The organism is Streptomyces sp. NBC_01465, from assembly GCF_036227325.1.
Classification (GTDB): Bacteria; Actinomycetota; Actinomycetes; order Streptomycetales; family Streptomycetaceae; genus Streptomyces.
This window is the reverse complement of sequence record NZ_CP109467.1, coordinates 4,866,480-4,920,611: the sequence shown is the minus strand read 5'-3', so window position 1 is coordinate 4,920,611 and position 54,132 is coordinate 4,866,480. Positions and strand designations below refer to the sequence as shown.

61 protein-coding genes, 1 tRNA gene and 1 pseudogene (2 of these 63 running past the window's edge) are annotated in these 54,132 nt (G+C 70.7%); 37 read left to right on the top strand and 26 right to left on the bottom strand.

The features are described 5' to 3' along the window. The 3 genes from OG707_RS23335 to OG707_RS23325 all read right to left on the bottom strand — a co-directional run. Positions 1-286 carry the 5' portion of an RICIN domain-containing protein gene (locus OG707_RS23335; protein ID WP_329127931.1) on the bottom strand. Its footprint begins 1,091 nt before the window's first position, so only the first 286 of its 1,377 coding nucleotides appear in the window; its start codon is at positions 284-286; its stop codon lies beyond the left edge, outside the window. Between the two features lie 78 nt (positions 287-364). Further along, positions 365-1,927 (bottom strand): peptidoglycan-binding domain-containing protein, encoded by a 1,563-nt coding sequence (locus OG707_RS23330; protein ID WP_329121374.1) that lies wholly within the window; start codon positions 1,925-1,927, stop codon positions 365-367. Positions 1,928-1,936: 9 nt separating this feature from the next. Then, a complete protein-coding gene (locus tag OG707_RS23325) occupies positions 1,937-3,895 on the bottom strand; it encodes an AfsR/SARP family transcriptional regulator (RefSeq protein ID WP_329121371.1) in 1,959 nt (652 codons plus the stop codon). A 251-nt stretch (positions 3,896-4,146) separates the two neighbouring features. Between OG707_RS23325 and OG707_RS23320 the strand changes: the two genes are divergently transcribed. The 15 genes and pseudogenes from OG707_RS23320 to OG707_RS23250 all read left to right on the top strand — a co-directional run bounded on the left by OG707_RS23320 (position 4,147) and on the right by OG707_RS23250 (position 19,443). Further along, a complete protein-coding gene (locus OG707_RS23320) occupies positions 4,147-4,989 on the top strand; it encodes a hypothetical protein (RefSeq protein WP_329121369.1) in 843 nt (280 codons plus the stop codon). A gap of 134 nt (positions 4,990-5,123) precedes the next feature. Beyond that, positions 5,124-5,786 (top strand): annotated as a pseudogene (locus tag OG707_RS23315) (eCIS core domain-containing protein); the annotation flags it as partial. A 405-nt stretch (positions 5,787-6,191) separates the two neighbouring features. Beyond that, positions 6,192-7,775, top strand: a complete 1,584-nt coding sequence (locus tag OG707_RS23310; protein ID WP_329121367.1) for a phage tail sheath family protein — start codon at positions 6,192-6,194, stop codon at positions 7,773-7,775. Positions 7,776-7,832: 57 nt separating this feature from the next. Beyond that, positions 7,833-8,276: a phage tail protein gene (locus OG707_RS23305; RefSeq protein WP_329121365.1), complete on the top strand. Its 444-nt coding sequence runs from the start codon at positions 7,833-7,835 to the stop codon at positions 8,274-8,276. After that, positions 8,276-8,704 carry a hypothetical protein gene (locus OG707_RS23300; protein WP_329121364.1) on the top strand — a complete coding sequence of 143 codons (429 nt, stop codon included), beginning with the start codon at positions 8,276-8,278 and terminating at the stop codon, positions 8,702-8,704. The genes OG707_RS23305 and OG707_RS23300 overlap by 1 nt, the downstream gene beginning before the upstream one ends. Next, positions 8,701-8,859, top strand: a complete 159-nt coding sequence (locus OG707_RS23295) for a DUF6760 family protein (RefSeq protein ID WP_329121362.1) — start codon at positions 8,701-8,703, stop codon at positions 8,857-8,859. Before OG707_RS23300 ends, OG707_RS23295 begins: the two co-directional genes overlap by 4 nt. Positions 8,860-10,758: 1,899 nt before the next feature. Then, positions 10,759-11,961, top strand: coding sequence for a hypothetical protein (locus tag OG707_RS23290; protein WP_329121360.1), 1,203 nt, complete (start codon positions 10,759-10,761; stop codon positions 11,959-11,961). A gap of 36 nt (positions 11,962-11,997) precedes the next feature. After that, positions 11,998-12,435, top strand: a complete 438-nt coding sequence (locus OG707_RS23285; RefSeq protein WP_329121358.1) for a phage tail protein — start codon at positions 11,998-12,000, stop codon at positions 12,433-12,435. Between the two features lies 1 nt (position 12,436). Further along, positions 12,437-13,159, top strand: a complete 723-nt coding sequence (locus tag OG707_RS23280) for a CIS tube protein (protein WP_329121356.1) — start codon at positions 12,437-12,439, stop codon at positions 13,157-13,159. Next, positions 13,156-15,036 (top strand): VgrG-related protein, encoded by a 1,881-nt coding sequence (locus OG707_RS23275; RefSeq protein WP_329121354.1) that lies wholly within the window; start codon positions 13,156-13,158, stop codon positions 15,034-15,036. The genes OG707_RS23280 and OG707_RS23275 overlap by 4 nt, the downstream gene beginning before the upstream one ends. Before the next feature lie 31 nt (positions 15,037-15,067). Next, on the top strand, positions 15,068-15,499 hold the full coding sequence (locus tag OG707_RS23270; RefSeq protein WP_329121352.1) for a GPW/gp25 family protein: 432 nt from the start codon (positions 15,068-15,070) through the stop codon (positions 15,497-15,499). After that, positions 15,499-17,451: a putative baseplate assembly protein gene (locus OG707_RS23265; RefSeq protein WP_329121350.1), complete on the top strand. Its 1,953-nt coding sequence runs from the start codon at positions 15,499-15,501 to the stop codon at positions 17,449-17,451. Before OG707_RS23270 ends, OG707_RS23265 begins: the two co-directional genes overlap by 1 nt. Next, positions 17,448-17,645, top strand: coding sequence for a hypothetical protein (locus OG707_RS23260; protein WP_329121348.1), 198 nt, complete (start codon positions 17,448-17,450; stop codon positions 17,643-17,645). The genes OG707_RS23265 and OG707_RS23260 overlap by 4 nt, the downstream gene beginning before the upstream one ends. Then, a complete protein-coding gene (locus OG707_RS23255) occupies positions 17,642-18,226 on the top strand; it encodes a phage tail protein (RefSeq protein ID WP_329121346.1) in 585 nt (194 codons plus the stop codon). Before OG707_RS23260 ends, OG707_RS23255 begins: the two co-directional genes overlap by 4 nt. 8 nt (positions 18,227-18,234) lie before the next feature. Next, positions 18,235-19,443, top strand: a complete 1,209-nt coding sequence (locus tag OG707_RS23250) for a discoidin domain-containing protein (RefSeq protein WP_329121344.1) — start codon at positions 18,235-18,237, stop codon at positions 19,441-19,443. A 9-nt stretch (positions 19,444-19,452) separates the two neighbouring features. Here OG707_RS23250 and OG707_RS23245 read toward each other — a convergent pair whose 3' ends face one another. Continuing rightward, positions 19,453-19,707 carry a hypothetical protein gene (locus OG707_RS23245; protein WP_329121342.1) on the bottom strand — a complete coding sequence of 85 codons (255 nt, stop codon included), beginning with the start codon at positions 19,705-19,707 and terminating at the stop codon, positions 19,453-19,455. Between the two features lie 323 nt (positions 19,708-20,030). Here OG707_RS23245 and OG707_RS23240 point away from each other — a divergent pair, with 323 nt between their 5' ends. The 4 genes from OG707_RS23240 (at position 20,031) to OG707_RS23225 (ending at position 22,762) form a co-directional block, all read left to right on the top strand. Next, complete coding sequence (locus OG707_RS23240; RefSeq protein WP_329121340.1) at positions 20,031-20,735, top strand: 4'-phosphopantetheinyl transferase family protein; 705 nt, start codon at positions 20,031-20,033, stop codon at positions 20,733-20,735. Between the two features lies 1 nt (position 20,736). Beyond that, complete coding sequence (locus OG707_RS23235; RefSeq protein WP_329121338.1) at positions 20,737-21,570, top strand: NAD(P)H-binding protein; 834 nt, start codon at positions 20,737-20,739, stop codon at positions 21,568-21,570. 91 nt (positions 21,571-21,661) lie between these two features. Further along, positions 21,662-22,618, top strand: coding sequence for a hypothetical protein (locus tag OG707_RS23230; protein WP_329121335.1), 957 nt, complete (start codon positions 21,662-21,664; stop codon positions 22,616-22,618). 71 nt (positions 22,619-22,689) lie between these two features. Continuing rightward, positions 22,690-22,762 (top strand) — tRNA-Arg (locus tag OG707_RS23225). Positions 22,763-23,349: 587 nt separating this feature from the next. Here OG707_RS23225 and OG707_RS23220 read toward each other — a convergent pair. The 4 genes from OG707_RS23220 to OG707_RS23205 form a co-directional block, all read right to left on the bottom strand. Further along, on the bottom strand, positions 23,350-23,565 hold the full coding sequence (locus OG707_RS23220) for a DUF6243 family protein (RefSeq protein ID WP_329121333.1): 216 nt from the start codon (positions 23,563-23,565) through the stop codon (positions 23,350-23,352). A 229-nt stretch (positions 23,566-23,794) separates the two neighbouring features. Beyond that, complete coding sequence (locus tag OG707_RS23215) at positions 23,795-24,649, bottom strand: hypothetical protein (RefSeq protein WP_329121330.1); 855 nt, start codon at positions 24,647-24,649, stop codon at positions 23,795-23,797. 120 nt (positions 24,650-24,769) lie between these two features. After that, positions 24,770-25,084, bottom strand: coding sequence for a glyoxalase/bleomycin resistance/dioxygenase family protein (locus tag OG707_RS23210; RefSeq protein ID WP_329121327.1), 315 nt, complete (start codon positions 25,082-25,084; stop codon positions 24,770-24,772). Positions 25,085-25,160: 76 nt separating this feature from the next. Beyond that, positions 25,161-25,595: a VOC family protein gene (locus OG707_RS23205; protein ID WP_329121325.1), complete on the bottom strand. Its 435-nt coding sequence runs from the start codon at positions 25,593-25,595 to the stop codon at positions 25,161-25,163. 182 nt (positions 25,596-25,777) lie between these two features. Between OG707_RS23205 and OG707_RS23200 the strand changes: the two genes are divergently transcribed. Continuing rightward, positions 25,778-26,644, top strand: coding sequence for a hypothetical protein (locus tag OG707_RS23200; protein WP_329121322.1), 867 nt, complete (start codon positions 25,778-25,780; stop codon positions 26,642-26,644). On the opposite strand, the gene OG707_RS23195 is transcribed toward OG707_RS23200, so the two are convergent. Beyond that, positions 26,638-27,075 (bottom strand): hypothetical protein, encoded by a 438-nt coding sequence (locus OG707_RS23195; protein WP_329121320.1) that lies wholly within the window; start codon positions 27,073-27,075, stop codon positions 26,638-26,640. The two genes, OG707_RS23200 and OG707_RS23195, sit on opposite strands and share 7 nt — an antisense overlap. A 93-nt stretch (positions 27,076-27,168) precedes the next feature. On the opposite strand from OG707_RS23195, the gene OG707_RS23190 reads away from it, so the two are divergent. Next, positions 27,169-27,375, top strand: coding sequence for a dehydrogenase (locus OG707_RS23190; protein WP_329121318.1), 207 nt, complete (start codon positions 27,169-27,171; stop codon positions 27,373-27,375). Here OG707_RS23190 and OG707_RS23185 read toward each other — a convergent pair. Beyond that, a complete protein-coding gene (locus tag OG707_RS23185) occupies positions 27,365-28,132 on the bottom strand; it encodes a DUF6928 family protein (RefSeq protein ID WP_329121316.1) in 768 nt (255 codons plus the stop codon). The genes OG707_RS23190 and OG707_RS23185 overlap by 11 nt on opposite strands. Positions 28,133-28,267: 135 nt before the next feature. On the opposite strand from OG707_RS23185, the gene OG707_RS23180 reads away from it, so the two are divergent. The 4 genes from OG707_RS23180 to OG707_RS23165 all read left to right on the top strand — a co-directional run bounded on the left by OG707_RS23180 (position 28,268) and on the right by OG707_RS23165 (position 30,816). Next, on the top strand, positions 28,268-28,726 hold the full coding sequence (locus OG707_RS23180; protein WP_329121314.1) for a hypothetical protein: 459 nt from the start codon (positions 28,268-28,270) through the stop codon (positions 28,724-28,726). Continuing rightward, positions 28,723-29,184, top strand: coding sequence for a hypothetical protein (locus OG707_RS23175; RefSeq protein ID WP_329121312.1), 462 nt, complete (start codon positions 28,723-28,725; stop codon positions 29,182-29,184). Before OG707_RS23180 ends, OG707_RS23175 begins: the two co-directional genes overlap by 4 nt. 42 nt (positions 29,185-29,226) lie before the next feature. Further along, positions 29,227-30,213, top strand: coding sequence for an NAD-dependent epimerase/dehydratase family protein (locus OG707_RS23170; protein WP_329121310.1), 987 nt, complete (start codon positions 29,227-29,229; stop codon positions 30,211-30,213). 228 nt (positions 30,214-30,441) lie between these two features. Then, positions 30,442-30,816, top strand: a complete 375-nt coding sequence (locus OG707_RS23165) for a hypothetical protein (protein WP_329121308.1) — start codon at positions 30,442-30,444, stop codon at positions 30,814-30,816. Here the strand turns inward: OG707_RS23165 and OG707_RS23160 are convergent. Both OG707_RS23160 and OG707_RS23155 read right to left on the bottom strand, forming a co-directional pair. Continuing rightward, positions 30,794-31,084: a DUF397 domain-containing protein gene (locus OG707_RS23160; protein WP_329121306.1), complete on the bottom strand. Its 291-nt coding sequence runs from the start codon at positions 31,082-31,084 to the stop codon at positions 30,794-30,796. The genes OG707_RS23165 and OG707_RS23160 overlap by 23 nt on opposite strands. After that, on the bottom strand, positions 31,068-31,895 hold the full coding sequence (locus OG707_RS23155) for a helix-turn-helix domain-containing protein (RefSeq protein WP_329121303.1): 828 nt from the start codon (positions 31,893-31,895) through the stop codon (positions 31,068-31,070). Before OG707_RS23155 ends, OG707_RS23160 begins: the two co-directional genes overlap by 17 nt. 632 nt (positions 31,896-32,527) lie before the next feature. On the opposite strand from OG707_RS23155, the gene OG707_RS23150 reads away from it, so the two are divergent. Next, positions 32,528-33,451: a hypothetical protein gene (locus tag OG707_RS23150; RefSeq protein ID WP_329121301.1), complete on the top strand. Its 924-nt coding sequence runs from the start codon at positions 32,528-32,530 to the stop codon at positions 33,449-33,451. A gap of 65 nt (positions 33,452-33,516) precedes the next feature. Then, the gene (locus OG707_RS23145; protein ID WP_329121298.1) at positions 33,517-33,684 is read left to right on the top strand and encodes a hypothetical protein; all 168 of its coding nucleotides are present in this window, start codon (positions 33,517-33,519) and stop codon (positions 33,682-33,684) included. On the opposite strand, the gene OG707_RS23140 is transcribed toward OG707_RS23145, so the two are convergent. The 4 genes from OG707_RS23140 to OG707_RS23125 all read right to left on the bottom strand — a co-directional run bounded on the left by OG707_RS23140 (position 33,681) and on the right by OG707_RS23125 (position 35,959). Continuing rightward, positions 33,681-34,028, bottom strand: a complete 348-nt coding sequence (locus tag OG707_RS23140; RefSeq protein ID WP_329121296.1) for a hypothetical protein — start codon at positions 34,026-34,028, stop codon at positions 33,681-33,683. The two genes, OG707_RS23145 and OG707_RS23140, sit on opposite strands and share 4 nt — an antisense overlap. A gap of 28 nt (positions 34,029-34,056) precedes the next feature. Beyond that, positions 34,057-34,494 (bottom strand): hypothetical protein, encoded by a 438-nt coding sequence (locus OG707_RS23135; RefSeq protein WP_329121294.1) that lies wholly within the window; start codon positions 34,492-34,494, stop codon positions 34,057-34,059. A 98-nt stretch (positions 34,495-34,592) separates the two neighbouring features. After that, positions 34,593-35,381 carry a bestrophin-like domain gene (locus tag OG707_RS23130; RefSeq protein ID WP_329121292.1) on the bottom strand — a complete coding sequence of 263 codons (789 nt, stop codon included), beginning with the start codon at positions 35,379-35,381 and terminating at the stop codon, positions 34,593-34,595. 29 nt (positions 35,382-35,410) lie between these two features. Beyond that, entirely contained in the window at positions 35,411-35,959 is a 549-nt protein-coding gene (locus OG707_RS23125; RefSeq protein ID WP_329121290.1) for a GNAT family N-acetyltransferase, read from the bottom strand. A 63-nt stretch (positions 35,960-36,022) separates the two neighbouring features. On the opposite strand from OG707_RS23125, the gene OG707_RS23120 reads away from it, so the two are divergent. Then, complete coding sequence (locus tag OG707_RS23120) at positions 36,023-36,235, top strand: hypothetical protein (protein ID WP_329121288.1); 213 nt, start codon at positions 36,023-36,025, stop codon at positions 36,233-36,235. On the opposite strand, the gene OG707_RS23115 is transcribed toward OG707_RS23120, so the two are convergent. Beyond that, the gene (locus OG707_RS23115) at positions 36,201-37,127 is read right to left on the bottom strand and encodes a LysR family transcriptional regulator (RefSeq protein WP_443071371.1); all 927 of its coding nucleotides are present in this window, start codon (positions 37,125-37,127) and stop codon (positions 36,201-36,203) included. The two genes, OG707_RS23120 and OG707_RS23115, sit on opposite strands and share 35 nt — an antisense overlap. A gap of 93 nt (positions 37,128-37,220) precedes the next feature. Here OG707_RS23115 and OG707_RS23110 point away from each other — a divergent pair, with 93 nt between their 5' ends. Then, positions 37,221-38,045, top strand: a complete 825-nt coding sequence (locus OG707_RS23110; protein ID WP_329121284.1) for an oxidoreductase — start codon at positions 37,221-37,223, stop codon at positions 38,043-38,045. 48 nt (positions 38,046-38,093) lie between these two features. Here OG707_RS23110 and OG707_RS23105 read toward each other — a convergent pair whose 3' ends face one another. The 4 genes from OG707_RS23105 to OG707_RS23090 all read right to left on the bottom strand — a co-directional run bounded on the left by OG707_RS23105 (position 38,094) and on the right by OG707_RS23090 (position 40,770). Then, on the bottom strand, positions 38,094-38,765 hold the full coding sequence (locus OG707_RS23105) for a hypothetical protein (RefSeq protein ID WP_329121282.1): 672 nt from the start codon (positions 38,763-38,765) through the stop codon (positions 38,094-38,096). Positions 38,766-38,793: 28 nt separating this feature from the next. Further along, complete coding sequence (locus OG707_RS23100) at positions 38,794-39,756, bottom strand: WXG100 family type VII secretion target (protein WP_329121280.1); 963 nt, start codon at positions 39,754-39,756, stop codon at positions 38,794-38,796. Beyond that, positions 39,753-40,070, bottom strand: coding sequence for a hypothetical protein (locus OG707_RS23095; RefSeq protein WP_329121278.1), 318 nt, complete (start codon positions 40,068-40,070; stop codon positions 39,753-39,755). Before OG707_RS23095 ends, OG707_RS23100 begins: the two co-directional genes overlap by 4 nt. A 127-nt stretch (positions 40,071-40,197) precedes the next feature. Further along, positions 40,198-40,770 carry a TetR/AcrR family transcriptional regulator gene (locus tag OG707_RS23090; protein ID WP_329121275.1) on the bottom strand — a complete coding sequence of 191 codons (573 nt, stop codon included), beginning with the start codon at positions 40,768-40,770 and terminating at the stop codon, positions 40,198-40,200. A gap of 77 nt (positions 40,771-40,847) precedes the next feature. On the opposite strand from OG707_RS23090, the gene OG707_RS23085 reads away from it, so the two are divergent. The 3 genes from OG707_RS23085 to OG707_RS23075 all read left to right on the top strand — a co-directional run bounded on the left by OG707_RS23085 (position 40,848) and on the right by OG707_RS23075 (position 43,201). Then, positions 40,848-41,345, top strand: coding sequence for an FBP domain-containing protein (locus OG707_RS23085; protein WP_329121273.1), 498 nt, complete (start codon positions 40,848-40,850; stop codon positions 41,343-41,345). Positions 41,346-41,409: 64 nt separating this feature from the next. After that, positions 41,410-42,345, top strand: coding sequence for a hypothetical protein (locus OG707_RS23080; protein ID WP_329121271.1), 936 nt, complete (start codon positions 41,410-41,412; stop codon positions 42,343-42,345). A gap of 46 nt (positions 42,346-42,391) precedes the next feature. Further along, a complete protein-coding gene (locus OG707_RS23075) occupies positions 42,392-43,201 on the top strand; it encodes a MerR family transcriptional regulator (protein WP_329121269.1) in 810 nt (269 codons plus the stop codon). Positions 43,202-43,212: 11 nt separating this feature from the next. On the opposite strand, the gene OG707_RS23070 is transcribed toward OG707_RS23075, so the two are convergent. After that, the gene (locus tag OG707_RS23070) at positions 43,213-45,096 is read right to left on the bottom strand and encodes an MFS transporter (RefSeq protein WP_329121267.1); all 1,884 of its coding nucleotides are present in this window, start codon (positions 45,094-45,096) and stop codon (positions 43,213-43,215) included. Positions 45,097-45,304: 208 nt separating this feature from the next. Beyond that, on the bottom strand, positions 45,305-47,497 hold the full coding sequence (locus OG707_RS23065) for a D-alanyl-D-alanine carboxypeptidase family protein (protein ID WP_329121265.1): 2,193 nt from the start codon (positions 47,495-47,497) through the stop codon (positions 45,305-45,307). 193 nt (positions 47,498-47,690) lie between these two features. Between OG707_RS23065 and OG707_RS23060 the strand changes: the two genes are divergently transcribed. From OG707_RS23060 to OG707_RS23050, 3 genes are all read left to right on the top strand, one after another. Next, entirely contained in the window at positions 47,691-48,422 is a 732-nt protein-coding gene (locus OG707_RS23060; protein ID WP_329121264.1) for a GOLPH3/VPS74 family protein, read from the top strand. 215 nt (positions 48,423-48,637) lie between these two features. Further along, positions 48,638-49,495 (top strand): helix-turn-helix domain-containing protein, encoded by an 858-nt coding sequence (locus tag OG707_RS23055; RefSeq protein WP_329121262.1) that lies wholly within the window; start codon positions 48,638-48,640, stop codon positions 49,493-49,495. Positions 49,496-49,673: 178 nt separating this feature from the next. Then, positions 49,674-49,871 (top strand): DUF397 domain-containing protein, encoded by a 198-nt coding sequence (locus OG707_RS23050; protein ID WP_329121260.1) that lies wholly within the window; start codon positions 49,674-49,676, stop codon positions 49,869-49,871. A gap of 85 nt (positions 49,872-49,956) precedes the next feature. Here OG707_RS23050 and OG707_RS23045 read toward each other — a convergent pair whose 3' ends face one another. Continuing rightward, positions 49,957-50,796, bottom strand: coding sequence for a hypothetical protein (locus OG707_RS23045; RefSeq protein ID WP_329121257.1), 840 nt, complete (start codon positions 50,794-50,796; stop codon positions 49,957-49,959). Between the two features lie 81 nt (positions 50,797-50,877). On the opposite strand from OG707_RS23045, the gene OG707_RS23040 reads away from it, so the two are divergent. After that, on the top strand, positions 50,878-51,660 hold the full coding sequence (locus OG707_RS23040) for an SDR family oxidoreductase (RefSeq protein ID WP_329121255.1): 783 nt from the start codon (positions 50,878-50,880) through the stop codon (positions 51,658-51,660). Between the two features lie 348 nt (positions 51,661-52,008). After that, positions 52,009-53,592: a sodium:solute symporter family protein gene (locus OG707_RS23035; protein ID WP_329121254.1), complete on the top strand. Its 1,584-nt coding sequence runs from the start codon at positions 52,009-52,011 to the stop codon at positions 53,590-53,592. Positions 53,593-53,677: 85 nt separating this feature from the next. Here the strand turns inward: OG707_RS23035 and OG707_RS23030 are convergent, their stop codons facing one another. Together OG707_RS23030 and OG707_RS23025 are read right to left on the bottom strand one after the other, a co-directional pair. Then, positions 53,678-53,956, bottom strand: a complete 279-nt coding sequence (locus OG707_RS23030; protein WP_329121253.1) for a hypothetical protein — start codon at positions 53,954-53,956, stop codon at positions 53,678-53,680. A gap of 42 nt (positions 53,957-53,998) precedes the next feature. After that, a protein-coding gene (locus OG707_RS23025; protein WP_329121251.1) for an ADP-ribosylglycohydrolase family protein crosses the window boundary here: on the bottom strand, positions 53,999-54,132 show its 3' end. It continues 994 nt past the right edge of the window; the window shows 134 of its 1,128 coding nt (coding positions 995-1,128); its start codon lies beyond the right edge, outside the window — the gene reads right to left on this strand; it ends in the stop codon at positions 53,999-54,001.

Sequence of the window (54,132 nt, the reverse complement as noted above, 5' to 3'; positions counted from 1 at the left end):
CCGCCGCCCCCCGGTGCTCCTGCGGCTCGATCCGCACCCCGAAGGGCACGGGCCCCGCGACGACGTCCGGCGACCGGGGCGGCGCGAAGGTGATCTGCGCGGTCTCCTCGGCGCCCGGGTACAGCCGCAGCTCCTGGGGTTCGATCCGCGTCCAGCCCGCCGCCGCACCGACCGGAGTCAGCCGGTACGCCTCGACGGTGTCGCCCGTGTTGCGCAGTCTCAGACGCAGACTCGCGGTCGCCCCGGGCTCTACGGACGTGTCGGCCGGCTCCAGTGAATTCCACATGCTCACCCACGCAGTCAACCGGCGCGGAGGGGCGGGAAGGATGCCCGTACGGGCAGAGGGAGGGGCAGAAGCGGTGCCCTAACTGCCCGTCACACCCGGGTCCTTGACGCTTCCGCCGACCATCGCCTGGACGGTTTTCGCGTCCACGACGCCGGTCGCGGGGAGGCCGACCGCGCTCTGGTACTGCTTGACGGCGCTCTTCAGCCCGTCGTCGTACGTGGAGGCGTGCCCGCTTTTGGTGCCGCTCTTCCAGTAGTCGACGCCGTACTGGGCGTACTGCCGGTCGTGGCCGAGGTCGGCGGTGCTGACCTGTGACTGCAAGGCCCACCAGAGGGCAGCCTGCACCTGGGTGACCTCGAAGTTCGTCTTGCCGGGCTGGACGTCCTTCCAGTTGACGGACTGCGCCCAGAGGGAGGTGAGCGTGGCGCGGCCGAGGGCGCCCTGGTCGTCGGTGGCGAAGATCTGGGCGGTGTTGTGGCCGGTGCTGTGGCCGTCGTCCTGCACGGCGTTCTGGTAGCAGAGCAGGGAGGTCTCGGTGCGTGCGTCGATCACGCCGGGGTTCCAACTGCCCGTGAGGCGGCACTTGTTGCTGGACGACAGGCCCGCGAGACGGCGCTGTGCGTACTCGACGACGAGGTCCGACGCGTAGCCCTTACGCCAGGGCGGCGTGGCCGCCTGGGTGTCGCCGGACCCGGAGTTGGTGCCGCCGCCGGACTTCGCCGCCTTCGTCGCCCCGGATCCGGAGCCGCCCGTCCCGCTGCCCCCGCCCGTACTCCCTCCACCGTCGTCGGTGGCGGCCGTCGGCGACGGCGTCGGCGCCTTCGGCAGGCCGCTCTCGTTGCCCTGCGCCTCCGGCTTCGCGGAGTTCCCCGCCGCCCGCACCTCACCCGTACCCGTCCCGAACTTCGGCGAGAAGCCGAACCAGAGCACGCCGAACGCGACGGCCGCCGCGACCACCGCCCCGCCGACCGCCACCACCCAGCGGGCGAAGACGGGCCGCTGCTCGAAGGTGCCGGCGAGGTCGTGCGCGGTCTCGTCCCCGGAGCGGCGTACGGCGACGGTCAGCCGGTGCGACTGGCTCTGCCCCGTCCACCGCACGCGCTGCGGCCGTACGGTCAGCCGCGCGAACGCGGCCCGGCCCGGGTCGGCCTCGATCGCCACCGGGTCGACGGTGAAGGTGAGTTGGGCCGACTCGTCGCGCGGTACGAGGGAGGCGGTGAGCGGTGTGTTGCCCAGGTTGTCGACGGCGATCCGCGCCTGTCCGCGCACCCGTCCGACCAGGGTGGGCGGCAGCAGTTCGGCCCGTATCTCCGCGAACGGCGCGACCGTGATCTGCCCCTCGACCACGTCGCGCAGCGCGGGGTGCCCGGCGGGCTCCACGCGGATGCCGTACGGGGCGGGCCCCGCGGCGACGTCGGGCGAGCGCGGCGGGGCGAAGGAGATCTCCGCGGTCTCCTCGGCGCCCGGGTAGAGCCGCAGCGTGCCGGGCTCGATGCGGGCCCAGCCCGCCGGCGTACCGACGACCGAGAGCCGGTACTCCTCCACCGTGTCGCCCGTGTTGCGCACGCGCAGCCGGGCGGTGGTGCGGCCACCGGGATCGACGTCAGCGAGGGCCGGGTCCAGGGCCGTCCACAAAGTCATGTGCGCAGGCTACGGGCCGGTTTGGGTGCATCCGGAGGCCGAACGTACTGGCGCGGGGGCAGATCTGGGTGCCCTCGCGGCCGAGGTCCTGGCCGGGGCCGCGCCCCTCAGCACCCGGGCGGCTGCCCGCTCGGCCGGGTCGGGCGAGCGCTCCAACTGGCGGCGGGCGAAGAGCCGTACGAGATCGTGGCAGCGGTAGCTGTCGGCGCCGTGCTCCTCCAGCAGGCCCGCGTCGACCAGGCACTCCATGGCGTCGCGGGCCTGCTGCTCGCCGACGCCGAGCAGCGTGGCCACCGACGATCGCCCGAAGACGGCGACCCCGGCGGCGGCCACGCGCCGGAACACCCGGGCGGGGCACGGGTCGAGGGCTTCGTAGCCGCGCCGGATGGAGTCCTCCATGCCGTACTTCCCGACCCGGAGTTCGTCCAGCCGCCGTACGTCGTCGCGCAGCCGGACCGCGAGGTCGGCCAGGGTCCAGCGGCGGCGGGCGGCGAGGCGGGCGCCGGCGATGCGGATGGCGAGGGGCAACCAGCCGCAGGACGCGACGAGTTCGCGTGCGGCCTCCGGTTCGGCGGCGACCCGCTCATGGCCGGCGACCGCGCCGAGCAGGCGCAGCGCCTCCGGCTCGTTCATGGTGTCGACGGCGAAGATCCGGGCGCCGGCCGGGGCGACGGTGCGCGAGCGGCTGGTGATCAGCACCGCGCAGCCCCGTACGCCGGGGAGCAACGGCTTGACCTGCATGAGGTCGTGGGCGTTGTCGAGGAGGATCAGTACGCGCCGCCCGGCCAGCATCGAGCGGTAGAGCGCGGCCCGCTCCTCGGCCCCTTCGGGTATGTCCTGCGCGGCGGCTCCGAGGGAGTGGAGGAGGTGTCCCAGTGCGGCTGAGATGTCCGCGGGGGCGGAGGTGTCCCCGCGCAGCGCCACGTACAGCTGGCCGTCGGGGAAGCTGTCGCGGTGGGTGTGTGCGACGTGCACGGCGAGGGCGGTCTTGCCGACGCCGCCGAGCCCGGTGAGCGCGGCGACGGCCATGGTCTTCCCGGCGGCCGCCTCGCGGAGGAGGGCACCGAGCCGGGTGACGGCCTCGGTGCGGCCGCCGAAGTCCGTTACGTCGGGCGGCAGTTGGGCCGGTACGGGGTACGCGGACGGGGTGGGCTCCGCGGACACGGCCCCGCCGGGCGCGCTCCCCAGCAGGCGTTCGTACAGCGCCCGGAGCTCGGGCCCCGGGCCGACCCCCAGCTCGCCGTCGAGCGTGCGGCAGGTCGCCCCGTACACGGCGAAGGCCTCCGCCTGGCGGCCCACCCGGTGCAGCGCCAGCATCAGCAGCGCCTGGGTCCGCTCGCGCAGCGGATGCTCGGCGGCGAAGGAGCCGAGCGCGGCCACGGTCTGCCGGTGGAGGCCGAGTTCCAGCGCACCGTGGAAGTGGTCCTCCTGTGCGCTCAGCCACAGGCCGGTGAGCCGCTCGCGCTGCCGTTGGACGTACGGTCCCGGCAGCCCGGCCAGCGGTACGCCGAACCACAGCCGGAGGGCCGAGCCCAACTCCCGGTGCGCGGCGGCCGTTTCGCCCGCTCCCCGCAACCGGGCGGCTTCGCTCAGCCGGGCCTCGAAGAGCCCGGCGTCGACGGCTCCGGTGTCCAGCCGCAGCGCGTAGCCGTCCCCCGCCGACATCAGGACGGTGGCCGGGGTGCGCGCCGCCCGCTCCGGTTCCAGCAGGGCGCGCAGTCGCGACACGTACGTACGGAGGATTCCCACCGCCCGGGCCGGCGGCCGCTCTCCCCACAGTGCGTCGAGGAGTTCGGCCGTCGAGACGGGCCGTCCCTCGTTCAGTAACAGGACGACAAGCAGCGCCTGTTGCTGAGGGGCGCCGAGCGCCAGCGGCGCCCCGTGACGTTCGGCGAGGGCCGGGCCGAGGACCCGGAACCGCAATCCGACGCCCGCACCGGCCCCATGAGTCCCACCGAGATCTGCCACGCCCGCCCCACCTGTCCGCGCACCGACTGCACCGCACACCTGCCCCGGAAGGGCATGCCTTCTGCCCTCAAGAGGGCCATTCGGGCACTTGCGTTGCTTCCTCTTCTATCAGCCGCTGCTGTGGGCTCTCCCGGCGAGGTGTCCGGGCGGGCAGCCGTCCCTGCCCTCGCTCGCGCCTCTTCATCCCTGGCCCGGGGGCGCGTTCCTGGCGGAGAGTCGTCGCGTACGACCGTGAGGGAAGGGGACGCATCATGCACGCACGCGGCAGGGGGCAGGACCCCGACACCGGGCGCGCGGGGGCCCCAGCACCACGCAGAGCGACACCGGGCGCTGCCCGGGCGGCCCGGCTGGCCCTGACCGGGAACCTGAGTCCGGAAGCGGCGGCGGCGCTCCAACTGACCGCCGGGAACGCGGCCTTGGCGGCCACCGCCTCCGCGGCCCCGGTCCAGCGCGCCAAGAGCGCTCTGTTCGCCGCCAAACCGGAAGCGCACCGCACCCGCAGCGACGAGGACGATCCCGACCGGGAGTACCGGATCGCCGATGTCGCTCTCGCCGACACGCATTCGGCGCAGGGCGAGCACGTCTTCAACGCGGTCAACGCACTCGCCCTCGAGCTCGCCGGCGTACTGGACACACATCTCGAAGCCAACAGGACGCCCGGTATGAGTCCCGAACTGGCGGCGGGCGTCGCCCAGGCCGTCGGGGCGCTGCGCGACCAGGCGCGCGCACTCGGGGTGTCGCGCGACAACCACCAGTACCGGGCGGCACCGGCGGGCCAGGGCAACCCGGCCAACGCCACCAGCTACTCGGAGTACGCCCAGCAGGTGCGCAGGGCCGTCGCGCAGGCGACCGGCGGAGCCAATCCGGTTCTCGGCTGGAGCACGCTCGTGGACCTTTCCCGCCAGGTCCGGGACAGGGCGGTCGACCAGACGGCACGCGCGGCGCAGCAGCGGGCCCTCGGGGCGGGCTTCACCACCTGGTTCGACACGACGAACGCTCAGCTGGAGAGCACGTTCACCGCACTGCTCACGGCTGTGTCGACCGTACGGACGGCCATCGCGTCCAGTCGCTCCACCCCCGGGCAGCACGGCTGAGGCCGGGCCGACCGGACCGGCGATGTCCTTGCGGGCACACCCTCTTGCCCTCGTTCGCGCCTCTTCATACCTGTCCCGGGGGTGCGCTTCCGGCGGAGAGTCATCTGTAAGGCCGTGGGGGAAAGGGGCGCATCATGCACGCACGCGGTAGAGAGCAGGGCCCGGACACCAGGAGGCCCGACGCTCCGGTACGCGCTGCCGCCGTCGCCTCCGCCGCTGCCGATGCGGCGCGCCTCGCCGACTCCGGCAGCCTGACCCCGCAGGCCGCCACCGCCCTTCAACGGGCCGCGGGGAACGCCGCGTTGGCCGCCGCCGTGCAGCGCGACGCGCACGCCCATGGTCCCGGCTGCGGGCACGGGCCCGCCGTGCAGCGCTCGGCCGTCCATGACGTGCTGCGCGCCCCGGGCCGACCCCTGGAGGACTCGGTCCGCGACGACATGGAGTCCCGGCTCGGCGCCGACTTCTCGGACGTACGGGTGCACACGGACGCGGCGGCGAAGGCGTCGGCGGCGGAGGTGGGTGCCCGTGCGTACACCTCGGGCAGCCATGTGGTCATCGGCGAGGGCGGTACGGACCGCCACACCCTGGCCCACGAGCTGACGCACGTCATCCAGCAGCGGCAGGGCCCGGTCGCGGGCACGGACAACGGTTCGGGCCTGAGCGTCTCGGACCCCTCCGACCGCTTCGAGCGCGAGGCGGAGGCGAACGCGCACCGCGCGCTGTCCGCGCAGCCCGCGCCGATCGCGGGAGACGCCGTCCAGCGTGTCGCGAGCGGCTCCGCCGTCGCGGTCCAGCGCATGGGGAAGCACCTCGACAATCTGCGGGACCAGATGCTCGCCAACTACCGGCAGCGGCAGGCCGAGTTCCCGGGGAACGAACGGGTCCCGGTCGAGGCCCGGGTCAACGCCGAACACCTCGTAGACATGTTGCTCGGCCATGCGGACAGCCGGGGCGAGCTGTCCCGCACCGTCAAGGAACTGCTCACCCGCCTGGCCGAGAAGTCGTGGTGCATCACCGCCGGCGTGCACGCAGGAGGCCTCGGCGGAGGCGGCGGCGCGGACCCCAACCGGCACATCACGCTCAATGTGAACGGAGCCGGTGTCCACGTCCAGCTCATGGCGAACGACAAGTTGCAGAACATCACCGGCATCTGACCGGCCTCTCACCGGAAACTTCCCCCAGCAGCAAGGAGCGGAACCACCATGCCCACGTACCTGTCCCCCGGCGTCTACGTAGAAGAAGTCGCCAGCGGATCCCGCCCCATCGAGGGCGTCGGGACCTCCGTCGCCGCCTTCGTCGGGCTCGCCCCCGTCGGGCCCCTCAACGAGCCGACCCTGGTGACCAACTGGTCCCAGTACGTCGCCGCGTTCGGGGAGTTCACCGACGGGTACTACCTGGCGCACTCCGTGTACGGGTTCTTCAACAACGGTGGCACCGCCGCCTACGTGGTCCGCGTCGGCGGCACCGGGGACTCCGCGGCCGCCGAGGCCTCCCCCGGCGCCACCCCCCAGGCGCTGCCGGTCGGCGAGTCCGTCGCGCTCGGTGCGTTCAAGGTGGCCGCCCTGGTCGCCGGGTCCGCGGCCGGCGGGGCGCTCACCGTCGAGGTGCAGGACGTGGACGGGGACGGGGGCGGCGACCGGTTCAAGCTCGTCGTCAAGGACGGTGACAACGTCGTCGAGAGCTTCGACGTCAGCGCCAAGAAGAGCGCCCGCAACTACGTCGTCACCCAGGTCAAGCAGCGCTCCAAGGTGATCGTGCTCGAAGAGGCCGTCGCGGGCGGCCAGTTGGCGAAGCCGGACGCCCAGGCCGTCACGCTGGCCCCGCCGGCCGCGGCTCCCGCATCCGCTCCGGCCGCATCGGGCGGTCAGCTCGCCCGCATCGAGTCCAAGCAGTTCATCGGGGACTCCGCCGACCGCACCGGCTTCGGCGGGCTCGAGGCGTACGACGAGATCAACATGGTCGCCGTACCCGACCTGATGGCCGCCTACCAGCAGGGGATCATCGACCTGGAGCAGGTCAAGGCCGTCCAGCTCGGCCTCGTCGCGCACTGCGAGCTCATGGGCGACCGCATGGCCGTGCTCGACCCGCCGCCCTCGCTGAACGCCCGCGACGTGCGCAAGTGGCGTATGGAGGTGGCCGGTTACGACTCCAACTACGCGGCCGTGTACTACCCGTGGGTCAAGGTCTTCGACCCCTCCAGCGGCCAGACCAAGGTCGTCCCGCCGTCCGGGCACATGGCCGGCATCTGGGCCCGCAACGACGCCGAGCGCGGCGTCCACAAGGCCCCCGCCAACGAGATCGTGCGCGGTGCCGTCGACCTGGAGCTGCAGATCACGCGCGGCGAGCAGGACCTGCTCAACCCCATCGGCGTCAACTGCATCCGCGCCTTCCCGGGCCGCGGCATCCGCGTCTGGGGCGCCCGCACGCTGGCGTCCGACCCGGCGTGGCGCTACCTGAACGTACGCCGGTACTTCAACTACCTGGAGGAGTCGATCCTGATCGGCACCCAGTGGGTGGTGTTCGAGCCGAACGACGAGGCGCTGTGGGCGCGTATCCGGCGCAACATCTCGGCCTTCCTGGTCAACGAGTGGCGCTCGGGCGCGCTCTTCGGGCAGCGGCCCGAGGACGCGTTCTACGTGAAGTGCGACGCGGAGACGAACCCCGTCGAATCCGTCGACCTGGGGCGGGTCGTGTGCGAGATCGGCATCGCGCCGGTCAAGCCCGCCGAGTTCGTCGTCTTCCGGCTGGCGCAGTTCTCGGGCGGTGGCGGGGAGCTGGAGGAGTAGAGCAGCCCGACTCAGTTCATCCGCCGCCGTACAAGCAGACCCAAGGAGTAATCAAGCATGGCCCTTCAGGCCGGTGACTCGCTCACCACGAACAACTTCGGCATCCAGATCGACGGGGTGATGGTCGAGTACCTCCAGGAGGTCAGCAGCCTCTCCGTCGAGCAGGACGTCATCGAGTCCAAGCAGGTCACCTCCTCCGGCAAGCACATCATCGCCAAGCTGCCGGGCGCGCAGAAGTCGGGCGAGTGCACGGTGACGCGCGGTGCGACGCAGGCGACCGAGTTCAGCGAGTGGATCAAGAAGTCCGTCGAGGGCGACATCACGGGCGCCCGCAAGAACGCCACGATCGTGATGATGGACGCCCAGCAGAGCCCGGTGAAGCGCTACCACATGCGCAACGCGTGGTGCTCGAAGGTGGAGATCAGCGCGCTGAAGGCCGGGGACGCGGCTGCCCTCACCGAGCAGATCACGATCACCTTCGAAGAGCTGGTCATCGAATAATGCGCCGCGAAGGACCTGGGGCGCCCGGGGCGGCTCCTCCCGGCCGAGTGCGCGAACCCCTGCGTACGGAGTTCGAGTTCGAGCTGCCGCGCGGGTACGTCGACGAGTCCGGCACCGTGCACCGCACCGGTGCGATGCGGCTGGCCACGGCCCGCGACGAGCTCGTGCCGCTGCGGGACGTACGGGTGCGCGAGAACCCCGCCTATCTGTCCGTGGTCCTGCTGGGCCGGGTCATCACCCGGCTCGGCACGCTCGCGGACGTGCACGACGGGACGGTGGAGAACATGTTCGCCTCCGACCTGGCGTTCCTCCAGGACTTCTACCGGCAGATCAACGCCGAGGGCCACACGCGGGCCGCGGTCGCCTGCCCGCACTGCGAGGAGTCCTTCGAGGTCGAGCTGGCCGGGAGCCGCCTGGGGGAATCGTGACGTACGCGGCTGACCGGATCGAGGAGGAGACCGCGTACCTCGCCTACCACTTCCACTGGGAGATGGACTCCATCCTCGATCTCGAACACGCCGACCGGCGTGGATATGTGCGACGGGTGGCGGCGCTGGTGGAGCGGGCCGAAGGGGAGAGGTGACGGGGGATGGGCCTGTTCAGCAGGGGCCGGCGCAAGGCGGTGCCCGCGGTTCCGGTGACTCCGGCGGCAGCTCCGGCTCGGATTGAGCAGGACGGCGGCTGGGCGGCCGCGCCGCCGGTGCAGCGGGTGCTGTCCGCGCCGAGGATGACGGCGGAGCCGGGCTTCGCGGCATCACTGGCGGCTCACCAACCCCTGGCGTTCGCAAGGGACTTGGGCCACACGGTGAGCGCGTCGGCCCCGTCGGGCCTGCTCCGGGACGCGCTGGTACCGGTGGCGGGCGGCCCGTCCGAACTGGGCCTGCCGGCGCTACGGCTCCCGGTGGCGACGCGGGACGCGGAGGGCGCGACCCCGGCGACGGATGCGGTGCGGGCTGTACGCGACCCGGCGCGGGGCCGGCGCGCGGCGGCACCCGGGGCCACACCGCGCGGGGCCCGGGCAGCAGAGGCCCCGGCGAGCGCAACCGGCACCGGGGCGACTCCCGCCCCGGCGCCGCTCCAGCGGGCCACACCACCCCGGACCCAGGCGACGACCCTCCCACCAAGCGCGCCCGCCACGGGGGTCACACCTGCCCCGGCGACGGACACAGGGATCCCGGTCCGACGTACCGACGGCCCCGATACCGGCCGCGCGAGCGGGCCTGCTCCCACGCCACAGCTCCAGCGGCGCACTGCACCGAGCCGACCGCCAGAGCCCGGTACCGCTTCGGGCGTGCCCACCGCACCCGCAACGGAGCCCGCCGGCACGACGGGGGCAGCACCCGACTCGGGACTCCGGCCCCGGCGTACCACTGGGTCAACGCCCGGAACACAGACCCGACAGGCCGCCACCCGGGGCCTGACCCCGGAGAGTGCCTCAACTCCGATCGATTCCGTCCCAGTTGCACCCCGGCCCGCCACATCGAGTTCGGCACCTGCACCGGTCGCGCATCCGGCCCGAGGGAGCGCCTCCCCTGGATCCGGCCGTGTAGCCGGACCCGCCACCCCGCCACGGGCCCAAGGGACCCAGCGCCGGGCGCCGGAGACGAACACGCCCGCCACGGGCGCCGCACCCGCGCCGAACCCGGAAGCCGGTCCTCCGGTCCGGCGGACCGCCGCCACGCGGACGGACCCGGCGCCTCACGTACAGCGCACCACCAGCACACCGCACCAGGCCCCGGAGGCAGCCACGACCGCTGCCCGACCTGCCGCCGCAGCAGGGTCAACAGCCTCACCGCAGGCGGAAACAGGACCTCCGGCCCGACGGACCGCCGCTCCGCACCCGACCCCGGGAACGGCCCCCGCTTCGAACGCGCCGACCGGGGCAGCGCCCCCGCCGACGCCGGACGCCCAGCGCCCGGACCGGCGGACCACCACACCGCACCGCGCCTCGGAGGCCAACGCCACCCCGGGCGCCCCCGCACCGCAGGCGGAAGCAGGGCCGGCGGTCCGACGGACCGCCGCTCCGGGGACAACCCCCCAGTCACCGGTCCGGCGAACCGCCACTCCGCACCCGACCCCGGGAACGGCGCCCACTTCGAGCGCACCGGCCGGGGCAGTACCTCCGCCGACGCCGGACGCCCAACGTCCGAACCGGCGGACCACCACACCGCACCGAGCCCCGGAGGCCAACTCCACCCTGGACGTGCCCGCACCGCAGGCGGAAACCGGGCCTCCGGTCCGACGGACCGCCGGCCCCGGGGCGAACGCGCCCGGCCCGCGTCCCGCCTCGTCCGCGTCGCCGACCCCCACACCGAAATCAGCACGCGCCGGGCTGCAGCAGCCGATCCAGCGCGTGTCCGCGCAGACTGCCCGGGACGCCGGTCCGCACACCGGACCCGGTACGGCAGTTCGCCCCACCGGCACCTTCGATTCCGCACACACGCAGGGTGCGGCTGCAGACACGTCAAGTCCCGCCGCTCCCGTGGCCGTTACCCCGCCCCGGGCCACCCCTCCCGACCCCGCCCGCCGCGCCACCTCCGCCGCGCGCCCCTCGCTCGTCTCCGCGCCCCGGCCCACCGGCGCACCCGCGCGACGGCTGGACCCCGTCGGTGCCGTGCGCCCCGTGCCGCCTGCCGTTCCCGCGCCCGCGCCCCCGGCCCCTCAGCCCGCGCCGAGCCCGGCGCCCCAGACTGTCCCCGCGCCGCTTCCCCCGGTGGGCGCGGGGACACCACCGCCACCAGCCGTACAGCGCAAGCCTGTTGTGCGGCGCGTACGGCGCGACCCCGCCCCCGACGGTGCCGCCGCGCCCGCCCGGCGCCGCCCCCTGATCGGAGCGCCGCTGACCCCCGAAGCCGTACAGCGCTCGACCTCCGCAGCAGCTCCGACACGTACGCCGGGGCCCGACGTACCCCCGGCCCCCGCGAGCCCCGTCGCAGCCCAACCCCCGGTCCAGGCACCGCAGTTGCCCGCGATCCAGCGCACCGCTGCCGCACGTCCGGCCCTGGGCTCGCCCCTTGAGCAGCCCACCCCCACCACGCCACCGGCCCAGGATTCCCCCCTGGAGCAGACCCCGGCCACCGTCCAGCGCGGCCCCCGGACCGCACCGCAGCCCCAGGCGCAGGCCCCCGACGCCCCGAGCACACCCCAGGCCGCGCCCCCCGCCCTCCGCACCGTCCACCTCCCCCTGACCCCCCTCCCCCGGCCCACAGTCGGCGCGCCCCTCGCCTCCTCCCGCCCTCTCCTGGCCAGGGAGTCGTACGGGACCGACACCCCGGCCCCCGCCCCCACCACACCCGCACCCCTCCAGCGCGCCGCCCGCAGCGAACCCTCCGTCGCCGCCTCTCCCCGGCCCGTGGTCCCCCTGCGCCCTGCCCCCGCCGCCCCCCTCGCCCTCCCGGTCGCAGCCACCACGCCGGCGGCCCCGCCCGCGCAGCCCCTGCGCCCCGTCGTCCAGCGCCGTACGACAACCGCCGCCCCCACCCCCGCCGCGCGCACGACCCCGCCCCCGGCCACCCCCCGCCCCGTACAACGCACCGCCGTCGCACCGCCCCCACCCCCGTCGGAGGCCGGCGCCCCGGCCGACCTCGACGCCCTCGCCAAGCGTCTCGTCGCACCCCTGTCCCGCCTCCTCCGCGCCGAACTCCGCGGCGACCGCGAACGCATCGGACGCCTCCGCGACCGCTGACCGCCCCGGCAACCCGTCACCACAAAGAAAGTCACCATGCCCACCACCCTTGACCCCGGCACCACCGTCTTCTTCAAGCTGACCATCGACGGCCAGAGCCTCGGCACGTTCAACGGCTGCGACGGTCTCGCCTCCGAGGTCGAGGTCGAGCAGCACCAGGAGGGCGGCAACAACGGGTTCGTCTGGCAGCTCCCCACCCGCGTCACCTTCTCCACCATCCGCCTCACCCGCCCCCTCACCCCCGACACCGCCAAGGTCGCCGCGTGGATCTCCTCCCTCGCGACCGGCATCTCCCGGCCCACCGCCCAGATCGCCGCCCTGCGCGCGGACGGATCGGTCGTCGCCCAGTGGGGGCTGATCGAGGTGCTGCCGGTGCGCTGGACCGGGCCGACCCTCGACCCGTCGAACCCCGCCGTGGCCACCGAGGTCCTGGAGATCACGCACCACGGGTTCACCGACGCCGGGGGTGTGTGACATGGCCGCCCCCACCGGAGGCAAGGCGGCAGGGCTCTCCCGCGCGTCGCTCTCCATCCACCAGCCGCCCACCGATCTGGGCGGTTCGATGGGCGGCACCATCGGCGAGGTGAAGTTCCAGTTCAACCCGTCCCAGGTCCAGTTGGGCCGGTCCGCGAGCTGGCACACCGCTCCCGCCGTCGCCTACACCCGGGGCGCGCCCCCGAAGTTCACCGGCGCCCAGCCCGCCACGCTCCAGCTGGAGGTGTTCCTCGACGCGTCCGGGACCCCCGGCTCCAACACCGTGCAGAAACAAGCAGAACTCCTGCTCTCCTGCTGCGAGGTGACCGAGCAGTCCGTCAGCTCGAAGGCGCCGTCCCCGCCGTGGGTGAAGTTCTCGTGGGGCTCCTTCTCCACCGTCCAGTTCGTCGCGTACGTGACGAGCGCCAACGCCACGTACACCCTCTTCAGCCCCAACGGGGTTCCCCTCAGGGCGACTTGCTCGCTCTCCCTCACGGAGATCGCGACCAGCACCAAGGGCCAGAACCCCACCTCCGGCGCGCTCTCCGCCCGCCGCACCACCCGCACCGTCGCGGGCGACACCCTCGCCTCGCTCGCCTGGCGCGAGTACGGCGACGCCACCCGGTGGCGCGTCATCGCCGAGGCGAACGGCATCGACGATCCGATGCGGCTGCACCCCGGCACCGAACTCCTGCTGCCCGCGTCGACGGAGGCCACCGTATGAGCGAGAAGACCTTCACCACGGTCCTCCATGCCGAGCTCGGCGGGGCGGTCCTCCCGGATGCGCTCGCCGTCCTCCTCGTGGAGGGCTGGGTCGACTCCAGCGTCAATGTCCCGGCCGCCTTCCAGCTGGTGTTCAGCGACAAGGACGGCCGGGTCGTCGAGAAGTTCCCGCAGATCAAGGTGGGTGCGAAGGCCGTCCTCTCGCCCTTCGCGGACGGCCGCCGCGGCGACCCGCTGCTGACCGGCGAGATCACGGCCCTGGAGGTCGACGGCGACCCGGCGACCGGCCGCCATCTCGTCGTACGGGGCTACGACCCGGGCCACCGCCTCCTGCGCAACCGCCGCGTCGCCGGCTACCCGAACATGACCGCGTCCGACATCGTGCGCAAGCTCGCCGCCCTCAACGGTCTCTCCCTGGGCCGCGTCCAGGCGACCCCGACCGTGTACGACCTGGCGACCCAGCCCAACATCACCGACTGGGACTTCCTGGCCCGCCTCGCCGCCCAGAACGACGTCCGCCTCTCCTTCGACAACAAGGGAAAGCTCGAATTCGCCTCCCTCCCGAAGGCATCGGCCGCCCCCTCCGACACCACCCCGGCCGCCCAGAGCCCGTACGTCCTGGACTTCGGCCACAACACCCTGCACAGCCGCCTCGCGGTGACGGCCGCGGGCCAGGTCAACCGGGTCTCCGTACGCGGCTGGGACATGCGCACCCGCCAGCAGCTCTCCGCCCCGACGACCGCCGCCACCAGCCAGGACATCGTCTCGGACATCACCCCGGCCCAGCTGGCGGCCCCCTTCGGGAAGGCCGAACTCACCGCCACCCACATCCCGTACACGACCCAGTCCGAGGTCACGCACGCGGCGAAGGCCCTCGCCGACGACGTCACCGGCTCCTTCGCGGAGCTGGAGGTGGCGGTCACCGGGAACCCGTCTCTCGCCCCCGGAACGCCCGTCGCCGTGAAGGGCGCGGGCTTCCCCTTCGAGGGCAAGTACACGGCGACCGGAGTACGTCATGTCTTCGCGTCCGGCGAGCAGTTCACGACCTGGCTGACCGTCTCGGGCCGCCAGTTCCGTTCGCTGTACGGGCTCGCGGCCGGCGGCCAGGACACCGCCCCGCCGATGCCGGGCGTCGCGGTCGCCCTGGTCACCAACACCAAGGACCCCCTCAAGCTCGGCCGGGTCAAACTCCGCTTCCCCTGGCTCTCCCAGACGTACGAGAGCGACTGGTCCCGCGTCGCCCAGTTCGGCGGCACCAAGGGCGGCGGCCTGCTCCTGCCGGAGGTCAACGACGAGGTGCTGTGCGCCTTCGACCGGGGATCGCTGGAGCACCCGTACGTCCTCGCCGGCCTCTACAACGGCGTCGACAAGCCCACCCGCGAGCCGAACAGCATCCCCGCCGTCGACCCGACCAGCGGCCAGATCAACTGGCGTGCCCTGACGGCCCGCAGCGGCCACACGGTCGAGCTGATCGAGGACGGCACCAGCACCCGCCGCAACAGCGGAATCCTCCTCCAGACCGGCAACGGCAAGCTGACCGTGCAGCTCAACGAGGCCCGCACCACCCTCACCATCTCCAGCAGCGGCGAGGTCACGATCAGCGGCGCCCGCAAGGTCGAGATCAGCTCCGGAGGCGACCTCTCCCTCAAGGCGGGCGGCACGCTGCGGATGAGCGCGGGCCTCGGCGTCGACATCAAGGCGGGCGCGAAGTTCGGGGTGCAGGCGGGCGGCGAGGTCGCGGTCAACGCGGGCGGCGCCGCGGAGATCAACGCGGTCGGAACGGCCGGGATCAAGGCGGCGGGACCCGTGACGGTGACCTCCACGTCGACGGTCCTGCTCACCGCGCCCGCCGTCCTCCGCAACGGCATTCCGTTCTGACAGGCCGTCCCCGTACAGGAGTTGATGAGAGATGAGCGAGCACTTCGTCGGGGCCGGCTGGTCCTTCCCGATGCGCACCGACCCGGGCGGCGCGATCGCGCTGTCGCGGCGCGACCGGGAGATCGAGGAGTCGATGCGCCTGGTCCTGGCGACCGCGCCGGGCGAGCGCCCCATGCGGCCCGAATTCGGCTGCGCCGTCCACGACTTGGTGTTCGCGCCGGCCAACGACGCGACCGCGGGCCGCATCCGCCACGAGGTCCGCACCTCGCTGGACCGCTGGGAGCCCCGTATCGAGGTGGACGAGGTGACCGTCACGCCCGCGCCCGACGAACCGACCGTCCTGCACATCGACGTCCGCTACTCCGTGCGCGGCACCAACAACCCCCGCAACCTCGTCTTCCCCTTCTACGTCATCCCCTCCGAGGCCGCCCCCGGCCCGGCGGAGACCGAAAGCAGCCTGTGATGGCCCTTCCCGCACCCCATCTCGACGACCGCCGCTTTCAGCAGTTCGTCGACGACGCCAAGCGCTACGTCCAGCAGGCCTGCCCCGAGTGGAGCGACCACAACGTCTCCGACCCGGGCGTCACCCTCATCGAGGCCGTCGCGCACATGGCCGACCAGATCGTCTACCGCCTCAACCGGGTGCCGGAGAAGAACCAGCTGGCCTTCCTCGACCTGCTCGGCATCACCCTGTTCCCGCCCGCGGCCGCCCGCGCCGACGTCACGTTCTGGCTCTCCGCGCCGCAGCCCGAACCGGTGGTCCTGCCTGCCGGTACGGAGGTCGCCACCGGCCGCACCGAGACGCAGGAGGCGGTGGTCTTCGCGACCGCCGACCCGCTGACGGTCATCCCCTGCGAGCTCCTCGCCGTGCTGCGCCAGCCCAACGGCCAGGCGCCCGAGGACCGTTCGCAGGACGTCTTCGCGGGCAGCGACATCCCCGCCTTCTCCGCCGCCCCGCAGCCCGGCGACACCCTCTACTTCGGTCTGACGGCGGCCGTCCCGCGCTGCACGGCCGTACTGCGCCTGGACAGCCGCGTCGACGGAGTCGGCGTCGACCCGCGCCAGCCGCCGCTGGTGTGGGAGGCGTGGACCGCCGAGGGATGGACGCAGTGCGAGGTCGACGAGGACTCGACGGGCGGCCTCAACCGCCCGGGCGAGGCCGTCCTGCACATCCCGTCCGGGCACGCGGTCTCGCGCCTGGGCCGCACGGACGCGGGGTGGCTGCGCTGCCGGGTGGTGGAGGCCGTGAAGGGCCAGCCGTTCTACAGCGCGTCGCCGACGGTGCGGGGCGCGTCCGCGTTCACGATCGGCGGGACAACGGCGGCCACGCACTCCGATTCCGTACGCGACGAGCCCCTCGGCGACTCGCAGGGAGTCCCGGGCCAGCGGCTGCGCCTGGCGCACGCCCCGGTGGTGACGACGCCCGCGCTGTCGCTGCAGGTCTCGGCGGGCGAGGGCTGGGAGGAGTGGAAGGAGGTCTCGGACTTCGCGTCGTCGGGTCCTGACAGCCGGCACTTCACGCTGGACGCGGCGACGGGCGAGATCGCGTTCGGCCCGGCGGTGCGGCTGCGCGACGGCACGATGCGCCAGTTCGGGGCGGTTCCGGCGAAGGGGGCGGCGGTCAGGGCGGCGCTGTACGGAACGGGCGGGGGCCGTGGGGGAAATGTGGCCCGAGGGATGATCCAGGTCCTCCAGAGCTCGATCCCGTACATCGCCCGCGTCGAGAACCGGGAGGCGGCGCGCGGCGGAGTGGACGGCGAGAGCGTGGAGGAGGCGAAGGCGCGCGCCCCGATCACGCTGCGCGCGCAGGAGCGGGCGGTGACGGCACGCGACTACGAGGAGCTGGCGCGCAGGGCGGCCCCCGAGACAGCGCGGATCGCATGCCTGGCGGCGGACGCGGCGGAACAGGGCGAGAACGCGGTCCGGGTCCTGGTGGTCCCGCAGGCGGTACCGGACCTGGGCGGCCGGATCCGCTTCGAACAGCTGGTCCCCGGCGAGGAGTTGCTGGACCGCGTCACCCGCTTCCTGGACGACCGCCGCCCGCTGGGCACGCGACTCTCGGTGGGGCCCCCGTACTACCAGGGCGTCACGGTGGTCGCGACGCTGCACTCGTTCCGCGCGGCGCGAGCGGAGAAGGTCCAGGCGGAGGCGCTGGACGCGCTGTACGCGTACCTCGACCCGCTGACGGGAGGCGCGCACTCGACGGGCTGGCCCTTCGGCCGCCCGCTCAGGGCGGGCGAGATCTTCGCGGCGCTGCAGCGGGTGCCGGGGGTGGAGCTGGTCGACGAGGTCCTGCTGCACCCGGCGGACCCGCTGACGGGCCGCAGGGGCGAGGCGACGGACCGCATAGAACTGTCCCCGTCGGCGCTCCTGTTCCCCTTCGACCACCGCGTCCGCGTGATCGAGGCCCGATGAGCACGCTGTGTGCGGCCGCGGGCCCGCGTCCCGAGCGGCACGTCGCGCTCGACCAACTCCGCGCCCAGGCACCGCTGTTCGCCACCCGAGCGAGCGCGACGCCGCGCCGCGCCGGCACATGTCCCGGGCGAGACGGCGCGACCGACAGCACCGCCGACCACAGCACCCACACCCGCCCGAGCGTGATCCGATGACCCAGCCGATCCCCGCCTCTTCCCGCGGCACCGTCCCGGGCCTGCTCTCCGCCCACCCCCTCGGCGAGCAACTGCCCGCCGTGTACGCCGACGACGACTTCGCCATGCGGTTCGTCGCCGGCCTGGACACCGTCCTGGCGCCCCTCTTCACCGTCCTCGACTGCCTGGAGGCGTACTTCACCCCCGCCCTCGCCCCCGAGGACTTCCTCGACTGGCTCACCGAGTGGGTCGGCACCGAGCTCGACGGCACCGAGCCCCTGCCCGTACGCCGTCACGCCGTCGCCGCCGCGATCTCCCTGCATCGGCTGCGCGGCACCCGGCGCGGACTGGCGACGGCCGTCCAACTGGCCTTCGGCGTACGCCCGGAGATCGAGGAGAGCGGCGGCTCCACCTGGTCGGCGCGCCCCCTCGGCTCCTTCCCCGGAGCCCCGCGCGCCGGCCTCCGCGTCGTCCTGCGCGTCCGCGACCCGAGCACCGTCGACGTCCACCGGCTGCGCGCCGTCGTCGCGGCGGCCCGCCCCGCACACCTCCCCTTCACGGCCGAGGTGACCTCCACCATCCCCGCCCCTGAAGGAAGTTGACCGTAGAGATGTCCGCCAACCCGACCACCGCGACCTGCCCCGACTGCTCCACCCCGGCCCGTATCACCGGACAGTCCTTCTGCGACGCGTGCGGCGCGTTCCTGCGCTGGGACGCACAGGGCGACGCCATCACGCCCACCCCGCGTACGGAGCCGGAGCCCCCGCCCTCGCGCAGCGCCTTCGACGACCCGCGCACGATGACCATCACCGCGACCCCGCCGGGCGGCGTGAAGGCCACCCCGCCGTCGGTGCCCGCGCCGTCCACGACGGGCGCGTTCGGCCCGCCCGACGCCTCGTACGCACCACCGGCACCGACTGCCGCGCCCGTCACGCCGCCGGTGGAAGCGGACACCGTCCCCCAACCCGCCACTCCTCCCGACCAGAGCGCGGCCCGCGCCCTCCTCGTCCCCGTACCCGACTCCGGCCCGTACCCCGCGCAGCCACCCGGCGGCGTGCTCCCCGGCCGTCCCGAGGCGGCCCGCCCCAAGGTCCGCGACCACCACACACCCCAGCAGCCCGCACACGGCACCCCCTGCCCGCACTGCGCGACCCCCAACGCCCCCCTCCGCCACTTCTGCCGCAGCTGCGCCACCCCGCTCTCGCCGCAGAACGCCCCCACCGCCGAGGGCCCGTACGCAGGCCAGCGCCCCAAACTCCAGCAGGGCAAGGGCCGTTGGATTGCACGCGCCCTGGTGGCGACGGCGGTCGTCGCGGCGGTGGTCGGCGGAATCTTCGGCGGCCCGCCCGCCGCCCGCGCCGTACAGGACCACTTCGCCAAGCGCGTCGCCGTCCACCCCACCGCCTGGAAGGCCTCGCACTCCTCGGGCGGCCACGACGCGAAGCTCGCCTTCGACAGCTACTCCAACACCTGGTGGGGCACGGGTTACGCGGGCGACTCGGCCGGCCAGTACCTGGAAGCGACCTTCGGCCAGCCCACGGACCTGCTGAACCTGGTGATCACCCCCGGCACCTCCGCACGTACGGGCCAGTCGGTGTCACAGGCACGCCCGCAGGAGTTCGACGTGGTGGTCACCGACTCCGGCGGCAAGATCCACACCTTCCACCGGCGCATCGACGACGGCGGGGTGCAGCGCCTCGACGTACGGGTGCGCGATGCGGTGTCGGCGCGGCTGGTGCTGCGGTCGGCGTACGGGGCGGGCCCGGCGAAGCAGGTGGCGATCGCGGAGCTGGAGTACTTCGGCCGCTCGACGTCCTGAGAGGAGGCGTTACCTCGGCGGCGGCGGGTCCTGGTAGTAGCGCGGGTCGTAGCCCTGCTGCTGTTGCTGCGCCTGCTGCTGCACCCGGTCCATGCGCTTCCGCCGGGTGTACTGGAGCACGAACCCCAGCACGATCCCGGCCGCCCCGCCCCACATCAGGATCGCGCCGAGGATGTTGAGGTTGATCCAGTTCGGTTCCCAGGTCACGGCGTACTTCAGGATGGCGCCGATGATCATCAGGGCAAGTCCGCCCGCTGCGGTCATGGGGTCGCGCCTCCTCAGGTCCGGGTCTCCGGACCAGCCTGCGGCCGGCCCCCGCGGGTGTCCTGGTGAGCGCGCCCGCACTGGGCCGAACGGAGCTAATCCCGCCCGGATCGCCCGGACCCGCCGGATTCGAGGGGCGGCGCGGCGACGGCGCAGTGCGTACGGGACTGGGGCCGCCGGCAGTCGGGGGCCGGCTTCCTGAGGCCACGGGCGGCAGGGACATCACCATGCCCGGATCATCCCGCGCAAGGCCCGCCCCGGCCACCGTTACCCCAACTGACTTACTCCCCAACGCAATTGACGCACCCGCCTATGCTGCACAAGTGATCGCCAAGGAGACGCTGCAGCCGACCGAGCTGCGACCGGGCTGGGAGCAGTCCGTGCGGCCGCCCGACTCGCCCCGGATCTGGCTGGTGCGCACGCGGGCGTTCCAGCCGGTGGTGGACCGACGGGCGGAGACCGTGCTGGACGAGGCCGAGAAAACGAGGGCGGCCAGGTTCCGCAGGACGGACGACCGGGACACGTACCGAGCAGGCCACACGGCACTACGCCTCCTGCTCGGCGCATACCTGTCGACGCCCCCCGAGTCGCTGGATCTGACCCGCCTCCCGTGCCCCACCTGCCAGGAACCGCACGGCCGCCCGGTGGTCCGAGGCAACCCCCTGCACTTCTCGCTCTCCCACGGAGACGGCCTCTGCCTGCTGGCGTTCGCGCGGACGCCGGTCGGCGTGGACGTGGAGAAGATCCCGACCCTGGACCTGGCGGACGAGGTGGTAGAGACCCTGCACCCCCAAGAGATAGCCGAACTCGAGGCGTACGCCCCCGAAACCCGCCCCCAGGCCTTCGCCCGGGTCTGGACCCGCAAGGAGGCGTACCTCAAGGGCCTGGGCACGGGCCTGGGCCGCGCCCCGTCCCTCGACTACCTGGGCACGGCACCGGACGAACCGACAGCCCCCGAGGGCTGGACGATCAACGACATAGCGGTCGGCGAGACGCACGCGGCAGCCCTAGCGGTGGAGGCCCGCTGAAATGATTCTGATAACAGGAGTCACGGGAACGGTGGGCCGAGAGGTGGCCACCCAGCTCGCGGCAGAGCACCCCACCCGCCTGATGGCACGAAACCCAGACCGAACAACGGTGCCCCACACCGAGAAGGCACAAGCGGACTACAACGACCAGCGGTCACTCCGCCGAGCCCTCCAGGGAGTCCGCGCCGCATTCCTCGTAACGAACCACCCCACAGAACCGCACGACGAACGGTTCCTGGAGGCGGCGGCAGCCGAAGGCGTCGCGCACATAGTGAAACTGTCGGCGGCGGTGGTGGCCGACGAGACAGACGACTTCATCACGCAGCGCCAGCGGGCAATAGAACAGGCCGTGCGCACAGCAGGAATGACCTGGACGCTACTCAGACCGAGGGCGTTCATGTCGAACACGCTGGCCTGGGCGCAGGGAATCCGGTCGGCGGACACGGTGTCCGCCCAGTACGGCGACGCCCCGAACGCCCCGGTGGACCCGCGAGACGTGGCCCGCACGGCGGCCCGAGCCCTCACGGAAGAGGGCCACGAGAACAAGACGTACACGCTCACAGGCCCCGAGCGCCTCACCCCCAGAGACCAGACACGGATCCTGTCCGAGGTCCTGTCCCGCCCCCTGCACTTCAGAGAGCAGACCCACGAGGAAGCCAAAGCCCACCTCACGCACCGCTTCCCACCCCCGGTGGCGGAGGCACTGCTGCAGCGCTCAGCCCTGCAGTCAACGGGCGGCAAGTCCCTCCAGGGCAACACCCCACCGGACCCGACGGGCCGCCCCCCGACGACGTACGGCACGTGGGCAAAAGACCACGCACACCTTTTCGCCTAATCCCCGAACACGTAATCGATGGCCCACTTGTCCGGGTGACCTGGCAGCGGTTCCGATCCGGTGGAACTTGCCAGTGGCTAGGTTCCCCGGCATGTCCGTGAGCGCGCACCACGAAAGCCTGCATCAGGTGTTCCAGGAGGACACCGAACTGTTGGCGATGGCCATGGAGAACCTGCTGGGTCTGGAAGTGGGGGTGGTGGAGTCGGTCGAGGTGCTGGATCCGACAGCCACTGAACTGCGGCCGATCGAGCGCCGAGCCGACTCGCTCTTCCTGGTGCACAGCTCACTGGGCCAGTTCGTGGTGGTCGTGGAGTCACAGGGCAAGAGGGATGACGACAAGCGGCGTATGTGGCCGTTCACGGTGGCCTACTGCGCGGAGAAGTTCGAGGCGGAGGCGGTGCTGATCGTGGTGACGGACAGCGAGCCCACCGAGAAGTGGGCAACGGCCCCCATCGAGACCGGCTTCCCCGGCTTCCCGACGCAGCGCACGTGCGCCCATGTGCTGGGGCCGTCGACGGTTCCGGTGATCCACAGCCTGGAAGAGGCGGACGACAACATCTCCCTGTGGGTGCTGTCCAGTCTGGTTCACGGTCGGGGCAGGCGCGGGGCGGGCATACTGGAACCGTTGGCTGCGGCGCTGTGGCTCCTGTCGGTGGAGGACCGAAGGGTCTTCACCGTGTACGTGGAGGCGGGGCTGACCGGGTCGCCCGCCCTGAACATCTGGAGGCAGCTGATGACCACGATGAGCTTGAAGAACCCGCACGAGTCGGCCATGTGGTACAAGGCCAAACTTGAAGAGCGGGCGATGAAGAAGGGCCTGGAAAAAGGCCGGGAAAAAGGCCGCGAGGAAGGCCGCGAGGAGGGCCGCGAGGAAGGCCGGGAAGCCGAGCGCGGTCACTCGGTACTGCGAGTACTGGAACAGCGCGGCCTCGAGGTGTCCGACGAGGTACGAGCCAGGGTCGAGGCCTGCCGGGACCTGGAACAGCTCGATGTGCTCTTCGACAGGGCCTTCGCGGTCGAGCGGGCGGCGGAGATCTTCGCGGACTGAGGTACGGGTCGGACCCCTCGGGGCCTGATCCGCTACCCTGTCTGAGGCCACGCTCCTCTGGTGGTCCGAGCGCCTCCGTAGCTCAGGGGATAGAGCACAGCTCTCCTAAAGCTGGTGTCGCAGGTTCGAATCCTGCCGGGGGCACAGGGAGCAACACACGACGAAGGCCCAGGCAGACCGGTGTGAATCCGGGAACCTGGGCCTTCGTCGTGTGTGCTGGTCGTGGGCAGGTCCGGTGCCCTCACTCATGCTTCTTGGTCTTGTGCGGGAGTCAGCTCCCACTGTTCCATTTACCCCATGACACCGAGATCTTCCGTGGGCGAGATCAAACGCCGCTTCAGTCCGCATCCCGCTCAAATACCAAGAACGACCTGGCAGAAACTAAATCGAGCAAAAACGGACTCAGGCTGGCCGCTACTAACGCTCAATTTTTTTGGCTTCACCCTATTTGTCGCTGTTTCCATATATTTCGCAACCTCTGTGCGTGCATTCTCAGCCCTGTATTGGTGGTTCGGCGTCAGCTGCATCCTTGGCCTGTTGCGGACTGGACACGTAATGGTGTGCGTCGCCAGAGGCGAGGCAGGACAGCTCGCACCGCAGGCGCCCGGAACCTTGTCACGAAGCGGCAGGTACCGAGGGAGGCACTGAGTCCGGACGCGGCCGGCGCGTACGACGAAGGCCCAGGCAGACCGGTCAGAAACCGGAAACCTGGGCCTTCGTCGTACGTACCGTCAGCTCTGCTCGGCGTCGTCGTCCGCCTGCGAACTGACCTCAGCTCCAGCAGCCTTCTCACGCATCTTGCGCACCAGCTCCGCCTTCTGGTCGGCCGCACCCTGGCGGTCGAGGTTGCGGTGCGGCCCGTTGTTCTGCCGTTCGGCGCGCGACTGCCGCTTGCGCTGGCCGCCGCCCTGGCCCACGGGGTTGTTGATGTTCTTGCTCACGGTCACGGGCTCTCCCGGTAATGAAGTGAAGTGATCTACGGATTCAGGGGTGGGCGGCGACGTCGAAGGACGTCATGCGCGGCCCATCACGCTCTCCCTCGTAAATCACCGTCTGGAAGAACATGACAAAGACGTTACCCGGTTCCGCGGGGGCCGCACGCCAACCGTTTCACCGCCCCGGAGCCGGCCGGGCGTCCGGCGCGGTTCGGCCCAGCTCTCTGGCGCTCCGAGTGGATCACGTCCTCGAGACGGTGAGCCGTCCGCCCGGGCAGGCGCTTTCCGAGGCAGCCGGATTCTGCAGGGGCCGGATCAAGCACCGGTGTCGCACGAGGTCGGATCGCTCGGCCGGGGTCAACCTCCTCGGCTCGCCGAAGAAGTCCTGGTCAGAGTCGGGCTTCTCGTCGACGTCGAAATGGAACGCGGCATCGGTGAGGTAGTCGCGGCGGAAGTCGGTCTTCCACTGCGAGTTGTGGCCCCAGCCCAGCGACCCGTCGGAGGTCTCCCGGGAACGGCGCACGAATACGCCGTGGAGCAGTGACCTGTCCGCGATGCCGGCGACCAGGTGCTGGGCACCGGCACGCACCATCACACCGCTGCGGCTGAACAGCATCTCCCCGAACATCAAGCCCGGCCAGACCGTTCCCGTGATCTCAACGGGTGCCCCCAGGTGCTCGTGCTGCGCGACCTCAACGACCTCATGGAAGAACGGTTCGAACGGGACTTCACCGATCGGGACCATGCCGAGCCGGGCGAATCCGCCCACGTACTGGTCACGGGTGACGTGTGGCCAGCTCTCGGGCTCGCGGAAGTGGTGCGCCCAGGGGATGTCGGATCCCGGCGGCAGCAGCGGCTGCAACTTGTAGATCAGTGCGTCGCTGACGCGGCTCAGCGCGTACGCCGTCTCCAGCGGATCGCCGAACTCGTACTCGGTCCGCGTCCATCCACCGAAATCGGCCAGCGGTGCGAGGGCTTCCCGCACGGCACCGGCGTGCTCGTCCAGCCACGGATCGACGACGTCGAGGAAGACGTCCGCACCCTGGTATTCCTCTATGGCATGGAAGAGTTGGCGGACGCGCAGTGCGGGGATCACGCGTGCAGCGTAGGCAGCCCGGACCGTGCGGTCGACCGGGTTTCTCGTACGTTGCTGTGCCCGGGGGTCAGGCCCGATATCCCCCGTGTCGCCAACCGGCCGCGAAACGTTGCACCTTGATCAAGTCGAGTGGATGGCGACAGTCCGGCCGTCAGGGTCCGTGAGCAGGTGGTGCCCGGGCGCCAGCGGGGGCGTGGCGGAGGCGCCGGTCACGGCCAGGCCCAGGCGCATGATGCCGGTCTCCCGGCCGGCACGGGCCGGGTAGATCTCGAAGACCATGCCGTCCGCGAGCACAGCCGCGTAGTGACGGGGGCCCTGGTCGTGCTGTTCGGTCGCGAAGTTCAGGCCGAGGTCGCCGTAGAACGTCAGGCATTCTTCGAGCCGGGGCGAGTACAGGACCAGCAGGGTCGCACGGATGCTGCTCGGGGTACTCATGGGACTCCTGGCCGGCACGGCGAAGCGGTAAGCGGTAAGCGGTAAGCGGTAAGCGCACGGGGACGTGGTGAGGCCCTCAGTCGAGGCAGAACTCGTTGCCCTCGATGTCCCGCATCCCGATGCACGACTCGTTCTCGTCATCGGCCAGCAGCACCCGGTCGCACACCGCGCCCAGCGCGACCAGCCGATCGCACTCCGCCTGGAGCGTGGCGAGGCGCTCCTCGCCCACGAGGCCGGTGCCGACCCGCACATCGAGGTGGACGCGGTTCTTGACGACCTTGCCCTCGGGTACGCGCTGGAAGAACAGCCGCGGGCCCTCGCCCGTGGGGTCGCTGCAGGCGAACCAGGCGCCCCGCTTCTCGGGCGGCAGCGACTCGTTGTACTCGTCCCAACTGGCAAAGCCCTCAGGCGCCGGCGGTACGACGTACCCCAACACCTCGCACCAGAAGCGGGCGACGCGCTCGGGGTCCGCGCAGTCGAATGTGATCTGGACCTTCTTGATCGACGCCATCGGCACACCATAGTGCGTGTCGCTCGGGCGGTCTGCGCGTACACAGGGCCTCCATTTCCGCGTACGGCCGGATCCAGTACGGGAGTTGGCTCCGCACGACCGCCCCTGCCCGACACCCACGGTTTCCGAGACCCACATCCGGCCGCCACCCCACGACCACCCCGGAGCGGGAGGCTCCGGTCATGTCGATCACGCCTCTGACGCGCCGCACCGCGTCCGCCGCCCTGGCCCTCACCGCCGCCGCTGCCCTCGCCGTCCAGGCGACCCCGGCCCACGCCGACTCCAACGCCGTACCCACGTACGAGGTGAAGATCAACCTCACCACGGCCGCCCTGGACTCCTCGCACGCGCCGCTCGCCGCGGTCAAGTCGGCCTTCGGGATATCGGGTTCGGCCTCGGCCTCGGCGCGCAGTTACGCGTACTACGACACCGACGCGCAAGCGCTCGGCGCGCAGGGCTGGGACGTACGGCTGCGGCACAAGAGCGGCAAGGACTTCGAGGAGACGTACAAGAAGCGGTTCGCCGTCACGGGCGGGGACATCAACGCCGCGCTGACCGCCGCGAACGCCGCCGGGTTCGACAGCAGCGACACGAACTACGAAGCCGAGGTCGACTGGGGCTACGCCAAGCAGACCCTCAGCTTCAGCAACGAGAAGAGCCACAGCGCCAGCGGCTACTCGGGTACGGCCATGCCGACCGGCGCCACCGGCCTGGGCTGGCTGAACGGCGAGATCCCCGGCAAGCTCGCCGACTGGAACACGGACGGCTGGGGCACGGACACGCTCGCCGCGTCGCGCGTACACGGGCCGGTGACGTCGTCCGTCTACTCCGGCGCGTGGGAGTCGTCCGACGACGCGAGCATCGAGGTGGTGCCGGTGGTCGGGGCGGGCGGCAGCGGTACGGAGTACGTGGTCGAGCTGTCGTTCAAGACGGACGACTACGACGACGCGGCGGCTCTGCACGCGGACGCGATCTCGGTCGCGGACGCCAAGGGCTGGCTCTACAAGGGGGACATCCTCAAGACGCAGACGATCCTGGACCGTTACTGAGGGTCCTGCTTGCCGGGCGGCGTGCGCAGGCGGGCGGTGAGCCAGGGGGTGAGGATCATCCTCGGCACGAGCTCCTTGTACGCGCGCTCGCCCGGCATGGGCACCACCAGCCAGTACCCGGCGGCGGTGAGCGGCAGCAGGAACTGCCACCACTTGGTGACGGCGTGGACGTACGCGGTCCCGTCGTACACGGCACGCAGGAACGGCCCCACTTCGCCGGGATCCAGGTCGAAGTGAACGGTCTCCACGGTCACCGCGGCCTGCCCGTCTGCGTACAGGACGAGGGTGACGGCGGGGGATCCGCTCAACTCGGCGGAGACGTCGGGCCCGGCGCCGTCCGCAGTGACGACGGTACGGCCGAACTCCGCTGCGATCTCGCGGACGGTGGCAAGGGCGGCTTCGGCGCTGCCGGCCGGCTCCGGATAGCTCATGATCCACACCCAAGCAGACCGGGCCGCTGGATACGCGCATCCGCGGGCCGGCCGCGGCAGGGCCCGCACCGGCCTCGCGATACCGTGCGCCCCATGCCGCCCGACGTACCGCCCACGTGCCCAGAGTGCGGCCGGCCCATGACGTTCGCCGGCTTTCTCCTCTCCCTGCGCGAGGACGACGGCAAGCGTGCCTGCCGTGGGGGCTGGAAGTGCGGGGCGGGGCACGTCTGGTGGAACTGGGCCGACCGGCCCGACGAACCCGTGGAGCGGTGCCCGCACCCGCAGCTCTTCAGGGGCTGACAGGGCCAACGCTCTCGATCAGCTGACCGTCCGGCCCCATCGTGTAGAAGCGCGGAGGCCCCATCGCCTCCATCGCGCGCTTGAGCGCTGCCTCCCTCTCGGCGGAGTCCGGGCCGTGGGGGGTTTGGATGTGAAAGCCGAAGAGTTCGATGCTGTCCACGTCGACGTCGTCAGGTTCGGGACGGCCCTCCCTGACGAACCCGCAGAGGGCACGCAGTGCGTCTTCGCCGAGCTCGAGCGGGTGGAAGGGCAGCGCGTACGGTTCCTCCTCCTCGCCGGGCCACGGGACGATGTCCGCGGGGCGCTCCCCGGCCCAGTAGGGCGCCTCGAACGGGAGCGGTTCGCCGATGTTCTCCAGGATCCCGCTGTCCGGCGACAGGCTCAGGGAGCGGACGAGCCGCCTGTCCTCCCACACGGCGAACGCCAGCCAGTCGACCACGCTGTGCATCGCGTGCAGCACCAGGCGCCGGCCGGCGCTCGCCGCTATGAGGTGCGCCGGAAGCTGCGACGGCAAGTCGATCATCACCCTCTGATCGCCGACGATTTCCAGGCCCGGCCAGCTGGCCGCGTACGCCGTCCCCTCGGGCGGGCACACGCCACCGTCGAGCACGCGGCCCTCGGTCTCCTCGATTTCCCAGCCCGGATAGAACCGCCTCATCATCGCGGCCGTACGCTCCGCGCTCGCCTCACCGACCTGCCGCAGCGCCTCGGGGATGTCCCCGTCCGCGTAAACGAGCAGTCCCGTCTTTGCCCCCATCGGCCTCTCCCCAGAGCTCTACGATTGATCAGTGGGCGAACGCTATCCGGCAGGTCTGACATCGGCGGCTGTCGACGGGGATGTCAGACCTCTTCTGGGGAGCGCGAAGGCTGGTTCGACTGAACGAGGTTCCCGATGACGGTTTTCCAATGCCTCAAGTGCCACCAGGCAGTGACACCGGCGGTCATCGAGCGACCCCTACCGGCCCCCGACACGGACGAAGGCTGGTATCGGTCGGAGGCATCGGCCACCGACGCCAACGGGCATTCCCCTGAACCCATCGTGAGGATGGCCCCGGGGACCTTTGCGGTGGATCCCTGTCCGTCGGGGCCGCCGTATGTACTGGATGAGGCGTCCGGCTTTCTGGTGGAGTCCGGGCCTGTCGGAACCATCGTTCTTCATCCCGGTGACGGACTCGGCCTGAAGGAGCACCCCGACATCTCCATGCGCCGCGGCTACTGCTGTGGGATGGACGGGGAATGGGGTCCCAACCTGGTGTGCGGCTGCGGAGCGGTCATTGCCACCCTCTACTCGGATTGCTATCAAGTGCAGGAGCTACGGCTGCAGCCCGACGCAATCGAGCGCTGCGAATGATGCCTGCTCCGAAGCAGGGGCGCCCGCGGCGGAAGCGGGCGCTGGTCTGGTTTCTGGCCGTGTGCGTGGTGGGGATCGTCGCCGTGGCTGTGTGGGCCGCCGTGGCTCTCCTCGCTCCCGCCCGCGAAGGGGCGGAGGAGGCCGTCGAGCGCACTGCGGGGATGCACCATGACCAGCACCACCCGGAGTTGCGCTTCTACGTGCCGACGTACGCGAAGACCGAAGCGGACGGCACCGCCGTCCTCCGCTACGAGGTCGGCGACGGCCCCGACTCCTCCGTCGCGGACTTCCTCCGGACCTACGACATCACCGCCGAGCCGAAGCGCACCGGGCCGACCGGGGAGACGTACACGGATCAATTCGGGGACATGCGGCGCGTGTTCACCGTCACCTACGACAAGCACGGCTCATCCGCGCGCATCACCGTCCGGGCAACGCCGCTGCTCAGCCCTGGGTGAAATCGCCCTGGCCAGGCGCGGACCTGGTGCTTGAGTGGCGACATGGAGATCTTGATTCTGGGCGGAACAGCATGGTTGGGACGCGAGCTGTCGCGGCAGGCGATCGCGCGCGGGCACAAGGTGACGTGCCTTGCCCGTGGCGAGAGCGGTGACGTCGCCGACGGGGCGCGGCTGGTGGTCGGTGACCGGCGTGAGGCGTCCGCGTACGAGGCGTTGCTCGACCGGGACTGGGACGCCGTCATCGAGGTGTCCTGGCGGCCCGGCTTCGTCCGGGAGGCGCTCGACGCGCTGGGCGGCAGGGCCCGGCACTGGACCTACGTGTCCTCCGTCAGCGCCTACGCCACCCATGCCGTCGCGGACGCGGACGAGTCCACGCCCCTGCTCCCCGCGACCGACCTGCGCGAGGCCGACCGTGAGTCGTACGGCGAGGCCAAGGTCGCCTGCGAGCAGGCGTCGGCGGCCGTCGCGGGTGACCGGCTCCTCATCGCGCGCGCCGGGCTCATCGGCGGGCCCGGTGACCGCAGCGGACGGTCCGGATACTGGGTGGCGCGGGCCGCGCGCGACACGGGCGGGGCCATGCTGGTTCCCGACACAACTGCCATGCCGACACAGGTTGTTGACGTACGGGACCTGGCGGGATGGCTGCTCGATGCCGCGGAGGCGGGGACCGTCGGTACGTACGACGCTGTCGGTCCCGTCGTCCCCTTCGGGGAGTGGATCGAGTCGTCCCGCACGATCGGCGGGCACAACGGTCCCGTCATCACCGCCGGCACAGAATGGCTGCTCGAGAACGGTGTCGCCGAGTGGATGGGGCCCGAGTCGATGCCCATGTGGGTGGTCGAGGCCGGCTGGGAAGGGCACGGGGCCCGGAGCGGGGCCGCGGCACGCGCCGCGGGGCTCCGGCACCGGCCGCGGGCGGAGATGCTGGCCGATACGTTGCGGTGGGAGCGCGAGCAGGGGCTGGACCGGGAACGGCGTGCGGGCCTCAGCGCCCGTCGCGAGCGCGAGCTGCTCGACGCTCTCGGCTGAGGCGGGGCCCGGCGTACAGGGGGCTACTCCTGGCCGGCCCAGTAGTCCGGCGGAAAGTCACCGGGGGCCGTTTCCCAGGCACTGGTGTTGTGAGGGTGGCCCACAGTACGTCCGCCTCGCGGTGGCTCAGATGCGCGTCCACGCGGACGCCTTGCCATTCTGACCCGCCAACGGCCACCCCACCCATCTCGAACAGGTTCAGAAACGGGCCAGTACTGTCCTCGGATCATGAAGTCACTGCTCTTGCTGACTGCGCTGCTCGCCGTCTTCGCCATTCCGACCGCCTTGGTCTGGTGGCTGCGACGCCGAGCGCAGGTCCCCTCCTGGATGCTGAGCGTGTTCCTGCTGGCCGGGTGGACAGCGGTGGTCGTCGGCGGGGCTCTCTCGCAGCGAGCGCAGCCGTTCCTCTTCCCGGAAACTTCGCCTTGCCACAGCACGGGCGCTCCGGTCTCGCAATACTTCCCGCCCGACTCGTTCTGCCTGCACGACGACGGGGAACTGCGGACAGTGAACGGGCTGACCAGCAAGTTCGTGTTCTGGGCCGCCTTCGGCACAGCCCTTGCCGTACCGGGCGCGATGGCTATCCGAGCGGTCCGGCGCTGACCGCCGCCACGAATGCCGTCCAGGCGGTGGCCGGGAAGGCGATGGCGGGGCCGTGGGGGTTCTTGCTGTCGCGGACCGGGAGGTGGGCGGGGCAGGCGGCGTCGTTCACTTCGAGGCACTCGCCGCTGTCACCGCCGCTGTACGTCGACTTGCGCCAGACATCGCTGACTTCGAGGCAATCGCCGCTACTGCCGCCGCTGTACGAGGACTTGCGCCAGGCCGGGATGAGCGAGGCGTCGGGGATCGTGTGCCTACTGCTGCGCTTCATGCTCGTAATCCTCTGCGACAGTCCTGATCAGCGCCAGGGAGTTGCGGTGCGAGAGTGCGTCGCCCAGAGCGTGATCGTAGGCCACCTGGCATTCCCGTACCACGGACGGAAGTTCCCACACCCGGCCGGATTTCAGGCCCTCCACGTAGGCGATGGGCGGCAGTTCCTCGAACCACATCAGGGAGACGAAGCCCTCCAGCAGGGAGTGGTATCCCACCGAGAAGGGGAGCACATGCACGCGGACGCGGCGGCTCTCCGCCAGCGTCACGATGTGACGGAGCTGTTCGCACATCACCGCCGGACCGCCGATCGGGCGGCGCAGCACCGCTTCGTCTAGGAGCGTCCACACCTTGGGCGTGTGGAAGTCGTCGAGGATGCGGGCCCGGGCGAGGCGGGTGGTCAGGAGCGCCTCGTACTCCTCGTCGCTCTTGGGCGGGTAGCCGGAGCTCAGCACCACGCCTGCGTACGCCTCGGTCTGGAGAATTCCGGGGACCAGCTTGGATGCGTACTCGCGAATCGCCGTCGCCTGCGTCTCGAACTCCAAGGCCTCCGCGAAGTGTTCGGCCACGACCTTGCCGTCCAGCGTGGGCAGGAAGTTCACGAAGAATCCGCCCGTGTTCAGCGCCCGGTCCAGGCTCTGCGCGTCATGGATGTCCGGCCTGCGGCGGCCCGCCTCGATGTGGGCGATGTGGGTGCGCGACATGAAGGCACGCTGGCTCAGTTCCTCCTGGGTGAGGCCCGCCTCCTCCCGGCGGCGTTTCAGCTCCTCGCCGTACTGCTGGCGCGACTTCGGGTTGTCCTCGATGGCCATGCCGCCAACTCCCCTGTGTGCAGGTTGCGTTGTCACTCTGCGCTATCTGGCGAGCGTACGCACCACGGCATCAGGCTGTGTGTGGTTCAACACATACGGTGAGAGGTGTTGCGGAGTGGCGGAAGTTCGGTGCGGGCCCGGCGCGTTTGTCGCCCATACGGAGACCGAGGTGTACGGCCCGGGGAAAGTCCTCGCTACTGATGGAGAGTTGAGGCGGGTTCGCTTCATTCATTTCGTGGCGACCATTCCCGTGCATTCGCTCCGCGCGGCCTCCCCCGAAGAAGAGGAGGTGGTCCGGGAATGGCTCAAGGAGAAGGCGATGCAGTACGGGGGCCGGTGGTGAGCGGTGACGCCGTCATCAGCTTGCGGGTTTCGCGGGACGGCGGCCGGAGTTGGGGGCCTCGGGTCACCTATCAGCCCGACCGGGCCGGCGTTCCCATGGAGTCCGTCGGGCGCTTTCCGCCGTGCGCGTGCCCGAAATGCATTGTGGTGAAGTGACCTTGTGTGTCCGGGCGTTGATGTAGCGTAATTCCCATCACGCCTCGTTCCTGACATGAGGCGGCCCGAGTCGCTGGCTGGAACCGGCTCCTCGGGCCTACATCACGAGTGCCACGCTTGAAGGAGCACCCGACATGTTGCGCCATGTTATCGCGCCCGTACGTTTCTTCTCCCAGATCTCCAACGAGATCATCCGCCACCCCCGGCTGTCCTCCGACGCCGTCCGGCTGCTCGTCTGGCAGCTCTCCCTCCCCGCCGAATCCCGTCAGTCACTCTCCGAGACCGCCGTACGGGCCGGGATCAAGAAGCGCGCCTTCCAGAACGCCAAGGAGCAGTTGAAGGACGAGGGCTACGTCCACGAGTGGCGCGAGCAGGTCGCGCGCGGGCGCTGGCAGACCCGGCAGCTGGTGTCCGGTACGCCGCTGAGCTGCGAGGACGCGGCCCGCGTACGCGACGAGTGCGCAGCCCCCGCACCGACGGACGACGAACCGGTCGTCGGTGAGCCGACCCGTCGGGACATCGGCCGTCTTCCAGACAATCCCCCTGGGACAAACACCCTCCAACCCTCCGCCTCCGCCTCCCCCGCCCAGCTCACCGAGGCCGAGCAGTGCGTGGACAGCCTCGAACAGCTCGATCCCCGGCTCCGCGTGCCCCGCGCCATGCTGTCCGAGCTGGCGGCGCTCGCCGCCCAGTGGCTGGCTGCGGGGTTTGCCGTGGACGGCGTACGGGCGGGAATCCTCCAGCAACTGCCCATGTCAGGTGAGGCAGTTCACCGGCCCGGTGGGCTCGTGCGGTACGTACTGCGCCAGGTGCCTGCGCTCGACACGGCGGCGCCTGCGGCCCCCGCACCGCCGCCCCGCGTCGCGCAGATGGTCGAGTGCGCGGGCGACCGGCACACTCAGCCGCTCCTCTTCCGGCCCGTCGCGGGCGAGGACCTGTGCCCCGCCTGCCGACAGTCGCGGGCCGAGGTCCAGCTCCGGACCGAGCCCGTCGCCGTACGCGGTGCGGCTGCGGCGCGAGCCGCGCTGGAGGGGGCACGGGGCTCTCGCGCGACCTGAGGGGCCTGGGCGGACCCGGCATATCCCAGTGCCGATTGTCAGTGGTCGCCCGTACTGTCCTCCGTATGTCTTCCACCACGCACCAGCCCGGATCCGCGCGCCTCGACGCCGCCGCGACGAACGACCGGATCCGGGCCCTCGTCGACGCCGACGCGCTCTCGGCGGACGTGTACGAGCAGTTGCTCATCCAGTGGGCCGCTGCCGCGCCTGCGGAGTACATCCCCGCGGCTTAGGAGGACTGCTCCGGCACCACCGCGTCGAACAGGGGCCAGCCGTCCCGCTCCACCGACCCCTCTGCGGGAAAGGGATCGCGAGCCAGGGCCGCGTCCAGCAACGCCCGGACGGTGCCCGGCTCGTGGAGGTTCAGATACGCCCGGTCCGGCAGACGCATCACCGCACCCTCTTCGAAGTAACTGTCGGAGACGATCCGGTCGGGTCCCGGTCGGAACACCAGCCGCAGGCGGCCCTTGCTTCCCGGACGCCACAGCGTCACCGTGCTTCGGCACCCGGCGTAGCCCCGCGCCCGGTCGTGCCGGTGCCCGAAGCACCAGCCGTACACCATGTCGCCCACCACCATGCGTCGGACTCTGCGTCGGCTTCCCATGTCAGAACCCGATGTCGCCCGGCTCGTACGAGTGCAGGCCGATCGGGAGCAGGGGGTTCACCAGCGCCTGCACGTACCAGGACGCGTCCGTTGACGGCCTGTCCGCCGCCGGGCTTCGCCCGTTGATGTTCGGGATGAACGCGCACTCCGTGCGGCCCGCCTGGAAGAGGAGCGAGCCTCCCGTCTCCGCCTCCTCGTGGTGGACGCAGATGCCGACCTCCCGCTTGAAGTTCTCCGGCGCGTCCAGCAGCGCCAGCACCTTGTCCGCCGCCTCGATGTCCGCGAACTCCCAGTCGTACGCGTCGTCGATGCTCACCATGTACGAGAGGCCCAGGGGCTCCTTCAGGGACCAGCCCGCACCCGCCAGGGCCTCCACCACCGCGCGTACCGTCACCTCCTGTCCGAAGGTGAAGTCGATGTCGGAGATTCTCGACGGCATGGTGCCTCCTGCGGAGCGTGCGCGGCCTCGCATGATCTCCTATCAACTCGTGCTATGACCACCTAAATTTGCTGTGAATCGAGAGGATTCCGGCCCGGTCAGCGCCAGTACTGGGCCAGCACGCCCTCCTTGAACGGCTGTGGCGAGACCGCGAGTTCGCCCGCGAAGGGGCGGTCCAGCGTCAGGCAGAGCAGCAGGCTCACGCCCACCAGGCCCGCCACCGCCACCACGAACATCAGCTGGGCGCGCAGGCCCTCGATGCCGTAGAGGAAGGTCAGGGGGATCATCACGATTGCGCCGCCGTACACCAGGATCGTGAGCAGCATGGGGAGTTGCTGCTCGGACTGGGTCAGGCGGGTGCGGCGGGCCGAGGCGATCTCGGCGAGGGTCGAGACCGACTGGGAGTAGTACGTCTGCTGGGCCTCGGTCTTCGGTTCGTACTCCTGGAACGCCTGGTAGAGCGCCGTCACCTGGGGGTTGGTGAGGTTCGCGTCCGGGGTGCCTGCGCGCATGAGTGGCCACTGCTTGTCGACCACCGCCCGTACGTACTCCCCCATCGCCTCGTTCACCTTGCGCTGCTGGTCCGGCGGGAAGGCGGAGGCCTCGCGTACGACCTCGGCGGTCTGGCTGGCCTCGGCGGCGACGTTCGTGTTCGCCTGGTTCAGGCCCTCCCACTCGGCGACCACGACGAACGCCAGGATGATGCCGTAGATCGCCGCGTACATGCCGAGCACGACGCCGATCATGTCGTTGTACTTGCCCGCCGCCACTCTGGGGAGCCTCCGCCGCACCACCAGCGTGCCCGCCACGGCCACGGCGACCACGCCGCCGCAGATGATGACGAACAGGGCGAACGTGTTGAAGTGATTGAGCAGCCAGATTTCCACGTCCGCCCAACGCGTGGGCGCACGGTGGGTTACGCCGGATTCACGGGATTCGCGGGCGACCAGTCCTCGGCGAGGAGGCCGAGGATCGCCAGGTCGGCGAAGCCTCCGTAGATCCAGGCGGCCTGGCGCAGGGTGCCCTCCACCGCGAAGCCCGACTTCGTCGCGGCCGCGATCATGGGGGTGTTGTCGGCGATGGTCTCCAGCTGGAGGCGGTGCAGGCCGCGGACCGCGAAGCCGTACTCGCACAGGACGCGGACCACGTCCGTGCCGAAGCCGCGGAAGCGGGCGGCGGGGAGGAGTGAAATGCCCAGGTGGGCCGACCTGTTGTGGGTGTCGATGCCCCAGAGCGAGCACTCGCCCAGCAGGGTCTGCTCGGCGTTGAGCTCTACGACGGAGAAGGACGCCGCCGTGTCGGGGTTCGGGGGCTCCGCTGTCTCGGCCGCCTTGAGTGACACCGGGCGCCAGGGGCGGTCGTCGGCGCGGGTGCGCAATTCGACGTCGTTGTAGATCTCCGCCTGGAACGCCGGTACGTCTGCCTCGTGCCGGGCCCGGAGCCCGATCTTCTTGCCGCGCATCATGCGCCATTGGTATCGCAGGGCGAGGGGGCGATCAACCGCCGCCCTTCGCCTAGGATCCGCACCGTGAGCGACGACGACGAGCCGATATTCAAGCGGAGCCGGTGGGGGACCAATCGCTACGTCTACAACGCCTCGAACCCCGTCGGGCTCGCCCTCATCGTGATCACCGTGATCTTCGCGGTGGTGATGCTGGCCCTCGTGGCGAACCGCGCCGGCCCCTTCGCGCCGCCCGCGAGCCCGGTCACGCCGTCCCCGACCGTTTCGTCCTGGCCGTGACCTGTTGGCAGGCCTGCGCGTACGCGCGCGGCAGCGGGCGCTGGTCGTCCGTGCGGTGGGCCAGGACGTAGCGGCTCGGCTCTATGCCGCGTACGGGGCGGGTGACCACGCCTCCGAGCGTGATCAGCGGGGCGTTTCCGGTGGCTACGAGGACCACGCCCAGGCCCGCCACGAGCGCCTCGTACGTCTCCTCCGTGCTCGCCACCTCCGCGCCGATCCGGGGCGGGACACCGTCGCGGGACTCCGTCGCGAGCCAGTAGTCGCGGAGCGGGCCCGCGGCCTCGGGGAGGGCCAGGAAGGGTTCGGTGAGGAGGTCCCGGGTGAAGTCGATCTCGGGAGCGGCGGCGAGGGGGTGCGTCTCGGGGAGGGCCACGAGGCGGGGCTCCTCCGCCACCACCGTGTACGTGTAGCGGTGTGCGTCGGGGAGCGGGAGCCAGACGAAGGCGACGTCCGTGGAGGCGTCCGCCAGGCCCGCCGTCGGATCGTCCCAACTGACCTGGCGGAGACGGATGTTGGCTTCGGGGTGCGACTCCGTGAAGCGGGAGCGGATCGCGGGGAGCAGGCCGCCGCGGCCGGGGCTGGTGCTCATGCCGATGGTGAGCGTCGCGTGCTGGTCCGCCAGGGAGCGTTCCACCGCCGCCCTGCCCTCGTCCCAGACCGCCAGCATCCGGAGCGCGTGGGGGAGGAGGGCGGCGCCGGTGGGGGTGAGGGTGACGCCCTGGCGGTCGCGGAGGAAGAGGGGGCCGCCCAACTGGCGCTCCAGGGCCCGTATTTGCTTGCTGAGGGCGGGTTGGGAGACGTACAGGCGCTCGGCCGCACGCGTGAAGTGCAGCTCCTCCGCGACGGTGACGAAGTAGCGGAGTTCTCGGCCGTGCACGTCCGTGGTGGTCATAACCATCAGCTATCACGACAGGTCTTGGACGGGCAAGTGGTGTGCGGGGCAAGGTTGTCGATGTCAGCAGGACATAGCAACGAGGGGAACGTCATGAACAAGGTCTGGCTCATCACCGGTGCGAACAGCGGCTTCGGGCGGGCATTCGTCGAGGCGGCCGTCGCGGCCGGGGACGTCGCGGTCGCCGCCGCCCGCCGCGTGGAGACGCTCGACGAACTGGTCGCCGCCCACCCCGACCAGGTGGAGGCGCTGCACCTCGATGTGACGGACACGGCCGCGATCGAGGCCGCCGTACAGGATGTGGTGCAGCGGCACGGGCGGATCGACGTGCTGGTCAACAATGCGGGGCGTACGCACGTCGGAGCCTTCGAGGAGACCGGGGACGCGGAGCTGCGGGACCTGTTCGACGTGCATGTCTTCGGGCCCGCGGCGCTGGTGCGGGCCGTGCTGCCGGGCATGCGGGAGCGGCGGTCGGGGGCGATCGTGCAGATGAGCAGCATGGGCGGGCAGATGTCGTTCGCCGGCTTCTCCGCCTACAGCGGCACCAAGTTCGCCCTGGAGGGGATGTCCGAGGCACTGGCCGGTGAGGTCGGGCCGCTGGGGATCAAGGTGCTGGTCGTGGAGCCGGGGGCCTTCCGTACCGCGCTGATGGGGAACGCTTCCATCAGCGCCGAACTGCCCGACTACGCGGACACGGTGGGCCCGACCCGCGCCATGGCCGCAGGCGGCGGCGAGGCCCCCGGCGACCCGGCGAAGGCCGCGGCGCTGGTCATCGCGGCCCTGGAGGCGGACGAGACTCCGCTGCATCTCCCGCTCGGGGACGACGGGGTGGACGCGGTGCTGGGGCACCTGGAGCAGGTCGGGGCGCAGGTGGGGGCCTGGGAGAAGCGGGCCCGGGACACGGCTTTCGACGTGTGAGTCGTACGAGGCGGGGGCCGGCCCTTTCGGGGGTCGGCCCCTACGGCTTCAGCCCAGCAGGGATGCGATGTGCTCGACCGGTTGGCCGCGTCCGGCTTCCAGCGCCACCCAAGAGCCGTCGGGGAAGGCAATGTCCACGCGGTCCGTGTGGCGGCGCGGGTGCGGCTCGCGGCGGCGGGCGAAGTGGCCGCGCGGGATTTCGGCGAGGAGTTGGACCGGGGCCGGGTTGTCTCCCATGGTGGACGGCTGGTCCGTCAGGAGCAGGCGACGGTCCGTGAGCGTCAGGGTGTAATGCGTGTGTCCGTAACCATCGACGAGCGGGGACCCTGCCCGGACCGCCCGGATGAAGTGCCCCGCGCCACTCTCCCAGCCACCGCTCCAGACCTGCCCCCGGAAGATCCGCCTGAATCCGCGCCAGGTTCCCTCCACCGACATCTCCAGCAGACCGGCCGGAACAGCCCCGAGCCACATGACCCAGTACACCGGATACAGCACCCAAAAGCCCTTCGGCCGGGGCTTTTTGGGCGCTCCCGGCTTCTCGGTGCGGTATCGCCTCGGAGGTCTGTCGGGGACCAGCACGTCCAACAACATGGGGAACTCGCCCATGAGTGTTTCACCGGGCCAGAGATACGCCCGCCTCTGCTCGATGACCGTTGCGTCTCTGCGCTGGAGGCCCTCCATATACCTGCGCTGGCGAGCCTCCCGCTTCGTCTCCGTCATGCGCCAACTCTCCCCGTACGGCTGCCGGTCACCCGAAGTCCTCCTCGATGCTGCGCTGGTTCACGCGGTACGGCGCAGGCGCCGGCGGCTGCTCGGAACGGTCGGACGAGTTCAACAGCAGCCCGCCGGCGTCCTTGACGGGATCCGTCAGGCTGACTTCGGGGAGACCGGTAGTCGCGCCCATCACGGGAGCGATGACATGCTTCTTGAACTCGTCCCCCACGGCGATCCCGGCCAGCTTCCCCCACCCCTTCAAGGGGTTCCCCAGGATTCCGCCGAGCTTTCGGAAGTTGTTGGCGCTCTTGACGGCCCCCCAGGCGCCCTTGGCGGCGCCCGTGGCACCCTTGGCCTCTTTGAGGCCCTTGACCGCCTCCATGAGGTCCTTCAGCGCCTTCTCGAGCGTCTCCGACACCTTCCCCACTCTGGCGACGAACACCGCGACCTCCGCCTCCGCGACCAGGCCGTCCACCAGAGTGGCCAGCCCCAGCGTGAGGATGTCCGTGATCACCATCGCGGCGAGCGTCATCGCAGCCCACTCGATCGCCTCCCGGATGATCATGATGATCGTGTCCTCGGCGAGCTTGCACTCCTGGGCGGCCCGGCTGAGGATCGACGCCGTCTCGCCCATCTCCTTGCCGGTGTCCTCGATCGCCTGGACGAGCTCCCCCATGCCGTGCCCGAACGCCTCGGAGGTGTCGCCCTCCCACGCGGTGGGCAGCGCGGTGGCGGCCGACCGGAGCCCGTCGGCGACGGCCAGCATCGCCTTGCCCTGGGCCGTCCACTGGTGGGCCGCTTCGGTCAGCTGGCTGGGCATCCCGGTGACCTTCTCGAGCTCGTCGAAGAGGCCGATCTTCTCCAGGAAGCCCTTGATGGCTTCGTCGATCGTCGCGTCGAGGCCGTGCGGTGGATTGCTCTCGATATCGGGTACGGGAAGCAGCTGCGCGGTTTCCTTCCGCACCCACCCGTACGCAGCGTCCGAGGCCCCGCTCATGCCTGACCACTCCCGCCGAAGGCCGCGTCGGTCGCGCTCTCGACGCCGATGTAATTCCCCGCCGTCGTACGGAGGTTGTCGATCACCGTCTGCATCACGCCCACCAGATCCTGCACGTTCTGCTCGGAGGCGGCAGCGTGTTCCCGGTAGGCGGCGTGCAGTTCGTCGGAGTCGGGCAGCTTGCCGAATGCGCCCCAGGGGACGTCGACGCCCCCCAGTGCGGCCACGATTCCCGGAATTCGCTCGTGCTGTCTCTCGCCGGCCATCGCGTACTTGAGTATCGCGTCCGGGTCGACCTGGAAGCCCTGCGCCATGTTCTCTGCCCCGCCCCGTTTGACTGCAGACTGGCTCAGAAGCCTAGGGAGGGCGGGTCAAAGGGAGCCCAAATGCACTTCACTCCTGCCCCAAGGAGCTCTCATTTCTCCGTCAGGAATCGGTGCATCATGAATGCGGCCAGTTCTCCAGGAGCGAGTGCAGGGCGTCGATCGTGCGCTTCCAGGAGTCGGTCACGGAGCGCGGGGCGTTGAAGCCGCCGGTCGCCTCCAGCTGGAAGTAGCCGTGGAAGGTGGCGCGCAGGAGCCGTACGGCGTCGGTGAGGTCCGGCTCGGAGAGGCCGTACGCACGGAGCATCGCGTACGGGGTCTCGATGGCGCGGCGGATCTCCGGGGTGTTGAAGGCCGCCGTGTCGAGCTGGACCTGGATCTGCGTCGCCGCGTACCGGCCGGGGTGCTCGAGTGCGAAGTCGCGGTACGTGTTCGCGAACGCGGCCAGCGCGTCCTTGCCCGCGCGGCCCGCGACCGCCGCGGCCAGCTTCTCGTGCACTTCGCGGCTGGCGAGGGCCGCGACCCTGGTGCGCAGGTCGGCGAGGTTCTTGATGTGGGAGTAGAGGCTCGCGTCCTTGACGCCGAAGCCGCGGGCGATGGCGGAGAGGGTGACCTTCTCGAAGCCGATCTCGTCGGCCAGGTCGGCGGCCGCGAGGGTGATGCGGTCGGGGGTCAGTCCTGCTCGTGCCATGCGGTGTCTCCGTCTCCGTGAACCTAGGGGCTTTAAGCATTTGCCTAGGACCCCTAGGCAAAGTTAGCGTACTGAGCATGAGACCGGTAAGTGAGCAGGAGATTCGTGCGTCCTTCGTGAACTGTTCGAAGGGTGAGGCCAAGCGGCTGTCCGTACCGTACGAGCTGGACGGGCTGCCCTGGGGCGACCTGGACTTCCTCGGCTGGCGCGACCAGTCGGCGCCCGAGCGGAGCTATCTCGTCGTCGAGCGCGACGGGCGGCTGACGGGCGTGGCCCTGCGCCACCCGGCCCGCCAGGGCGGGAACTTCACGCAGCGGTCGATGTGCTCGCTGTGCCTGACCACGCACCCCCGCAGCGGCGTACTGCTGATGACGGCACCCAAGGCGGGGGCCGCGGGGCGGGACGGGAACTCGGTGGGCATCTACGTCTGCGCCGACCTGGCGTGCTCCCTGTACGTACGCGGCAAGAAGGAACTCCCGCCGCGCGCCCGCTTCGACGAGACGCTGACGCTGGACGAGCAGGTCGAGCGGCTGCTCGGGAAGCTGTACGGATATCTGGACCTACTTATGGCGTGAACACAGCAAAACGCGCTCTACTTCTCTGCATCGGTGCAGGGGCACTCGGGGTGGGGCGAGGCGTATGGCTGAGGACGACAGAGCGGCGCTCACGGAGGCCGTCCGGGGCGCGGCGGCGGACGCCGGGGACTGGCGGGCTCAACTGCTGCTGTCGCGGGCGCTGTTGCGGCAGGGGGAGCATGTCGCGAGCGTGCGGGCCGCGCGGCTCGCCGTGGAGCTGGCTCCCGGCGAGGCCGACGCCCATGAGGCGCTGGCGCTCGCGCTGAGCGTCTGCTCCACGCGAGGGTTCTCGCTCATTCCGCTGGGGACCGGCCGTGAGCAGAAGCAGGCGAGGCTGCGCGCCAGGGAGCTCCGGGGGCCCGTCGTCACGAAGAGGAAGACGCGGCGGGTCTGGCTGGTGGTCGGGGGGCTGATCCTGTTCATGGCGCTGTGGTTCGTGGGGGCGTGGCTCCTGTGGGGCTCCCGTATCGCCAGGAACGTCCAGGACGCGGTCAGGGCCGTCCCCCTCCTCGGGATCGGCATCTATCTGGCCGCCACCGGCAAGTGGCGCGCCATCCGCACCCGCACCCGCGAGCGCCTCCGCAAGGACCCCGCCGAAGCGCGGCTGGTCGCCCTCCACCGGGTCGCCCTGCTCTCCTTCGTACCGTTGCCCACCAATCTCATCGCGGGCGGCCATCCGTCGGACACGAGGATCGGGGTCGCCGTCGGCATCGGCGCGCTGGTCATCGCCTGCTGGTCGGCCGCCCTGCGCTGGTGGTACGGCCGCGAGGTCTGGGGCGCCGGATTCAACCGCGCCCCCGCCGCCGCCCACCTCGCCGTCACCCTCGCCCTCACCGCGGCGCCGGCCGTACTCGACCCGGCCGCGACCCGGGCCCTGTCCCCCTGGTCGATGCTCTGCTGGCCGCTCGTCGGCTGGCTCGGTGCCTGGTGCGCCGTCGGCGTCCTGCGCCGACGCAGGCTGCGTGCAGCGATCGCCACCGCCGCCCCCGGTTCGCATTGACCCTGACCCAGGGGCAGACGCCACGATCGCGGTGGAGGATGAGCCTGTGGATGCCGACCAGGAGCTGCTGACCATCGGGGTCTTCGCCGCCCGTTCGCGCCTGTCCCACAAGGCGCTGCGGCTGTACGACCGGCTCGGGCTGCTCGCCCCCGCCCGCGTCGACGAGGTCACCGGCTACCGCTGGTACCGCGCCGGCCAGGTGGAGCGGGCCCGGCTCGTCGCGCTGCTGCGGCGGGTCGACATGCCCCTCGCGCAGATCGCCGAGGTCGTCGAACTGCCGGGCCCACAGGCCGCCGACGCGCTGGCCGCCTACTGGGCGGGCGTCGAGGAGCGGGCCGCCGTACAGCGGGCGCTCGTGGCTCATCTCCGTAGCCGACTGTCGGGAGAGAGGGACACGGACATGTACGAGGTCAAGACCGTCGAGGTGCCCGAACGGGCGGTGCTCTGCGAGCGCAAGCACCTCTACACCGACGAGCTGCCGCAGTGGATCGGGGCGTCGATCGGGCGCCTGGTGCAGGCCGCCGACGGGTACGGGGGCGTCGCCGAGGCGCCGTACGTCGCGTACTACGCCGAGGTCGGCCCGGAGAGCGACGGGCCCGCCGAGGCGTGCGTGCCCGTGCGGGAGCCGGGTGCCGCGACGCGCGTCGAGCCCGCTCAGCGGCTCGCGTACGTGCGGATCACCAAGGCCCAGGTCGCCTATCCGCAGATCCTCTCCGCCTTCGAGGCCGTGGAGGCCTGGGTGAAGAAGGAAGGGCTGACCGTCACCGGTCCGTGCCGCGAGATCTACTTCGCGGACTGGGACGCGGCCGGGCCCGGCGACGACGTCTGCGACGTGGCGTTCCCCGTCTCGGGCTGAGCCGCTTCAGCTCACTGCAGCTCCTCCGGGCATCCCGTGCCCGGAGGCAGCTGGTACGGGGACGCCAGCCGGTAGACGCCCGCCTTGGGTGCGAGCAGCTGCGTCCACTCGTCGCCCTCCATGGTCTTCTCCGCCTTGCGGAGGCAGCCGTGGATGTTGCGGAACTCGTCCGAGCCGTCCGCCTTCTTCGGCGCGGGCAGGCTGTCGCCCTTCTCGTCGACGACGGCGAGCCAGCGCGAGTACGGGATCCGGATCAGCACCCAGCCCGGCGACTTCACGTCGAGGGTCAGCTCGCCGTCCTCGGCACGCTCCACCGTGCCGGGCGGGTCGGCCATCGGGGTGGGGTCCTCGACCTTGAAGAGCTGCCAGTTGGCGTCGGACCAGAGCGTCTTCAGATACGGCAGCCCGCCCGCGACCAGCTTCGCTTCCTTGACGGCGCCCGAGGCGTCGGGGGCGCCGGTGGGCAGGACGACGTAGTGGACGGCCCAGCGGTCCAGCCAGGCGCGGTAACTGGTGGCGTTCAGGGTGCCGTCGTAGAAGAGCGGATTGCGCTTCATGTCGGCCTGTCGGGTCCAGCCGCGGGCCAGATTGACGTACTGGGGAAGCGCGGACGCCTCGCGGTGACTGCTGGCCGGGACGACCTCGACCCGGCCCTTCTCCGCGCCCGCGTCCTGCAGTTTGGCCACCAGCGGCGCCAGTTCGCGGGTCCAGGAGGCGGTGGGGGCGGTGCGGACGATGTCGTCGACGCCCTTGAAGCCGATCCAGAAGTTGAGCCCGGCGAACGCGATCAGGACGATCCACCACGTGGGGGTGCGCGGCGCGGTGTACGGCAGGGCGGCCATCAGAATCACACCGGCGAAGAGCATCGCGAAGCGCGAGATGTTCGAGCCGATCTGGGAGTCGACCGCCCAGGTGAGGAGCACGCCCACCGCGTAGACGGCGGCGCCCACCCGGACCGTCTTCCACTCCTTGGGGACCAGGAAGAAGACGAGGACCCCGTACAGGAAGGGCAGCGAGGCCGTCCCGACCGACATCGGCTGGGTGCCGGAGAAGGGAAAGAGGAGTGAGGAGGCGGCGACGACGGCGACGGGGGCGAGCCCGAGTGCGTACGCGCCGGGGCGCCGCTTGTTGAGGAAGAGCGCGGCGGCGACGACCCCGAGGTAGAGGCCCGCGACCGGGCTGGACGCGGTGGCGAGGGCGGCGAGCGGGGCGGCGACCCAGGCCTTGCCCCAGCGGTGGTAGCGCCACTTGTGCGGCCAGCAGAAGACGGCGGCGACGGCGCCCAGCGCGAACATCGTGCCGAGGCCGAAGGTGACGCGGCCCGACAGCGCGTTGCAGAGGAAGGCGAAGTCGGCGGCGAGCGCGCAGGCGAGGGGATTGCGGACGGCCTTGACGCGGCACAGGATCAGCGCGGTCAGGGCGGCGGAGACGGTGCCGGCGAGCATCATCGTCGGGCGGACGCCGATGACCGCCATCAGATACGGCGAGACGACGCTGTACGAGACCGGGTGCATCCCGCCGTACCAGGCGAGGTTGTACGCGGAGGCCGGGTGGCGCCCGACGAACTCGGCCCAGGCGTCCTGGGCGGCGAGGTCGCCGCCGCTGTTGGCGAAGAAGAGGAACCAGATGACGTGCGTGACCGCGGAGACGACGGTCGCGGCGATGACGGGGTGCCGGTGGGCGTAGGCCCAGAGACGGCGGTGGGGCGCGTGCGGGTTGCCGTGGGCGGGCGGGGCGGAGGCGGCCGGGGCCTGCGAGGTGTCCGGTGACGTCACGGTCTTCGGGGCCTGTGTGCGGTCGGTGGGGCTGGTGCTGGTCGATGCGGGCAGGCGTATGGCGCCCCCGTCGTGGGGGCCGCTCCTGCCTTCTTTGCGCGTCGGGTCAGCTGTGGTCACCAGGGCTCGCTCTCCTGTGCAGAAGGACGCTGTCCCTGCGTCCCACAGTTGCCCAGCGAGGCGCTGCATCTTCCGGGGGGACGTTCCCCGGACCCCCAGCAGCACAAGCGGGCCCGTCCATGTTGCCCAGCGACGCTAACACGCGCGCATACGGCTGCCGCCTCCCATTTACTTCCGGGGGGAGGCGGCAGCCGTACGGGGGCGCGGTTCAGCTCACGCGCTTCAGCTTCGCTCCGAATCCAGGCTCCGCCAGATCGCTCTGCAGGGCGACGGGAGCCGTCACCATGCCCGGGCCCGAACCGACCGACACCTGGCCGACGACCGTGCCGGCCTTGCCCGAGTGCGGGACCGCCTTGCCGCCGTCGCCGATCTTGATGTCGACCTGGAGGCCGGGCCAGCCGACCGCCTTGAGGTCCTTGGTCGCCACGACGGGGGTCGTGCCGCCGAGGCCGTCGTCGACGTACCCGACGACCTCGCCCTTCTTGATCACCGTGGCGGACGTGACGTCCTGCTGGGCCTTCTGGATCAGCGTGTAGCTGTTGTTGATCGCGGTGGTCAGCTTCTCCAGGAGCGTGGTGCCCTGCTGCTGGCCCATCACCGCGCCGACGATCAGCCGGTCCTTGCCGTCGACGATCGTGTTCGCGGCCCACAGGAGGTTGCCGCCGGCCGGGGTGGACGAGCCGGTCTTGATGCCGCTCACACCGGGCTTCAGCAGGATCGAGTTGTTGTTGTAGATCGTGCTCGGAATGCCGGGCATGTTGATCTGCGGCGTGTTCACGATGTCCTTGAACACCTCGTTCTCCATCACGACCTTGCCCAGCTTCACCTGGTCCGTCGCGGTGCTGACCGTCTTGGAGTCGAAGCCGCTCGGGTCGGTGTAGGTGGTGTTGGTCATGCCGAGGGCTGCGGCGGCGTCGTTCATCTTCTTGACGAAGGCCTCGGTCCCGCCGTCCCAGCGGGAGAGCAGGCGCGCAATGTTGTTGCCGGAGGGGATGAGCAGCAGCTGGAGCATCTGCTTCTCCGTGTACTGCTGGCCCTCCTTGACCTTCGCCGTCGACTCGTCGGCAGAGTTCGACTCGTCGGCCGCCGCCTTGTCCACGGTGATCGTCGGGCCCGTCTCGTCGCCCGTGAGCGGGTGGTCCTTGAGGATCACGTACGCCGTCATGGCCTTGGCCATGCTCGCGGTCGGGGCGGACTTCTGGGCCCCCGAGGTGCCGAGGCTGCCGACCCCGACGACCTCTGCGGCGGACTGGCCCTCGCTGGGCCACGGCATGCTCAGCTTGCCGCCCGCGAAGGTGTACGTGGAGTCCGCCGAGAGCTTCAGGGTGGGGGCGGGCAGCGGACGCACGTACTGCACGACCGCAAAGATGATCACCAGGAGCAGCAGCAGCGGGGTCCAGATCTTGAACCGTCGCGCGATGGTGCGGCCCGGGGTCTGCGCCGGGGGCGGGGTGTTGGTGAGCTCGGCGAGCAGGTCGAGCGGGGGCTTGGGCGGCAGGGGCTGCTGCCTGGTCCGCTCGGCGACGTCGGGCAGCGGTGCGACGGGAGCCACGGGCGTGGCGGACGCCACGGCCTCGGGCTTCTTCGGCTCGGCCCGTACGGTGTCGGGCTTCAGCGGCACGAAGGTGCTGGTCCGCTCGACGGCGCTCTCGGGCTTCGCGGGCGCGGGCTTCTTGGCGGGTACGTCGCTGATCTTGAGCGCGGTGGTCGGCTGATCGACGGCGGCGTTCTTGGGCAGCCGGAAGACGGCGGTGTGCTGATCCACACCCTTCGCTTCCGCAACGTCTTCGGCGACGACATCGGCATCGGCGGGGTCGTCGTCGACCGGCTCCTCGTCCGAGGGGGCGTCGGCGTCGGCGGCCGGCTCTTCGGTGCTCTCCTCCGGCTCCACGGGGGCGGGCTCCTCGGCCGGCGCCTCCTCGGGCTCCGGGTCGGCGTCCTCGGCATCGGCTTCGGCTTCCGCGTCGGCGCTCTCCGGCTCCGCAGCAGCGTCCTCAGCAGCCTCGGGCTCGGCGTCGGCGGGCTCGGCGTCCGCAGGCTCCGTGTCGGCCTCTGCTGCCGCCTCCGGGGCGTCGTCGGGCTCGCCGGGCGCGGGCGTGTCCGCCGGGGCCTCGTCGGCCGGGGAGGGCGTCTCCGCGGTCTTCTCCGGAGTCTTCTCCGCCGCGTCGTCGTCCGCCGGGTCGTCGTCCGCCGTGGCGACCCAGGCCGCCACCGCCGCCCTCAGGCGGGCGTTGTCCGGTTCCGGGGCCGGCTTCGGGGCCGGCGCGTCCGGGGTGGGCGCGCGGAAGATCTGCGTCGGCTGGTCGCCGCCGCCGGGGCGTTCGCGGAAGACCGTCAGCCTCGGGTCACGCTCCTCCGACGACTCACGCTGCTCCGACTTGTCGGGGGACTCGCCCGCCACCGATGCCTCCTCGATACGTCGCGCGGGACTTCCCGCCTGTCCGAACCATCTACCAGTGTCCTGTGTGGGGGCTTCCCTGAGGTGCTAGACGAGAACGACATATCTATTGGTTCCCGTACATAGCGGTCAGGCACCCTCGACAGACCAATGTGAGAGGGGTCACCCTGTCATTCATCCACGCGGGGAGGCATGGATGGGCAGGAGCCGCAGATCGATTCCGGAAGAGCTTTTGTTGCTCGCTCTGGACCCGGCCACGGGTACCACGGCGCAGCCGCAGTCGCTCGACCTCGGCCTCGCCGGAGCTCAGCTAGTGGAGCTGGCTCTGGCAGGACGGATAGCCCCTGACGGGGATCGTATCGCCGTGGTGATGGCACGGCCGACAGGAGATCCGACATTGGACTCCGCACTGGAACTGCTGCGCAGGCGCGGCAGCCCGGTACGGGCAGTTCACTGGATTGGCGGACCCCGACTGGGGCTCCGTCAGATTTACCTCGCTCATCTGGAGCGGTGCGGCATGGTGCATGCCGTGGCGGGCCAGATGTGCGGAGTGTTGCCGACGACTCGCTACCAGGCGACGGACACGGCAATCAGCAGGGACATCCGTGCCCGGCTGGACAGTGCGATCCGCACCGGCGTACCGCCGGACCCGCGGACCGCGGCGCTCGCCGCGCTCGCTCACGCAGTGGGGCTCGGCAAGCACCTGTATCCCGGCAACGAGGGGCGCTCATCACGCTCCCGGCTAAGGGACCTGATCAGGCACGACCCCATGGGCGGACTCGTGGCGCACGCCGTGATGGACGTCCAGAACGGTGTGGCGGTACAGCCGCGCCGACCAGCTGCAGCACCTGCACCGGGCGGTCCGATGCAGCCGCAGCAGCATGCTCAGTCGCACCGCGGGTCCATGGCCCGCGTCGCGGCGCACTAGCCGCACCAGCACCAACCGCACCACCGGAAACCGCCGCACCGACGTCCCCAAGACCCGGTTCGGGAGCCGCATCAACAGCGCGCGGGGCCAGTCCAACTGGCCCCGCGCGCTCGCTTTCTCCGACCGTTTCCCAGCGCAACACGCTCGGTTGGTGGCAGGCTGCGAAGAGTTAATGCAGCTAGTACGCACAGCTTCACAGCCGGAGGTGCAGTTCCGTGGCGTCCAACGTCAACCCCACTGTCAGGCGGCGCCGGCTGGGTCAGGAGCTGCGCAAGCTCCGCGAGCAGAAGAACATGACGGCCGAACAGGTCGCCGACCGACTGCTCGTCTCCCAGTCGAAGATCAGCCGCCTCGAGAACGGCCGCCGCTCGATCAGCCAGCGCGATGTCCGCGATCTCTGCGGGGTGTACGAGGTCGAGGACCACCGGATCGTCGACTCCCTCATGCAGATGGCCAAGGACTCGCGCCAGCAGGGCTGGTGGCACGCCTTCGGTGACATCCCGTACAGCGTCTACATCGGTCTGGAGACCGACGCCGCCTCCATCCGCGTCTACGAGTCCCAGGTCCTCCCGGGCCTGCTGCAGACCCGCGGTTACGCGGAGGCGCTCATCACCGGCGCGATGCCCGAGACGTCGACGACCGACATCGAGAAGCGCGTCCAGGTGCGGCTGCGCCGCCAGGACCGCATCCAGACCGCCGACAGCCCGCTGCGGCTGTGGGCCGTGCTCGACGAGGCGGCGCTGCGCCGGGTCGTCGGGAACAAGCAGCTCATGATCGAGCAGCTGGAGCTTCTCGTCGAATGGTCCCAACTGCCGCACGTCACCGTGCAGGTGATGCCCTTCGAGTCGGGCGCGCACCCCGGTGTCACCGGGCAGTACGCGATTCTCGAGTTCCCCGATGCCGGTGATTCGAGCGTCGTCTACATCGAGGGCGTCACCAGCGATCTCTATCTGGAGAAGGCGCAGGACGTACAGCGCTACAGCGTCATGTACGAGCATCTCCGGGCGCAGGCTCTGAATGCGGATCAGACACGTCAGTTCATTTCGGACGTAGCCAAGGATTTCGCCCGCTGAGATTACGGAGGAGCGGGAAAGGTACACCCTGGGACCGCTCCTGCGGAAGACCCCTCTGGTATATGCCATCCGGTCGAGTGAACGCACAACGCACACCGGAGAGTTGGCGAGTAGCGTCGATCACGCCATCAAGAACGACTGGCGTCATTTCGACTCAACTGGCTAGACCGGAGCAGACATGGCAATTCACCAGGGTGCACAGGAAATGTGGATCAAGTCCTCCTATTCTGCGGGGAACGGCGCATGCGTAGAGGTCAAGTCACCGATCACGCAAGCCATTGCAGTTCGGGACTCGAAGATCCCCGAAGGCCCTTCGATCACCTTCGACTCCACGTCGTGGAACACATTCGTGACCGAAGTCGCCCGTACCGCCTGATCGACAGCTTGAAGATCCACGAAGAAGAGCCCTCTCGACTGGTCCGCCGTCCCGGCCGAGGGGGCTCGGCCCTTTTCCCGGCCGTCTACCTCAGCTGATCCACATAACGGTCCGTACCAGGAATGGTCGGGATAAATGGAGCGACCAATTCCACCCGGCCGAGACCCGAGGCAGCGACCGCTTCACCCAGTCCCGTGAAGTGCTCGTCCCACACCTCCCGCGGGTCCTCCTCCAGGAACCAGAGCAGTGTGAGCCGGGTGTCGACGCCCTCCACCTGCTTCACGTACGTCATCCTGTCCCCCGGCAGCGGCGTCGGCCGGAAGATCACCACCATCGCCGCGGGCCCGCCCGCCAGCAGTTTGGGCAGCTGCTTCGAGCGCAGCCACTCCAGCAACTCACCGCGCTGTTCGGCCCCTTCGGCGTCGACGACCTCCAGGACCAGGCCCTTGTACGGGTGGTCCAGCGCGTGGAAGTCCCGTGGCCCCGCCGCCCCGTCCCGGTAGACGGTCGCCTCGTGGTCCTGGAAGGACGTGAAGACGTGGGTGCGGTCCTGGTAGACGCGCCCGTCCCTGTTCAGTCGCTTGTTGATGCCGACGGTCCACTTCATGTGGTCGTCGTAGCGCCCTTCCGTCACCCAGTACGTGGAGATGTAGCAGCCCGCGCCGACCGGCTGGGCCACCGCCGACTTCTCCGGGTAGCGCAGCTCCTGGAGTTCGCGCGTGGCCACCCAGCGACGGCCTGCGGCCATCCAGGGCATCGCCATCGCGCCGGCGTAGTAGTGGTCGTCCTCGTACCAGCGGTTGTACGCGTACTCGTGGCCCGGGTGCGGCTCCACCATGGTGATCAGCGCATGGCCGGGGTGCACCCCGTAGGGCCCGACCGCGGCCAGCTCCGCGTACACCTCGCTGCGGGTCTCTTCGCTCACGTCGCTTCCCTTCCTTCCTCCTCCGGACGGACCTACTCTGACGGTCCGTCAGAAGAACTGCCATAGCCGGGAGGCGACCGAATGCTCCTCGCAGGGAAGACCGTCATCGTGTCGGGCGTCGGGGCCGGGCTCGGCCATCAGGTCGCGGCAACTGTCGTACGGGACGGGGGCAATGCCGTCCTCGGTGCGCGGACCGAGTCGGTCCTCGCCAAGGCCGCCGCCGAGATCGATCCGGAGGGCACGCACACCGCGTACCGCTCCACGGACATCACCGACGAGGCGCAGTGCGAGGCGCTGGCCGCGCTCGCCACGGAGAAGTTCGGGCGGATCGACGCGGTGGTCCATGTCGCCGCCTGGGACAGCTACTTCGGGGGGCTCGCGGACGCGGACTTCGAGACCTGGAAGGGCGTCGTCGACGTCAATCTGCTGGGCACGCTGCGGATGACCAGGGCCTGCCTGCCGGGGCTCAAGGAGCGGGGCGGCTCGGTCGTCATCGTAGGGACGCAGTCGTCGGTGGCGGCACCGTCAGAGGTGCACCAGGCGGCGTACGCGGCGTCCAAGGGGGCGCTCACCTCGGCGATGTACTCCCTGGCGCGCGAGCTGGGGCCGCAGCGGATCCGGGTGAACACGGTGCTGCCCGGCTGGATGTGGGGTCCGCCGGTGCAGGCCTTCGTACAGTTCACGGCGCACACCGAGGGTGTGCCCGAGGAAGAGGTCCTGGCCCGGCTGACGAAGCGGATGGCGCTGCCGGAGCTGGCCACGGACGGGGATGTGGCGGAGGCCGCCGCTTTCCTGGCCTCCGACCGGGCGAGGGCGATCACCGGGCAGTCGCTGCTGGTGAACGCGGGGGAACTCATGCGTTAAGTCGGACAGTTGGGGCAGTTTGGACTCTCCTCACTTCGGCCGCTCGGGACCCGCATCCCGGGCGGTCGTTTCGTTGCGGTTACCGCTGTGCTGCGTCTGGCGAAGTGCCCGCTCATGGTGTGGCCCGCGTCACCCCAAGGGCAACCAGGACAGAGGTCAAGAGCAAGTAAAATCGTTCTGCTTTGTGATCTGCGTTCATATCTGTGATCGCGAGAGGTCTTGACCGACCCTCCGAACAGGGGGTTCAATCCCTGAAGTCCCCACTCCCGCACGGGGGCAACCGCCTTGATGACGTACTGGCGAAGTGCGCCTCATCGTTCAGCAGGCGGACCCCTGGAAGGGGGCACAGTGAACAGTCTCGACTGGGTCGTGCTCATCGCTTACTTCGGCGTGATGATCGCGATCGGTGTCTGGTCCCACAAGCGTGTGGACAACGTCTCCGACTTCTTCACGGCCGGCGGCAAGATGCCGTGGTGGCTCGCGGGCATCTCGCACCACATGTCCGGCTACAGCGCGGTGATGTTCACCGGCTACGCCGGCATCGCGTACACCTTCGGCGTCACGTCCTTCGTGACCTGGTCGCTGCCGATCGCCATCGGCATCGGCATCGGCGCCAAGCTCTTCGCGCCCCGGCTCAACCGGCTGCGCTCGCGACTGCACGTCGCATCGCCGCTCGAGTACCTGAAGAACCGCTACAACATCCAGACCCAGCAGGCGCTCGCCTGGTCCGGTCTGCTGCTGAAGATCGTGGACGTCGGCGCCAAGTGGGCCGCCATCGCGACCCTGCTCTCGGTGTTCACTGGCATCACCATCACCCAGGGCATCTTCATCACCGGCGCCATCACGGCCGTCTACTGCACGGTCGGCGGGCTCTGGGCCGATGCGCTCACCGAGCTCGGGCAGTTCGTCATCCAGCTGCTCGCCGGTATCGCGATGCTGGTCACCGCCATGAGCAAGCTCGGCGGGTTCTCCTCGCTCTGGACCGTCTGGGACAAGCTGCCGAGCGGGCACACGCACCCGACGGCCGGCCCGTACACGCTGACCTTCCTCATCGCGTACCTCTTCATCAAGACCTTCGAGTACAACGGCGGCATGTGGAACCAGGCCCAGCGCTACATGGCCACCAGCAGCGCACGCGAGGCCACGCGGTCCGCGCGGCTCTCGGCGATCCTGTGGCTGGTCTGGCCGGCGGTTCTCTTCTTCCCGATGTGGGTCGCCCCGCTGCTCGTCCAGGCGAAGAAGCCGGACGCGTCCGACTCGTACGCGCTGATGACCGAGCAGCTGCTGCCGCACGGGCTGCTGGGGCTCGTTGTGGTCGGGTTCTTCTCGCACACGATGGCCATGTGCTCCTCGGACGCCAACGCGATCTCCGCCGTCTTCACCCGTGACATCGCGCCCGCCTTCTCGAAGTCTGCACGCGAGTGGTCCAACCGGGCCGCGCTGCTGGCGGCGCGGGTCTCCACGCTGTCCTTCCTGGGTCTGTCGATGGCGCTCGCCACCCAGATCAACTCGCCGACCTTCAAGGACATCATCACCGTCGTCATCAAGTGGGTCGCCGGTCTGATGGGGCCGATCGCGATCCCGTTCATGCTGGGTCTGCTGCGGCAGTTCCGTAAGTCCGGCCCTACGGCGGCGCTCACCAGCTGGGCGGCCGGTCTGCTGGCGTTCTTCTTCACCAACTACAACATGGACGGTTCGGCGAAGACGGACGTCGCGCTGCAGTACCAGGTGGCGCTTCCGCTGGCGATCTCGCTGGTGCTGTACATCGTCATCGGCTTCATCAAGCCGGAGGACACCCCGGAGCGCGACGCGATCATCGCGACGATCAACTCGGACGGGGACGGCCCGGACGCGGCCGCCGCGGCAGCGGTGCCGGCTCCTGCGGAGGCGGGGGACGCGAAGGTGCTGGGGCGCGAGGGCGCGGGCAGCTAGCGGGGGTTGGTTGTACGTCTGTACGTGAAGGAGCCCGCCCCCGGTGCTGGGGGCGGGCTCCTCCGTGTGCGGTGTGCGGTGTGCGTCAGAGGACCGAGGTGTCCGCCGACGTGCTGTTGTCGACGAGGCCGCCCTGGCCGGGGGCGACCGGCTGCGACGGGCAGTCGAAGTCCTCTTCGCAGAGCGGGGCGTACGCGAACCAGGTGGTGTTCGTGGACTGACCCTGCGGGACGGGCTCGGCCGCGGCGGCGGCACCCGCACCGATTCCGACGAGGGCCAGGGCGAGCAGGGGGGCGGTGATCATGCGGGGTGCGTTCATGGGGTCGACCTTGGCCGGGTCGCGTATGCGCTGGCCAGCGGACACGCGGGTGGGGTGGCGCAGCGGCCCCGGATAGCGGGTGCCGGTTCAGCCCCGCGGGTAGCGCGCCAGCCAGCCCGGGGACGAGACCGCCGGGCCGTGCAGGGCCGGGCCCTGCGTCATTTCCATGGCGAAATCGTCCGCCAGTTCCAGGACCGTTGCTCTGCCCTCCAGTTCCGCCA

What these genes read in the sequence shown, in the direction of transcription:
- OG707_RS23330 (WP_329121374.1), bottom strand. Translation starts at nt 1,927, where the DNA reads ATGACTTTGTGGACGGCCCTGGACCCGGCCCTCGCTGACGTCGATCCC.
- OG707_RS23320 (WP_329121369.1), top strand. Translation starts at nt 4,147, where the DNA reads ATGCACGCACGCGGCAGGGGGCAGGACCCCGACACCGGGCGCGCGGGG.
- OG707_RS23310 (WP_329121367.1), top strand. Translation starts at nt 6,192, where the DNA reads ATGCCCACGTACCTGTCCCCCGGCGTCTACGTAGAAGAAGTCGCCAGC.
- OG707_RS23305 (WP_329121365.1), top strand. Translation starts at nt 7,833, where the DNA reads ATGGCCCTTCAGGCCGGTGACTCGCTCACCACGAACAACTTCGGCATC.
- OG707_RS23300 (WP_329121364.1), top strand. Translation starts at nt 8,276, where the DNA reads ATGCGCCGCGAAGGACCTGGGGCGCCCGGGGCGGCTCCTCCCGGCCGA.
- OG707_RS23285 (WP_329121358.1), top strand. Translation starts at nt 11,998, where the DNA reads ATGCCCACCACCCTTGACCCCGGCACCACCGTCTTCTTCAAGCTGACC.
- OG707_RS23280 (WP_329121356.1), top strand. Translation starts at nt 12,437, where the DNA reads ATGGCCGCCCCCACCGGAGGCAAGGCGGCAGGGCTCTCCCGCGCGTCG.
- OG707_RS23275 (WP_329121354.1), top strand. Translation starts at nt 13,156, where the DNA reads ATGAGCGAGAAGACCTTCACCACGGTCCTCCATGCCGAGCTCGGCGGG.
- OG707_RS23270 (WP_329121352.1), top strand. Translation starts at nt 15,068, where the DNA reads ATGAGCGAGCACTTCGTCGGGGCCGGCTGGTCCTTCCCGATGCGCACC.
- OG707_RS23265 (WP_329121350.1), top strand. Translation starts at nt 15,499, where the DNA reads ATGGCCCTTCCCGCACCCCATCTCGACGACCGCCGCTTTCAGCAGTTC.
- OG707_RS23260 (WP_329121348.1), top strand. Translation starts at nt 17,448, where the DNA reads ATGAGCACGCTGTGTGCGGCCGCGGGCCCGCGTCCCGAGCGGCACGTC.
- OG707_RS23255 (WP_329121346.1), top strand. Translation starts at nt 17,642, where the DNA reads ATGACCCAGCCGATCCCCGCCTCTTCCCGCGGCACCGTCCCGGGCCTG.
- OG707_RS23250 (WP_329121344.1), top strand. Translation starts at nt 18,235, where the DNA reads ATGTCCGCCAACCCGACCACCGCGACCTGCCCCGACTGCTCCACCCCG.
- OG707_RS23245 (WP_329121342.1), bottom strand. Translation starts at nt 19,707, where the DNA reads ATGACCGCAGCGGGCGGACTTGCCCTGATGATCATCGGCGCCATCCTG.
- OG707_RS23235 (WP_329121338.1), top strand. Translation starts at nt 20,737, where the DNA reads ATGATTCTGATAACAGGAGTCACGGGAACGGTGGGCCGAGAGGTGGCC.
- OG707_RS23230 (WP_329121335.1), top strand. Translation starts at nt 21,662, where the DNA reads ATGTCCGTGAGCGCGCACCACGAAAGCCTGCATCAGGTGTTCCAGGAG.
- OG707_RS23210 (WP_329121327.1), bottom strand. Translation starts at nt 25,084, where the DNA reads ATGAGTACCCCGAGCAGCATCCGTGCGACCCTGCTGGTCCTGTACTCG.
- OG707_RS23205 (WP_329121325.1), bottom strand. Translation starts at nt 25,595, where the DNA reads ATGGCGTCGATCAAGAAGGTCCAGATCACATTCGACTGCGCGGACCCC.
- OG707_RS23200 (WP_329121322.1), top strand. Translation starts at nt 25,778, where the DNA reads ATGTCGATCACGCCTCTGACGCGCCGCACCGCGTCCGCCGCCCTGGCC.
- OG707_RS23195 (WP_329121320.1), bottom strand. Translation starts at nt 27,075, where the DNA reads ATGAGCTATCCGGAGCCGGCCGGCAGCGCCGAAGCCGCCCTTGCCACC.
- OG707_RS23190 (WP_329121318.1), top strand. Translation starts at nt 27,169, where the DNA reads ATGCCGCCCGACGTACCGCCCACGTGCCCAGAGTGCGGCCGGCCCATG.
- OG707_RS23185 (WP_329121316.1), bottom strand. Translation starts at nt 28,132, where the DNA reads ATGGGGGCAAAGACGGGACTGCTCGTTTACGCGGACGGGGACATCCCC.
- OG707_RS23180 (WP_329121314.1), top strand. Translation starts at nt 28,268, where the DNA reads ATGACGGTTTTCCAATGCCTCAAGTGCCACCAGGCAGTGACACCGGCG.
- OG707_RS23175 (WP_329121312.1), top strand. Translation starts at nt 28,723, where the DNA reads ATGATGCCTGCTCCGAAGCAGGGGCGCCCGCGGCGGAAGCGGGCGCTG.
- OG707_RS23170 (WP_329121310.1), top strand. Translation starts at nt 29,227, where the DNA reads ATGGAGATCTTGATTCTGGGCGGAACAGCATGGTTGGGACGCGAGCTG.
- OG707_RS23165 (WP_329121308.1), top strand. Translation starts at nt 30,442, where the DNA reads ATGAAGTCACTGCTCTTGCTGACTGCGCTGCTCGCCGTCTTCGCCATT.
- OG707_RS23160 (WP_329121306.1), bottom strand. Translation starts at nt 31,084, where the DNA reads ATGAAGCGCAGCAGTAGGCACACGATCCCCGACGCCTCGCTCATCCCG.
- OG707_RS23155 (WP_329121303.1), bottom strand. Translation starts at nt 31,895, where the DNA reads ATGGCCATCGAGGACAACCCGAAGTCGCGCCAGCAGTACGGCGAGGAG.
- OG707_RS23150 (WP_329121301.1), top strand. Translation starts at nt 32,528, where the DNA reads ATGTTGCGCCATGTTATCGCGCCCGTACGTTTCTTCTCCCAGATCTCC.
- OG707_RS23145 (WP_329121298.1), top strand. Translation starts at nt 33,517, where the DNA reads ATGTCTTCCACCACGCACCAGCCCGGATCCGCGCGCCTCGACGCCGCC.
- OG707_RS23140 (WP_329121296.1), bottom strand. Translation starts at nt 34,028, where the DNA reads ATGGTGGTGGGCGACATGGTGTACGGCTGGTGCTTCGGGCACCGGCAC.
- OG707_RS23135 (WP_329121294.1), bottom strand. Translation starts at nt 34,494, where the DNA reads ATGCCGTCGAGAATCTCCGACATCGACTTCACCTTCGGACAGGAGGTG.
- OG707_RS23125 (WP_329121290.1), bottom strand. Translation starts at nt 35,959, where the DNA reads ATGATGCGCGGCAAGAAGATCGGGCTCCGGGCCCGGCACGAGGCAGAC.
- OG707_RS23115 (WP_443071371.1), bottom strand. Translation starts at nt 37,127, where the DNA reads ATGACCACCACGGACGTGCACGGCCGAGAACTCCGCTACTTCGTCACC.
- OG707_RS23110 (WP_329121284.1), top strand. Translation starts at nt 37,221, where the DNA reads ATGAACAAGGTCTGGCTCATCACCGGTGCGAACAGCGGCTTCGGGCGG.
- OG707_RS23105 (WP_329121282.1), bottom strand. Translation starts at nt 38,765, where the DNA reads ATGACGGAGACGAAGCGGGAGGCTCGCCAGCGCAGGTATATGGAGGGC.
- OG707_RS23100 (WP_329121280.1), bottom strand. Translation starts at nt 39,756, where the DNA reads ATGAGCGGGGCCTCGGACGCTGCGTACGGGTGGGTGCGGAAGGAAACC.
- OG707_RS23095 (WP_329121278.1), bottom strand. Translation starts at nt 40,070, where the DNA reads ATGGCGCAGGGCTTCCAGGTCGACCCGGACGCGATACTCAAGTACGCG.
- OG707_RS23090 (WP_329121275.1), bottom strand. Translation starts at nt 40,770, where the DNA reads ATGGCACGAGCAGGACTGACCCCCGACCGCATCACCCTCGCGGCCGCC.
- OG707_RS23085 (WP_329121273.1), top strand. Translation starts at nt 40,848, where the DNA reads ATGAGACCGGTAAGTGAGCAGGAGATTCGTGCGTCCTTCGTGAACTGT.
- OG707_RS23080 (WP_329121271.1), top strand. Translation starts at nt 41,410, where the DNA reads ATGGCTGAGGACGACAGAGCGGCGCTCACGGAGGCCGTCCGGGGCGCG.
- OG707_RS23060 (WP_329121264.1), top strand. Translation starts at nt 47,691, where the DNA reads ATGGGCAGGAGCCGCAGATCGATTCCGGAAGAGCTTTTGTTGCTCGCT.
- OG707_RS23050 (WP_329121260.1), top strand. Translation starts at nt 49,674, where the DNA reads ATGGCAATTCACCAGGGTGCACAGGAAATGTGGATCAAGTCCTCCTAT.
- OG707_RS23040 (WP_329121255.1), top strand. Translation starts at nt 50,878, where the DNA reads ATGCTCCTCGCAGGGAAGACCGTCATCGTGTCGGGCGTCGGGGCCGGG.